42 protein-coding genes (2 of these 42 only partly in view) are annotated in these 57,671 nt (G+C 70.8%); 16 read left to right on the forward strand and 26 right to left on the reverse strand.

Translation table 11 applies throughout. The features are described from left to right. Nucleotides 1-225, reverse strand: partial view of a hydrogen peroxide-dependent heme synthase gene (gene hemQ, locus ACFVGW_RS24675; protein ID WP_383173382.1) — the beginning only. 489 nt of this gene lie to the left of the window's left edge; the window shows 225 of its 714 coding nt (coding positions 1-225); the start codon lies at nt 223-225; its stop codon lies off the left edge, out of view. 17 nt (nt 226-242) lie between these two features. Further along, nucleotides 243-1,721 carry a protoporphyrinogen oxidase gene (hemG, locus tag ACFVGW_RS24680; protein ID WP_385853500.1) on the reverse strand — a complete coding sequence of 493 codons (1,479 nt, stop codon included), beginning with the start codon at nt 1,719-1,721 and terminating at the stop codon, nt 243-245. A 126-nt stretch (nt 1,722-1,847) separates the two neighbouring features. Here hemG and ACFVGW_RS24685 point away from each other — a divergent pair, with 126 nt between their 5' ends. Beyond that, nucleotides 1,848-2,810 (forward strand): DUF4349 domain-containing protein, encoded by a 963-nt coding sequence (locus ACFVGW_RS24685; protein ID WP_385853501.1) that lies wholly within the window; start codon nt 1,848-1,850, stop codon nt 2,808-2,810. Between the two features lie 4 nt (nt 2,811-2,814). Then, nucleotides 2,815-4,188 carry an FAD-dependent oxidoreductase gene (locus ACFVGW_RS24690; RefSeq protein WP_385853502.1) on the forward strand — a complete coding sequence of 458 codons (1,374 nt, stop codon included), beginning with the start codon at nt 2,815-2,817 and terminating at the stop codon, nt 4,186-4,188. A 108-nt stretch (nt 4,189-4,296) separates the two neighbouring features. Here ACFVGW_RS24690 and hemE read toward each other — a convergent pair whose 3' ends face one another. Further along, nucleotides 4,297-5,373 carry a uroporphyrinogen decarboxylase gene (gene hemE, locus ACFVGW_RS24695; RefSeq protein ID WP_385853503.1) on the reverse strand — a complete coding sequence of 359 codons (1,077 nt, stop codon included), beginning with the start codon at nt 5,371-5,373 and terminating at the stop codon, nt 4,297-4,299. A 91-nt stretch (nt 5,374-5,464) separates the two neighbouring features. On the opposite strand from hemE, the gene ACFVGW_RS24700 reads away from it, so the two are divergent. The 3 genes from ACFVGW_RS24700 to ACFVGW_RS24710 all read left to right on the forward strand — a co-directional run bounded on the left by ACFVGW_RS24700 (nt 5,465) and on the right by ACFVGW_RS24710 (nt 8,460). Continuing rightward, the gene (locus ACFVGW_RS24700) at nt 5,465-6,145 is read left to right on the forward strand and encodes a DUF3000 domain-containing protein (RefSeq protein WP_383227611.1); all 681 of its coding nucleotides are present in this window, start codon (nt 5,465-5,467) and stop codon (nt 6,143-6,145) included. Nucleotides 6,146-6,390: 245 nt separating this feature from the next. After that, the gene (locus ACFVGW_RS24705) at nt 6,391-7,056 is read left to right on the forward strand and encodes a response regulator transcription factor (RefSeq protein ID WP_352186942.1); all 666 of its coding nucleotides are present in this window, start codon (nt 6,391-6,393) and stop codon (nt 7,054-7,056) included. Between the two features lie 117 nt (nt 7,057-7,173). Then, the gene (locus ACFVGW_RS24710; protein WP_385853504.1) at nt 7,174-8,460 is read left to right on the forward strand and encodes a ribonuclease D; all 1,287 of its coding nucleotides are present in this window, start codon (nt 7,174-7,176) and stop codon (nt 8,458-8,460) included. A gap of 41 nt (nt 8,461-8,501) precedes the next feature. Here the strand turns inward: ACFVGW_RS24710 and ACFVGW_RS24715 are convergent, their stop codons facing one another. After that, entirely contained in the window at nt 8,502-9,629 is a 1,128-nt protein-coding gene (locus ACFVGW_RS24715) for an alpha/beta fold hydrolase (protein WP_385853505.1), read from the reverse strand. Between the two features lie 316 nt (nt 9,630-9,945). On the opposite strand from ACFVGW_RS24715, the gene ACFVGW_RS24720 reads away from it, so the two are divergent. After that, nucleotides 9,946-11,160: a thiolase family protein gene (locus ACFVGW_RS24720; protein WP_383227617.1), complete on the forward strand. Its 1,215-nt coding sequence runs from the start codon at nt 9,946-9,948 to the stop codon at nt 11,158-11,160. Next, the gene (locus tag ACFVGW_RS24725; protein ID WP_385853506.1) at nt 11,157-13,286 is read left to right on the forward strand and encodes a 3-hydroxyacyl-CoA dehydrogenase NAD-binding domain-containing protein; all 2,130 of its coding nucleotides are present in this window, start codon (nt 11,157-11,159) and stop codon (nt 13,284-13,286) included. The genes ACFVGW_RS24720 and ACFVGW_RS24725 overlap by 4 nt, the downstream gene beginning before the upstream one ends. Nucleotides 13,287-13,383: 97 nt before the next feature. Here ACFVGW_RS24725 and ACFVGW_RS24730 read toward each other — a convergent pair whose 3' ends face one another. The 5 genes from ACFVGW_RS24730 to ACFVGW_RS24750 form a co-directional block, all read right to left on the reverse strand. Then, the gene (locus ACFVGW_RS24730) at nt 13,384-14,469 is read right to left on the reverse strand and encodes a hypothetical protein (RefSeq protein ID WP_385853507.1); all 1,086 of its coding nucleotides are present in this window, start codon (nt 14,467-14,469) and stop codon (nt 13,384-13,386) included. A gap of 107 nt (nt 14,470-14,576) precedes the next feature. Continuing rightward, nucleotides 14,577-17,450, reverse strand: coding sequence for a stealth conserved region 3 domain-containing protein (locus tag ACFVGW_RS24735; RefSeq protein ID WP_385853508.1), 2,874 nt, complete (start codon nt 17,448-17,450; stop codon nt 14,577-14,579). Between the two features lie 8 nt (nt 17,451-17,458). Further along, entirely contained in the window at nt 17,459-18,406 is a 948-nt protein-coding gene (locus tag ACFVGW_RS24740; RefSeq protein ID WP_385853509.1) for a hypothetical protein, read from the reverse strand. Continuing rightward, nucleotides 18,403-20,085 carry a stealth family protein gene (locus ACFVGW_RS24745; RefSeq protein ID WP_385853510.1) on the reverse strand — a complete coding sequence of 561 codons (1,683 nt, stop codon included), beginning with the start codon at nt 20,083-20,085 and terminating at the stop codon, nt 18,403-18,405. Before ACFVGW_RS24745 ends, ACFVGW_RS24740 begins: the two co-directional genes overlap by 4 nt. Nucleotides 20,086-20,507: 422 nt before the next feature. After that, nucleotides 20,508-21,518: a hypothetical protein gene (locus ACFVGW_RS24750; protein ID WP_383288756.1), complete on the reverse strand. Its 1,011-nt coding sequence runs from the start codon at nt 21,516-21,518 to the stop codon at nt 20,508-20,510. 304 nt (nt 21,519-21,822) lie between these two features. Here ACFVGW_RS24750 and ACFVGW_RS24755 point away from each other — a divergent pair, with 304 nt between their 5' ends. Then, nucleotides 21,823-22,914, forward strand: coding sequence for an LCP family protein (locus tag ACFVGW_RS24755; RefSeq protein ID WP_385853511.1), 1,092 nt, complete (start codon nt 21,823-21,825; stop codon nt 22,912-22,914). Between the two features lie 91 nt (nt 22,915-23,005). Here the strand turns inward: ACFVGW_RS24755 and ACFVGW_RS24760 are convergent, their stop codons facing one another. The 9 genes from ACFVGW_RS24760 to ngcE all read right to left on the reverse strand — a co-directional run bounded on the left by ACFVGW_RS24760 (nt 23,006) and on the right by ngcE (nt 35,527). Further along, nucleotides 23,006-24,523 (reverse strand): amino acid permease, encoded by a 1,518-nt coding sequence (locus tag ACFVGW_RS24760; RefSeq protein WP_385853512.1) that lies wholly within the window; start codon nt 24,521-24,523, stop codon nt 23,006-23,008. A 148-nt stretch (nt 24,524-24,671) separates the two neighbouring features. Next, nucleotides 24,672-26,591 carry a 1-deoxy-D-xylulose-5-phosphate synthase gene (gene dxs, locus ACFVGW_RS24765; RefSeq protein ID WP_383227637.1) on the reverse strand — a complete coding sequence of 640 codons (1,920 nt, stop codon included), beginning with the start codon at nt 26,589-26,591 and terminating at the stop codon, nt 24,672-24,674. A 210-nt stretch (nt 26,592-26,801) separates the two neighbouring features. Further along, nucleotides 26,802-28,097 (reverse strand): sugar ABC transporter permease, encoded by a 1,296-nt coding sequence (locus ACFVGW_RS24770; RefSeq protein ID WP_383227639.1) that lies wholly within the window; start codon nt 28,095-28,097, stop codon nt 26,802-26,804. Further along, on the reverse strand, nt 28,094-28,888 hold the full coding sequence (locus ACFVGW_RS24775) for an ATP-binding cassette domain-containing protein (RefSeq protein ID WP_352186949.1): 795 nt from the start codon (nt 28,886-28,888) through the stop codon (nt 28,094-28,096). Before ACFVGW_RS24775 ends, ACFVGW_RS24770 begins: the two co-directional genes overlap by 4 nt. 191 nt (nt 28,889-29,079) lie before the next feature. Continuing rightward, nucleotides 29,080-30,195 carry a substrate-binding domain-containing protein gene (locus ACFVGW_RS24780; RefSeq protein ID WP_352186950.1) on the reverse strand — a complete coding sequence of 372 codons (1,116 nt, stop codon included), beginning with the start codon at nt 30,193-30,195 and terminating at the stop codon, nt 29,080-29,082. Between the two features lie 122 nt (nt 30,196-30,317). Continuing rightward, nucleotides 30,318-31,529: an ROK family transcriptional regulator gene (locus ACFVGW_RS24785; RefSeq protein WP_352186951.1), complete on the reverse strand. Its 1,212-nt coding sequence runs from the start codon at nt 31,527-31,529 to the stop codon at nt 30,318-30,320. 474 nt (nt 31,530-32,003) lie between these two features. Next, on the reverse strand, nt 32,004-32,942 hold the full coding sequence (locus ACFVGW_RS24790; RefSeq protein ID WP_385853513.1) for a carbohydrate ABC transporter permease: 939 nt from the start codon (nt 32,940-32,942) through the stop codon (nt 32,004-32,006). Between the two features lie 91 nt (nt 32,943-33,033). Further along, the gene (locus tag ACFVGW_RS24795) at nt 33,034-33,963 is read right to left on the reverse strand and encodes a sugar ABC transporter permease (RefSeq protein ID WP_352186952.1); all 930 of its coding nucleotides are present in this window, start codon (nt 33,961-33,963) and stop codon (nt 33,034-33,036) included. 115 nt (nt 33,964-34,078) lie between these two features. After that, the gene (ngcE, locus tag ACFVGW_RS24800; RefSeq protein WP_352186953.1) at nt 34,079-35,527 is read right to left on the reverse strand and encodes an N-acetylglucosamine/diacetylchitobiose ABC transporter substrate-binding protein; all 1,449 of its coding nucleotides are present in this window, start codon (nt 35,525-35,527) and stop codon (nt 34,079-34,081) included. A 388-nt stretch (nt 35,528-35,915) separates the two neighbouring features. On the opposite strand from ngcE, the gene ACFVGW_RS24805 reads away from it, so the two are divergent. From ACFVGW_RS24805 to ACFVGW_RS24815, 3 genes are all read left to right on the forward strand, one after another. After that, entirely contained in the window at nt 35,916-39,734 is a 3,819-nt protein-coding gene (locus ACFVGW_RS24805) for a GH92 family glycosyl hydrolase (RefSeq protein WP_385853514.1), read from the forward strand. Nucleotides 39,735-39,885: 151 nt separating this feature from the next. After that, nucleotides 39,886-40,794, forward strand: a complete 909-nt coding sequence (locus ACFVGW_RS24810) for an FG-GAP repeat domain-containing protein (RefSeq protein ID WP_385853515.1) — start codon at nt 39,886-39,888, stop codon at nt 40,792-40,794. A gap of 118 nt (nt 40,795-40,912) precedes the next feature. Continuing rightward, complete coding sequence (locus ACFVGW_RS24815; protein ID WP_385853516.1) at nt 40,913-41,842, forward strand: FG-GAP repeat domain-containing protein; 930 nt, start codon at nt 40,913-40,915, stop codon at nt 41,840-41,842. A 91-nt stretch (nt 41,843-41,933) separates the two neighbouring features. On the opposite strand, the gene acnA is transcribed toward ACFVGW_RS24815, so the two are convergent. Together acnA and ACFVGW_RS24825 are read right to left on the reverse strand one after the other, a co-directional pair. After that, nucleotides 41,934-44,648: an aconitate hydratase AcnA gene (acnA, locus tag ACFVGW_RS24820; protein ID WP_385853517.1), complete on the reverse strand. Its 2,715-nt coding sequence runs from the start codon at nt 44,646-44,648 to the stop codon at nt 41,934-41,936. Nucleotides 44,649-45,046: 398 nt separating this feature from the next. Further along, complete coding sequence (locus ACFVGW_RS24825) at nt 45,047-45,895, reverse strand: NAD(P)H-binding protein (RefSeq protein ID WP_385853518.1); 849 nt, start codon at nt 45,893-45,895, stop codon at nt 45,047-45,049. 115 nt (nt 45,896-46,010) lie between these two features. On the opposite strand from ACFVGW_RS24825, the gene ACFVGW_RS24830 reads away from it, so the two are divergent. From ACFVGW_RS24830 to ACFVGW_RS24840, 3 genes are all read left to right on the forward strand, one after another. Next, on the forward strand, nt 46,011-46,967 hold the full coding sequence (locus tag ACFVGW_RS24830) for a cupin domain-containing protein (RefSeq protein WP_385853519.1): 957 nt from the start codon (nt 46,011-46,013) through the stop codon (nt 46,965-46,967). Nucleotides 46,968-47,053: 86 nt separating this feature from the next. Then, a complete protein-coding gene (locus tag ACFVGW_RS24835; protein WP_385853520.1) occupies nt 47,054-47,407 on the forward strand; it encodes a VOC family protein in 354 nt (117 codons plus the stop codon). A gap of 51 nt (nt 47,408-47,458) precedes the next feature. After that, nucleotides 47,459-48,988, forward strand: a complete 1,530-nt coding sequence (locus ACFVGW_RS24840) for a UDP-N-acetylglucosamine 1-carboxyvinyltransferase (RefSeq protein WP_352190673.1) — start codon at nt 47,459-47,461, stop codon at nt 48,986-48,988. 119 nt (nt 48,989-49,107) lie between these two features. Here the strand turns inward: ACFVGW_RS24840 and ACFVGW_RS24845 are convergent, their stop codons facing one another. The 5 genes from ACFVGW_RS24845 to ACFVGW_RS24865 form a co-directional block, all read right to left on the reverse strand. Continuing rightward, the gene (locus ACFVGW_RS24845) at nt 49,108-49,920 is read right to left on the reverse strand and encodes a tetratricopeptide repeat protein (RefSeq protein WP_385853521.1); all 813 of its coding nucleotides are present in this window, start codon (nt 49,918-49,920) and stop codon (nt 49,108-49,110) included. Between the two features lie 319 nt (nt 49,921-50,239). Continuing rightward, on the reverse strand, nt 50,240-50,740 hold the full coding sequence (tpx, locus tag ACFVGW_RS24850; protein ID WP_352190677.1) for a thiol peroxidase: 501 nt from the start codon (nt 50,738-50,740) through the stop codon (nt 50,240-50,242). Between the two features lie 125 nt (nt 50,741-50,865). After that, nucleotides 50,866-52,419, reverse strand: coding sequence for an MFS transporter (locus ACFVGW_RS24855; protein WP_383227664.1), 1,554 nt, complete (start codon nt 52,417-52,419; stop codon nt 50,866-50,868). Nucleotides 52,420-52,522: 103 nt separating this feature from the next. Beyond that, entirely contained in the window at nt 52,523-52,921 is a 399-nt protein-coding gene (locus tag ACFVGW_RS24860) for a RidA family protein (protein ID WP_352190679.1), read from the reverse strand. Further along, a complete protein-coding gene (locus ACFVGW_RS24865; RefSeq protein ID WP_385853522.1) occupies nt 52,918-54,243 on the reverse strand; it encodes an acyl-CoA dehydrogenase family protein in 1,326 nt (441 codons plus the stop codon). Before ACFVGW_RS24865 ends, ACFVGW_RS24860 begins: the two co-directional genes overlap by 4 nt. A gap of 109 nt (nt 54,244-54,352) precedes the next feature. Here ACFVGW_RS24865 and ACFVGW_RS24870 point away from each other — a divergent pair, with 109 nt between their 5' ends. Together ACFVGW_RS24870 and ACFVGW_RS24875 are read left to right on the forward strand one after the other, a co-directional pair. After that, entirely contained in the window at nt 54,353-56,005 is a 1,653-nt protein-coding gene (locus ACFVGW_RS24870) for an AMP-binding protein (RefSeq protein WP_385853523.1), read from the forward strand. A 4-nt stretch (nt 56,006-56,009) separates the two neighbouring features. Beyond that, nucleotides 56,010-56,840, forward strand: coding sequence for a PaaX family transcriptional regulator C-terminal domain-containing protein (locus ACFVGW_RS24875; protein WP_383227671.1), 831 nt, complete (start codon nt 56,010-56,012; stop codon nt 56,838-56,840). Between the two features lie 27 nt (nt 56,841-56,867). Here ACFVGW_RS24875 and ACFVGW_RS24880 read toward each other — a convergent pair whose 3' ends face one another. Continuing rightward, on the reverse strand, nt 56,868-57,671 hold the end of the coding sequence (locus ACFVGW_RS24880; protein ID WP_385853524.1) for a bifunctional salicylyl-CoA 5-hydroxylase/oxidoreductase. The gene runs 1,602 nt beyond the window's last position; the window shows 804 of its 2,406 coding nt (coding positions 1,603-2,406); its start codon lies beyond the right edge, outside the window; the stop codon is at nt 56,868-56,870.

The following is a 57,671-nucleotide window of genomic DNA, read 5'->3' on the forward strand; positions in this document are numbered from 1 at the left end:
GACGTCCGCGTCGGCGCGCAGACCGGAGAGGTCGTACGTGCCGCGGACGGTGATGTCCTTGGCGGCGAGCTGGTCGAACAGCTCCTGGACCTCGTCGGCGTAGCCGGCGCGGTCCTCGGGCAGGTTGTCGCGCAGCTTGAACACGGACCACAGGGTGTAGCGGATGACCTCGTTGAGGTCCTTCGCCTTCTTACCGGCGTTCGGGATCTTTTCGGGCGCACTCATACGCCTATTCTCGCCCGTCACGGACAGTGCCCTGCACCAGGGTGGGTGGTTGACGACGTGGCGATGATCTCGTCGGCGAACCCGGCGGCGATCTCGTCGGCGGCGCGGGTGCCCGAGGCGATGCAGGCGGGGATGCCGACGCCGTCGTAGACGGCCCCCGCCACGCGCAGTCCGGGGACGCGGGCGACGGCGTCGCGGATGCGGGTGACGCGGGCGAGGTGGCCGACGGGGTACTGCGGGAGACCGCCGGTCCAGCGGGTGACGGTGGTGGCGACGGGCCGGGCGGTCAGCCCGGCGGCCGCGGCGAGGTCCTTCAGGGAGGCCTCGACGAGGTCGGCGTCGTCGCGGAAGACCTGCTCCTCCTCGCCGTAGCGGCCGACGGAGGTACGGAGGAGAAAGAGGTCGGGGGCGCCGTCGGCGACCCACTGCCACTTCTGGCTGGAGAAGGTGGACGCCTTGATGGTGTGTCCGTCGACGGGCGGCACGAGGAAGCCGGAGCCGGGCAGCGCGTGCACGTCCTGCCGCCGGAAGGCGAGGGTCACGAGCGCCATGGAGGCGTACTCGACGGTCCCGAGTTCGCCGGCGGCGACGGGCGCCTCGGTCGCGAGGAGCTCGGCGGCGGCCCAGGCGGGAGCGGCGAGGACGACCGCGTCGGCGAGGAACTCCCGGCCGCCGGCGTCGACCTGCCACGGTCCGCCGTCCGCCACGCGGCGCAGGCCGGTCACGGGCATGAGGGTCAGGATCTCGCCCCCCGCCGCGCGGATCGCCCCGGCGACGGCCTCGGGGAGGGTGCCGATGCCGCCCTCGATGCCCAGGAAGGCGGAGCCGCCGAGGCCGGTGGCCGCGCCCGCGGCGTCGGACGGGGTCGCGGCGCCCGCGCGCTGGACGGCCCGGACGGCGTCGGTGAGCGTGGGGTGGGTGCGGGCGGCGGCGAAGAGCGCGGGAACGGCGGCCCGCATCGAGATGCGGTAGGCGTCACCGGCGTACACCCCGCCGAGCAGCGGTTCGACGAGTCGGTCGACGACCTCGTGGCCCATCCGCTCGGCGACGTACGCGCCGATGGCGATGTCCTCGCCGATCTCCGCGGGGGGCAGGTCGCGGTCGTGCCCGACCCGGCGCAGGCCCTCGTCGGAGAGGATTTCGGTGAGCGCGGCGGGATCGCCCGGGACGCCCATGACGTGGCCCTTGGGCATCGGACGCAGCGTGCCGCGGGTCCAGACGGAGGCGGTGGTCGTCGCGGGCGGCCGGAGCCGGTCGCCGAGGCCGACGGCACGGGCGAGCGCGATCGCCTCGGGCCCGCGGGCGAGCAGGGACTCGGCGCCGAGGTCGACGGGGGCGCCGGCGATCTCCCCGGCGAGCAGCTTGCCGCCGAGCCGGTCGCCGCCTTCGAGCAGCGTCACCCGGAGACCGGCCGAGACCAGCCGGTGGGCCGCCGCGAGACCGGCGATACCGCCTCCGACGACGACGACATGCCTGGGCCTGGTGTCCGCGTTCATGGCTCCACTCTCTCAAACCCGTTCCGAGGCCGGAACGTGACCGCATCGCTACCGCCCGGGGGAAACCCGAGCGCCCCTCCTCCACGTCGAACCGGCACCACTCGTCATCGTCCCAGGGGGGATTCCATGCGTGGAGCACGAAGAGCGGCCGTGGCGCTGCTGACGGTCTCGTTGGCGCTGACCGGCTGCGCGGCGGGCGCGTCGGACAGCGGTGCGGACAGCAAGGGGCTGAGCGCGGCGAAGCCCGCCGAGGGGGCCGAGGGCGCGGGCGCCGCCGACCGGGGCTACGAGGCGGACGAGGGGGCGGCGGCCACGGCCAAGCCGGCCCCCGCGCTCCAGCGCCAGCACGTCATCCGTACCGCCGAGCTGGCCGTGGAGGTGGAGGACGCGACCAGGGCGCTGGCCACCGCCCGCCGGGTCACCGAGGGCGCGGGCGGTCATGTCGCCAACGAGTCGACCGAGCGGATCGACGACACGCACGTGACCTCGCGGGTCGTGCTGCGCGTGCCGCAGGACGCGTACGACGCGGTGCTCGGGGAGCTCGCGGGCACGGGCCGGCTGCTGTCCCGGAAGGCGGACGCGAAGGACGTCACCGAGCAGGTGGTGGACGTGGAGAGCCGGATCGCGACGCAGCGCGCGAGCGTCGACCGGGTGCGCGGGCTGATGGACCGGGCGACGCGGCTGAGCGACGTGGTCACCCTGGAGGGCGAGCTGAGTCGGCGTCAGGCCGATCTGGAGTCGCTGCTGGCCCAGCAGGCCTCGCTGAAGGACCGTACGACGATGGCGACGATCACCCTCGAGCTCATGGAGGAGACGGAGCAGGCGTCGGACTCCGAGGACCGGCCGGGCTTCCTCGACGCTCTCGCCGGAGGATGGAACGCGCTGGTGGCGGCGCTGGCCTGGGCCGGGATCGTCCTGGCGGCGGCGGCTCCGTGGCTCGCGGTGGCCCTCCTCGTCGGTCTCGTGTGGCGGCTCCTCGTCCGCTCGCGGGCGCGCCGTCCGGCACGTGCCCCTGCCGTGGAGCCCGGGGCGCCCGGTGAGCGCGTCGGGCGCGAAGCGCCCCGAGCCGAGGCGGGCCCTGAAGAATAGGAGCATGAGCGAACGACTGGTGGTCATCGGCGGCGACGCGGCGGGCATGTCCGCCGCGTCGCAGGCACGCAGGCTCAAGGGCCCCGGGGAGCTGGAGATCGTCGCCTTCGAGCGCGGTCACTTCTCCTCATTCTCGGCCTGTGGCATCCCGTACTGGGTCGGCGGCGACGTCGGCGAGCGCGACGAGCTGATCGCGCGTACCCCGCAGGAGCACCGGGCGCGGGACATCGATCTGCGGATGCGCACGGAGGTCGTCGAGCTGGACGTGCCCGGGCAGCGGGTGCGCACGCGCGATCTGGAGTCGGGCGCCGAGGGGTGGACGGGCTTCGACAAGCTGGTGATCGCGACCGGCGCGCGGCCGCTGCGGCCGCCGCTGCCGGGGATCGACGCACCGGGTGTGCACGGTGTGCAGACGCTGGACGACGGACAGGCCCTGATCGACTCGCTGGAGCGGACGGAGGGCCGGCGTGCGGTCGTCGTGGGGGCGGGGTACATCGGCGTGGAGATGGCCGAGGCGCTGCTGAACCGGGGCTACGAGGTGACCGTCCTCAACCGCGGAGAGCAGCCGATGGCGACGCTCGATCCGGACATGGGGCGCCTCGTCCACCGGGTGATGGACGGCCTCGGGATCAGGACGGTGGGCTCGGCGGCGGTCACCAAGATCCTCACGGGGGACGACGGCCGGGTACGGGCGGTGGCGACGGACGACGCCGAGTACCCGGCGGACGTGGTCGTCCTCGGGATGGGCGTGGTGCCGGAGACCCGTCTCGCGGAGGCGGCCGGGCTGCCGCTCGGGGTGCACGGCGGGCTGCTCACCGATCTCGCGATGCGGGTGCGGGGCCACGAGAACATCTGGGCGGGCGGTGACTGCGTGGAGGTGCTCGACCTGGTCTCGGGCCGGGAGCGGCACATCGCGCTCGGCACGCACGCCAACAAGCACGGCCAGGTCATCGGTTCGAACGTGGGCGGGGGGTACGCCACGTTCCCCGGGGTGGTCGGCACGGCGGTGTCGAAGGTGTGCGACCTGGAGATCGCGCGGACGGGTCTGCGCGAGAAGGAGGCCCGGGAGGTGGGCCTGCGGTACGTCACGGTGACGGTCGAGTCGACGAGCCGGGCGGGGTACTACCCGGGGGCGGCGCCCATGACGGTGAAGATGATCGCCGAGCGGCGTACAGGCCGGCTGCTCGGCGTGCAGATCGTGGGCCGTGAGGGCGCGGGCAAGCGGGTGGACATCGCGGCGGTGGCGCTGACGGCCGGGATGTCGGTGGAGCAGATGACGGCGCTGGATCTGGGGTACGCACCGCCGTTCTCGCCCGTGTGGGATCCGGTCCTGGTCGCGGCGCGCAAGGCGGTGGCGGCGGTACGCGCGGCGGGCTGAGGGCACGTCGGACCGGGCGCGCGTCCGGAACGGGCAGCACCCTGACGGCGAAAGGCGCCGTCGTCCCCCGGGCGGGGAACGACGGCGCCGTCACGTCGGGGCGCCCGCTCAGACGGCGGTCTTCGTGTGGACGTACTCGACCAGACGCGTCAGCGCGTCGGGGTCCGTCGTCGGCAGCACACCGTGACCCAGGTTGAAGATGTGCCCCTCGAGGCCCTCGGCCGCGGCCAGGACCTCGTCCGTCTTGGCCTCGACGGCCTCGCGGGTGGAGAACAGCACGGCCGGGTCCAGGTTGCCCTGGAGCGCCTTGCCGGGGCCGACGCGCCGGGCGGCCTCGTCGAGCGAGACCCGGAAGTCGACGCCCATGACGTCCGCGCCGGCCTCGCCCATGAGGCCGAGCAGCTCACCCGTCCCGACACCGAAGTGGATGCGCGGGACGCCGTACGCGGCGACGGACTCGAGGACCTTCGCAGAGGCGGGCATCACGGAGCGGCGGTAGTCCGCGGGGGCCAGGGCGCCGACCCAGGAGTCGAAGAGCTGGACGGCGGAGGCGCCGGCCTCGATCTGGACCTTGAGGAAGGCCGAGGTGATCTCGGCGAGGCGGTCGAGCAGATCGGCCCACAGCTGCGGGTCGCCGTACATGAGCGCCTTGGTGTGCTCGTGGTTGCGGGACGGACCGCCCTCGACGAGGTAGCTCGCAAGAGTGAAAGGCGCACCCGCGAATCCGATGAGGGGGGTGGAGCCCAGCTCCTCGGTGAGCATCCCGATGGCCTCGGTGACGTAGTGGACGTCCTCGGGGGTCAGGTCGCGCAGCCGGTCGAGGTCGGCGCGGGTACGGATCGGGTCGGCGACGACCGGGCCGACGCCGGGCTTGATGTCGAGGTCGATGCCGATGGCCTTGAGCGGGACCACGATGTCGCTGAAGTAGATCGCCGCGTCCACCTTGTGGCGGCGCACGGGCTGCAGCGTGATCTCGGTGACCAGCTCGGGCCGCATGCAGGACTCGAGCATCGGGATGCCCTCGCGGACCTTCAGGTACTCGGGCAGCGAGCGCCCGGCCTGCCGCATGAACCAGACCGGCGTGTGCGGCACCGGCTCCCGTCGGCACGCCTTGAGGAACGCGGAGTCGTGCGTCCGCGACTGCTGCTTCGTCTGCTGGCCCACGGGGCTTTCATTGGCACTCACGACCAGAATCTTCGCATGTGGCGGGAAGCCGCTCGTCCGGGCCGGGTGTCCCTCCCTGCGCGAGGCTCCCGTTCCGCCTACTCTTCCCCGCATGGCTGCGGCTCAGGGACATTTTTCCGATCATTCCGACGGTGACGGAGGTACGGGCGACACGGAGGCGAACGCGGGGCCCCCCGCATTCCGGCGGGCGGTCGACGCCCTGCGGGCGGCCCGGCTGCGGCCGGAACTGGAGATCGACCCGACCAGGCCTCCGCAGCGCCTGGCCCCGTACTCGTACGCCCTGGAGGCGGCCGTCGTCGAGGGCGAGGACGATCTGGCCGACGGGCGGCTCGTGCTGCTGCACGACCCGGCCGGGCACGACGCCTGGAAGGGCACGTTCCGGCTGGTGACACTCGTACGGGCGGAGCTGGAGCCCGAGATGGCGGCGGACCCGCTGCTGCCGGAGGTCTGCTGGTCGTGGCTGACCGGCGCGCTGGAGGCGCGCGGCCTCGCCTACGGGGAGGCGAGCGGCACGGTCACCCAGGCGGGCTCGCACTACTTCGGCGGGCTCGCCGAGCGCCGTCCGGCGACCCAGATCGAGATCCGGGCCTCGTGGACTCCGCAGGACGCCCTGGGCGGCGCGCCGGACACCGCGGCGCATCTGGCGGCCTGGTCGGACCTGCTCTGCCAGATCGCGGGGCTGCCGCCGTCGCCCCCCGACCCGGGGGCGGGCACCATCTCGGGCGCGGGGGTCGTCTCGCTCCCCCAGCGCAGGGGTCCGCAGCAGGCTTGAGGGAGCCTCCGGCGCGGGCCGGCGGGGCCCCGGCCAGGGGCTTTCGGCGGCGGCCGGGGGAGGCTCACTCGTAGGATGATCGATCACGCGTCCGAATTGCCCCAATTGTTACTCACCAAATCGTGATCTTTCCCTAAAGGCGGGCGGCCCAGCTGCCGAAGAGGTCAGTGACCCCTTCACCGCACGGGTTCGCCCCCGGCTTCTTCCCCGAGCCGGCTCCGTCCCGCATCTCCCCAGGAGGCCGTGTGTCCGTTCTCCTCGAGCAGCCCGCAAGCCTGGTCGCCTACCGCCCGAACAAGCCGACGGCCATGGTCGTCGTGGCCGACCCGCGCGTCCGCTCCACCGTCACCCGCCACCTGTGGGCCCTCGGCGTACGCGACGTGATCGAGGCGTCGTCCATCGCGGAGGCCCGTCCTCGCGTCGGCAATCCCCGCGACATCTGTGTGGCGGACGTCCACCTCCCGGACGGCAGCGGCCTGACGCTGCTCTCCGAGACCCGCGCGGCGGGCTGGCCCAACGGCCTCGCCCTCTCCGCGGCCGACGACATCGGCGCGGTGCGCAACGCACTGGCCGGCGGCGTCAAGGGCTACGTCGTCACCGGTACGCGTACCAACATCGGGCACCCCTCCCGCCCCGGGGCCGCCCCCATCGGCGCCGCGGCGGCCCGCCTCGGCCACCGCCGCCCCCCGGGTGCCCCGAGCCACCCGGGCGGCTACCGCGAGCTCTCCGGCCGTGAGGTCGAGGTGCTCCGGCTGGTGGCCGAAGGCCAGTCGAACAAGGCGATCGGCGTGTCCATGGGCCTCTCCGCCCTGACCGTCAAGAGCCACCTGGCCCGGATCGCACGCAAGCTGGGCACGGGCGACCGGGCCGGCATGGTCGCGGTGGCGCTGCGCACCGGAATCATCCACTGAGTCCGCCGAGTCCCCGAACGGGCACCCCGCGCGGTTGACGAAAGATCGGCGCCTGTCGACGGAACGTTCCGGCGTTCTGTCGACAGGCATTTGCCGATTCACAGATACCCTTGACACGTGACCGACGCCCAAGAGACCGCAGCAGACACAGCACTGCGAACCACCGGGGGCGCTCCCCCGGACGACGACGTCCCTGCGAATGGGCTGCCGATCCCCTTGCTGGAGCCCCGTGAGGGCATTCCGCCCGTCGTGACCACCGCCGAGGGGCTCGCCGAGGTGATCGCCGCGTTCGCCGCAGGCCACGGGCCTGTCGCCGTCGACGCCGAGCGCGCCTCGGGGTACCGCTACGGCCAGCGCGCCTACCTCGTCCAGCTCCGCCGCGCGGGCGCGGGCACCGCGCTCGTCGACCCGGTGGGCTGCCCCGATCTGTCCGGCCTCGGCGAGGCGCTCGCGGGGACGGAGTGGATCCTCCACGCGGCGACCCAGGACCTGCCGTGCCTGCGGGACATAGGCATGACGCCGAGCGCGCTGTTCGACACCGAGCTGGCCGGCCGCCTCGCGGGCTTCCCTCGGGTGGGACTGGGGGCCATGGTCGAGTCCGTACTCGGCTACGCCCTGGAGAAGGGGCACTCCGCGGTGGACTGGTCCACCCGCCCGCTGCCCGAGCCCTGGCTCCGGTACGCCGCGCTGGACGTCGAGCTGCTCGTCGACCTGCGTGACGCACTGGAGAAGGAGCTCGACCGGCAGGGCAAGCTGGAGTGGGCCCTGCAGGAGTTCGACGCGATCGCCTCGGCCCCGCCCGCGCCGCCCCGCAAGGACCCGTGGCGTCGGACGTCCGGCATGCACAAGGTGCGGCGCCGGCGCCAGATGGCGGTCGTACGCGAGCTGTGGACGGCCCGGGACCGGATCGCCCAGCGGCGGGACGTCTCGCCGGGCAAGGTGCTCAGCGACGCGGCCATCGTGGAGGCCTCGCTCGCGCTGCCGGCGAACGTGGCGGCGCTCACCCTGCTGCCGGGCTTCGGCCACCGCATGGGCCGGCGCCAGCTGGAGCAGTGGCAGGCGGCCGTGGACCGGGCGAAGGCCCTCCCGGACAGCGAGCTCCCGCAGCCCGGCCAGACGGTCGCGGGCCCGCCCCCGCCGCGCGCGTGGGCGGACAAGGACCCGGCGGCGGCCGCCCGGCTCTCGGCCGCCCGTACGTCGGTCTCCGCCCTCGCGGAGCAGCTGAACCTCCCCCAGGAGAACCTGATCACCCCGGACACGGTCCGCCGCGTCTGCTGGGAACCGCCCGCCGGATCGACGGCCGAGTCGGTGGCCGCCGCGCTCGCCGGCTACGGAGCGCGGCCCTGGCAGATCGAGCTGGTCACGCCGCTGCTCGTGACGGCGCTGGCGAGCGCCCAGGAGTGACGATGAGCCCCCGGCCGCGCGCGGCCGGGGGCTCCGCCGTCCTACGGGACCGGGCTGAGGTCGCCGTTGACGGCCATGTCGAAGACGCCCTGGGTCTTGCCGTCGACCTTGAGCTGCTTGAGCCAGTGCTTCGAGAGCGCGTGCACGTTCTTGTGCTGCACCTCCCACACCACCGAATGGCCCGCGCAGGCCAGCCTGACCATGAGCTTGTGGGGGCCCGCGACGGCGTCGTAGAGCGCGGGGACCGAGAAGTTGAGCTCCGGGTTCGTGCTGGGCGGGGACGTGTTCACCTGGGTGTCGGAGTCCCCGTACACGATCAGGATCGGCACGCTTCCGCCGAGGACACCGCCCTGCGCCGCCGTCGTCCGGTTCCAGCCCCACCGGACGAAGTTCCGGATCCGGTTGAGGCCCTCCGGCGGCCCCCACGTCCTGCCCACCGAGTCGTTCTCCATGATGGCGGCCCAGGCCTTCTCGACCATGCCGGGTTCACGCTGGTCCGGGCACTTCAGCTCCGTGTTCCACCCCGACTCGGTACCCCATCTCGTGCTCAGGAACGTGGGGAAGCCCGGTTGCGGCAGCACGGGCGGCGGGGTCGACGTGCCGTCGGGCGGGAAGATCGGCGCCAGCAGGAAGAGGCTCTCCACCTTGCCGGGGTTCTTCACCGCGTACGGCCCCATGGTGAACGCCGCCGCGGACCAGCCGACGAAGGCGACCTTGTCCACCTTGCGCTCCTTGCGGATCCACTCCACGACGGTGTGCAGCTCGTCCCGGTCGCTGTTCGAGTTGTTCAGCTGGAACGCGTAGGTCGCCGGGCCGGGAGTGAATCCCGGTGGTCGCGGCTTCAGGAGAGCCTGGTTGGCCGGGTTGACGTTCTTCGGGTCGTCCATCTTCGGGCGCGGCGACCGCCCGGAGCCCTGGAGGTCCATCATGAAGACGTCGTAGCCGACCTTCGCCAGCGCCTCGGCCCAGCTGTACGAGGCGTGCTGGAGGTCGAAGCCCGCGAGTACCGGAACGCTCCGGCCGTGCAGCATGAGCACGGCCTTGCGGTCCGGGCCGTGCTCCGGCGACGAGTCGCGCTTCTCCCGTACGAAGAGGTTGACCATCTCGTCCTTGTTCGCGGGGACGGTGGACTTGTGAGGAACCGCATGGTCCTTGGTGACGATGGGCATGGAGGTCCGTTCTGTGGTCGGGTCCGGGGCCTCGCGCCCCGGCGTGACCAGCGTCGGCCCGGACCGGCGTCCGACGTGGCCGACGTGACCGTGCCGGCCGGGCCGTCGACCCGATCGGGTAGCTGCGGCACTCCGATCGGACGGGCGTGCGCGGGGCGCACAGACGTACCCCTGCGCGCCGGGCCGAGTGTGACCTTCGCCGCTCCGGCCCCCGGGGCTGGGCAGCCCGGTTACCCGCAAGTAGCATGGGGGGAGCAAGCGCGCGCTTAGCCGCGTGCCGCAGCAGTGCCATCCCGCACCCTGGAGGAGAGCCATCGTGCCTCGTACCGTCAGGGACGTCGTCTTCGTCGACGGCGTCCGCACCCCGTTCGGCAAGGCGGGCCCGAAGGGCATCTACCACGAGACCCGCGCCGACGATCTCGTCGTGAAGGCCATCCGGGAGCTGCTGCGCCGCAACCCCGGCCTCGACCCCGCGAAGATCGACGAGGTCGCCATCGCCGCCACCACGCAGATCGGTGACCAGGGTCTGACCCTCGGCCGCACCGCCGGCATCCTCGCCGGGCTGCCGCAGTCCGTCCCGGGCTACTCCATCGACCGCATGTGCGCCGGTGCCCTCACCGCCGTCACCTCGGTCGCCGGCTCCATCGCCTTCGGCGCGTACGACGCCGTCATCGCCGGTGGCGTCGAGCACATGGGCCGTCACCCCATGGGCGAGGGCGTCGACCCGAACCCGCGCTTCGTCAGCGAGAAGCTGGTCGACGAGTCCGCCCTGTTCATGGGCATGACCGCCGAGAACCTGCACGACCGCTACCCGAGCATCACCAAGCAGCGCGCCGACGAGTACGCGGTGCGCTCGCAGGAGAAGGCCGCCAAGGCGTACGCCGACGGCAAGATCCAGCAGGACCTGGTGCCGATCTCGGTCCGCCGCACCAACGCCGAGGCCGGCGAGACCGGCTGGGGCCTGGTCACCGCCGACGAGCCGATGCGCCCGGGCACCACCCTGGAGTCGCTGGCCAACCTGAAGACGCCGTTCCGCGTCCACGGCAACGTCACCGCCGGTAACGCGGCCGGTCTCAACGACGGCGCCACCGCCTCGATCATCGCCTCCGAGGACTTCGCCCGCGAGAACGGCCTCCCGGTGAAGATGCGCCTCGTCTCGTACGCCTTCGCCGGCGTCGAGCCCGAGGTCATGGGCTACGGCCCGATCCCGGCCACCGAGAAGGCGCTCGCCCAGGCGGGTCTGTCCATCGAGGACATCGGCCTCTTCGAGGTCAACGAGGCCTTCGCCGTCCAGGTCCTGGCCTTCCTCGAGCACTACGGCATCGCCGACGACGACGCCCGGGTCAACCAGTACGGCGGTGCCATCGCCTACGGTCACCCGCTCGCCTCCTCCGGCGTCCGCCTCATGACGCAGCTGGCCCGCCAGTTCGAGGAGAACCCGCAGGTCCGTTACGGCCTCAACACGATGTGCGTCGGCTTCGGCATGGGCGCCACCGTCATCTGGGAGAACCCCCACTGGGAGGGCAAGTGAGCACCACCGCCGAGCTTCTGAAGGGTGCGGCCGAGCTGTTCCCGGACGAGGTCGTCACCAGCGCCCACGTACGGCACTTCGAACTGCCCGCGGGTGCGGGCCGGTTCGCGCTGATCACGCTGGACAACGGCTTCGACCACACCAAGCCGACCACCTTCGGTCCGCAGTCGCTGGCCAACCTCAACACCGCGATCGACCAGGTCGAGGCCGAGGCCACGGCCGGTGACATCGTCGGCGTCGGCATCACCGGCAAGCCGTTCATCTTCGCGGTGGGCGCCGACCTCAAGGGCGTCGAGCTGCTCAAGCAGCACTCGGACGCGCTGGCCATCGGCAAGGGCGGCCACGACGTCTTCAAGCGTCTGTCCGCGCTGGCCGTGCCGACCTTCGCGTACTACAACGGCGCGGCGATGGGCGGCGGTGTCGAGGTCGGTCTGCACTGCACCTACCGCACCGTCTCCAAGGCGCTGCCCGCCTTCTCGCTGCCCGAGGTCTTCCTCGGTCTGGTTCCCGGCTGGGGCGGCTGCACGATCCTGCCGAACCTGATCGGCGCGGAGAAGGCCGTCTCGGTCATCATCGAGAACTCGCTGAACCAGAACCGTCAGCTCAAGGGCAAGCAGGTCTTCGAGCTCGGCATCGCCGACGCGATCTTCGAGGGCGCTGACTTCCTGGAGCAGTCGCTGATCTGGACCGCCTCGGTCCTGAACGGCTCGGTCACGGTGGAGCGTCCGGAGATCGACCGCGGTGAGGGCTGGGACCAGGCCGTCGCCAAGGGCCGGTTCATCGCCGACTCCAAGGTGCACGGCGCGGCCCCGGCCGCCTACCGCGCCCTGGACATCATCGCCGCCTCCAAGGACGGCGACCTGCAGGCCGGTTTCGACGCCGAGGACCAGGCGCTGGCCGACCTGATCATGGGCGGCGAGCTCCGCTCCGGCATCTACGCCTTCAACCTGGTGCAGAAGCGCGCCAAGCGCCCGGCGGGTGCCCCGGACAAGTCGCTGGCCCGCCCGGTCACCAAGGTCGGTGTCGTCGGCGCCGGTCTGATGGCCTCCCAGCTCGCGCTGCTCTTCCTCCGCCGCCTGGAGGTGCCGGTCGTCCTGACCGACATCGACCAGGAGCGCGTCGACAAGGGTGTGGGCTACGTCCACGCCGAGATCGAGAAGCTGCTCGGCAAGGGCCGGATCAACCAGGACAAGGCCAACCGTCTCAAGGGCCTGGTCTCCGGTGTCCTGGACAAGGCCGAGGGCTTCGCGGACGCGGACTTCATCATCGAGGCCGTGTTCGAGGAGATGAGCGTCAAGCAGAAGGTGTTCGCGGAGGTCGAGGCGGTCGCTCCGGCGCACGCGATCCTCGCCACCAACACCTCCTCGCTGTCGGTCTCGGAGATGGCCTCCAAGCTCCAGCACCCGGAGCGCGTGGTCGGTTTCCACTTCTTCAACCCGGTCGCGATCCTCCCGCTCCTGGAGATCGTCCGCGGCGAGAAGACCGACGACGCCTCCCTCGCCACGGCGTTCGGTGTCGCGAAGAAGCTGAAGAAGACCGCGGTCCTCACCAAGGACGCCCCGGCGTTCGTCGTGAACCGCATCCTGACCCGCTTCATGGGCGAGATCCAGAACGTCATCGACGAGGGCACCTCGGTCGAGACCGCGGAGAAGGCCATCGAGCCGCTCGGTCTGCCGATGTCCCCGCTGGTCCTCCTGGAGCTCGTCGGCCCGGCCATCGGTCTGCACGTCTCCGAGACCCTGAACCGCGCCTTCCCGGAGCGCTTCACCGTCTCCCCGAACCTGGCGGCCGTGGTCAAGGCCGGCAAGCGCGGCTTCTACGTCTACGACTCCGGCAAGCCGGAGCTGGACCCCGAGGTCGCCGCACTCCTCCAGCAGGGCGATGTCGTCCTGACCGAGGAGCAGGTCCGCGACCGCGTCCTGGACGCGGTGGCGCAGGAGATCGGCCTGATGCTGGAGGAGGGTGTCGTCGCCGAGGCGCAGGACATCGACCTCTGCCTGATCACGGGCGCCGGCTGGCCCTTCCACCTGGGCGGCATCACGCCGTACCTGGACCGTGAGGGTGTCTCGCAGCGGGTGAACGGCAAGCCGTTCCTCGCGCAGGGCGTCGCAAGCATCCCGGCGTAACCCGCGGGCCGCGGGAGCGGCCGCGCGACACGGCCCCGGTACCAGTCCTCTGGTACCGGGGCCGTTCGCCGTCCCGGCGCGGTCGGGGAGGCGGTGCTCAGACCACCGAGTGCCAGGCGCCCAGCTGGAAGCCGTCGGTCGCCGTCTTCTGGCGCATGGTGAGCAGCACCGGTCCGTCGGTCACCGTCATGGCCACGAGACCTCCGTCCAGGGCCCGGGTGAGGGTGGTCGCGAGCGGGCCCTGCGGGGCGCCGGTCTCCGTCCACTTGGCGCCGGCCGTCTCCTGCTCGGCGGGGTACGCGGCGAGCGCGAGCCGCCCGTCGGCGGACTGCTGGGCGAGGACGGTGCAGTCGAAGCCGTCGATCCGGCAGGAGGCGGCCGCGAGCGGTCCCGCTCCCACGGCATCGACGAACGGCGTCGTCTCGGGCGAGCGTCCCGGGGACCAGACGCAGACGTGCCCGTCCTTGTCGAGGTAGAAGAGGGTGACGTGCCCCGAGGGCCCGGTCACCGCGGCCAGCGTGCCGAGGGTCACCGCGGCGGGCACCACGTCCTGCCGCACCGGCTTGCCGCCGGACTCCTCCTGGACGTACCGCAGCAGTCCCTTGGCGGTGGCGGTGTACAGCTCGACGAGGCCCTCGCCGTTGGTGACGGCGACGGGCGAGGGGTCGGTGCCGCTGCCCATCAGGTCCCACCAGGGGTGCCACCCGCCGCCCTGCTTCTGGGCCCGGACGCTGAGTCCGCCGCCGCCGTTGCGGGTGAAGACGTACGCGCGCCCCTCGGCGTCCACCGCGATGCTCGGGTTGCCGGTCTGCTTGAAGCTCTTGCCGTTGGAGTGCTGGATCGAGCGCCACTCCACGGCCGGGCGCCCCGTCTGGAACTGGGTGGTGTGCACCAGCTCCACGTGGTCCTCGGTGTCGGGGACGGGGCGCAGCCCCACAAGGTGGACATAGCGGTCGGCGCCCTGTCCGACCGCGAGCACCGGCAGGAGTCCGCCGCCGCCGAGGGAGACCGCGTCGCTCCACCGGCCGTCGGTGCCCTCCGTCCAGCGCACCACCTCGCCGTCCCTGAGCAGGTACGCGCTGAAGCGTCCCTCCGTGCCACGGGTGAGCCAGCCCCCGTTCAGTGTCGGGACGCTGAACGGCCCCTTCGGACGGCGGGTCGGGTCCTCGGATCGATATGCCATGGGGTCCAGCGCTCCGGTCGACAGGTCAGCATCGGAATGGGCAGGTCCGCTCGGACTGCTGTTCGTCGACTTTAGTGGGTGCCGGGAGTGCCTGACGCCGCCGCGGGCTACGCCGTCGTCGCGCCCGGCAGCTGTCCGGTGTGGAACCGACGGTTACGGGGCGAACCGGTCTCGAACTGGCTGGCGATCGGGAAGTAGCTGGGCAGGAAGGCGGCCAGCGTGGCGTCCTGCTCGTCCTCGGAGACGTCCCCGTCGTGGAAGTCGTTGAGGCAGAACACGTCGTTCGACCGGGTGGCGAGGAGCCGGTTGAGCTTCTTCACCTGCTCGCTCAGACCCACGTTGACGAAGCCGCAGGAGATCTTTCCGGGCACGCTCCGCGAGGTGTAGTAGCCGAAGTAGTGGTGCAGCGAGGAGGCCGCGGAGACGTCGCTCGGACTGCGCAGTTGGTTGTGCGCGGTCCGCGCCATCGCGTCGGGGAAGTACGCCTCCAGGTCGGCCATCACACTGCGGCGCAGGGGGTGCGGCGCGTGGATGAAGGAGTTGACCAGGGTGCGGCCGAACATGCCGGCGATCAGCTCCCGGTTGTTCTTCGCGGCGATCCGGCTGAACTCGTCGCCCTCCATGACCGGCCCCATCGGGATGGCGTTGGACGACGTGAAGTGCTTCGCCTGGCCGTTGCTCAGATAGAACAGGCCCGGCTGGAGGGGGCGGGCGGCGAACACGTCGTCGTTGAAGTAGAGGAAGTGCTCGGAGAGGCCCTCGATGTGGTGCAGCCGGCTCTCGATGGCGTGCGAGTTGTACGTCGGGAGGGCTCCCTGGCCGCCGAAGATCTCCGTGTGGTCGACCACCCGTACGCGCGGGTGGGAGGTGTCCAGCCAGGCCGGGACCTGCCGGTCGGTGACCAGGTAGATGTTCCGGATCCAGGGCGTGTACATGTCGATGGAGCGCAGCGAGTAGCGCAGCTCGTCGCGGTTGCGGAACCGCGCCGCGCTCGTCGCCGCGTCCTCGGTGACCAGGCCCATCGAGTCGAGGACGGCGTTCTTCCGCTCCAGCCAGGCCACGTCGGCGCCGTCGACCCAGGTGTACACGGCGTCGATGGGGAAGGGGATGTCGTGGTGGAGGGTGGCCGCGTACGGCTCGATGGTGGGCAGTTCGCGGTCGGCGACCCTCGTCCGTGCCTGGCGCATGGTTCCCTTGGGCACCCGGACCCCGATCAGGGTGCGGCGCGGGGAGACGTAGTAGCGGTCGTCCTCCGGGTCGTCGTCCCAGAAGGAGACGACGCAGCCGTACGTCGCACCGATGCGCAGCGTGCCGGTGGCGGCGACCGCGCTCCCGTAGACCCGCAGGCCGGTGCACTCGGTCCGCAGGTACGTGGTGCAGAGCGAGGCCAGCGTGGTCACGGTCTCGGCGTCGGCGTCGTTGAGCAGCGCCACGTAGACCGCGCTCGTCCGGTGGGTGTCGGCGAGGGCCTTGAAGACGGCCTCGCGGTGGTCGGAGTGGACCGCGACGGAGGCGCGCACCTTGGAGTCCCGGACCACGAAGTACGGGATGCGGGCGGCCTCCAGGGCGTCGGCCACGAGCCCCAGGTTGGCGTGGGCGACGTCGAAGGGCGTCTCGGAGTCGACGACCCGGCACACCTGGCCGCCGTCCCTGACCAGTCCGGCGTCCTGCTTGAGGAGGTGCTCCTCGGCGTCGCGGAGCTTGCGGGTCCGCGCGGTGCTCGGCGGGGCCGCCGCGGCCGCCCTGGCCACGCCTTCGGAGTCGCCGTACACGGCCTGGGCGGTCATCCGGGCGGCCCGGGCCTGCGCGCGGTCGGTGGCGCGGTCGGCCGCGAGGGCGGCCAGGAGCTCCTCCCAGCGGGCGGTGGACTCGGTGGACCGGAAGCGGTCGGCGTACCCGGCGGCGTTCGCCCCGAGGCCGTGGCGGAGCGAGGCGTCCTCCATCACGCTCATCAGGGTGTTCGCGAGGGACTCGGTGTCGTCCGGGGTGACCAGGAGACCGGTGTGGCCGTCCATCACCACGTCGCGGGGCGCGTTGGGGCAGTCGTAGGCGACGACCGGGACACCCGCGGTCTGCGCCTCCATCAGCGAGAGGCCCACGGCGTCCTCGCGGGCCGTGGCGAGGGCGACGCTCGCCTTGGCCCACTCCTCGGCCGGGTGCGTGGCCTCGCCGACGAGCTGGACGGTGTTGTGCAGGCCGAGCTGGTCCCGGCGCTTGCGCAGGGCACCGGAGAGCGGGCCGTCGCCGAGGATGCGCAGGGTCCAGGTCGGGTGGTACGGACCCACCAGCGCCCAGGCGTTGAGCGCCTGGGCGACCCCGGCCCGCTCCTCGAGCCGGGCGGCGAGGGTCACGATCCTGGTCTCCAGCGTGGAGCGGGGCCTGAACCCGCCGCCGAGGACCGGCGGGATGACCGCGAGCCGCGGCGCTCCGGCGCCGAAGCTCTCGGCGAACCACTCGTACGAGCGAGGGCTCGGGAAGGTGACGGCGTCGAACCTCGGGGTGTGGCGCAGCAGCGGCTCGCCCTCGGGCCCGCCGAGCTCCGAGACGCGCTGCTCCTGGTGGACCAGGAGGAGGGAGTCGGGGGCGTACCGCGCGGCGAGCGCCATGAGCGCGGGCGAGGTGGTCACAAGGACGTCCGTGTCGAGGGAGCGCAGGGCGAGTTCGGTCTCGATGTCGGAGAGCCGGTTGAAGGTGTCGTCCCACCGGCGCTCGACGATCTCGCTGGGCAGCGCGGCGAGCGCGGCGGCGGAGGCCGGGTCGGGGCCGCCGCGGCGGGTCGCCGTCTGCCGCGGGCCCGCCGCCTCGATCAGGAACCGGACCGCGACCCGCTCGTCGGGGGGCGTGAACCTCCGGCGGCGGGCCTTGAACACGCTGAGGACGCCCACCTCGTGGCGTACCGCGAGCTCGGACGCCTGGTGGAAGACGCCGCGTTCGGCGTCGCCCATCGTGTCGGCGGCGTTGAGGAGAAAGGTGACCTTCATGTACGTCCTTACGCGGCCGTGGACACACGGCTGCAGGTGAACCGCAGGTTGCCTGCCGGCGTGTACCGCGGTTCGATCATCATCAGCTGGTCACGCCGCGGAGCGACCACGATCTTGCGCATGGTGAAGACCCGCTGGGGGTCGCTGAGGTCGTGCAGCCGGCGCGCGAAGCGCAGCGGACGGCGGCTCCCGCCGCAGAGCACGACGTCCCAGTGCTCGCGACGGTCGGAGCGGGGGACCATGTCGGTGAGCGGCACCTCGACGCGCCAGACACCCGGCTCGACCTCGGCGAGGTCGCTGCGGACACGGCGTCCGGAGGCGACGAACTCGCTCCAGCCGCGCGCGTCGGCCATGCCGAGCAGGCGTATGTCGACGTCGATGCGGGCGTGCTCGATGTGGACGTCGACGACCTCCACGGAGGGCCGGGCCGGGGTGCAGCGGATGCGGGCGCTGCCGGTCGCCGTCCAACCGAGCCGGTACCGGTCGCCGGTGAGCGGCGAGGCCTCCATGGGGCGGGTGGTGCCCTCGTAGGAGTGCGGCGCCTCGAGGAGGAGCAGCGGGATGCGCCGCGAGCGGCGGCCCGATTCGACGCGCAGCCGGAGCCGCCACCGGCCGGGGGTGAGGCCGGCGCCGCCCACGCCGGCGCCGAGCAGCACCGCCGCGTCGACCAGCGTGCGGCCCTGCCCGTCCTCGTACACCCGTGCCTCGGTCACGTGCCGGCGGCGCCGGCCGCTCACGACGATCTCGGCGTGCTCCGCCCCGCGGACCGCTCGGGGCAGTTCGGCGTGGAGGTTGAGGGTCTGTCCGTCGAGCACGGCGGCGTAGCGCAGCCGGGCGGCCCTGCGGCCGCGCAGCGGCAGGAAGGCGTGCTGCATCCACCAGGCGCGCCACCGCACGACCAGCGCGATGACGGCGCGGCGCAGCCTGCCGAGACGTCGTCGTACGGCACCGATCACAGCGCACGCTCCAGTTCGGCGAGCCGGCCGGCGGGGGGCGTCCCGGCGTCGTCCGGCCGCTCGTAGGGGCTCGGGACGGGGAAGTAGCCGTCGAGGAAGCGCTGGACCATCCGTGCCTGTGCGTCCCGGTCCTCCGGGACGACGGTGTCGTTGATGCAGAAGGTGTCGAAGTCCCGTCGGGCGAGGAGCCTGTCGAGGCGTTGCTGGGCCATCCGGTCCCCGATGTCGATGTACTGGTAGCGCAGGTCGCCCACGGTGGCGCGCGCCGAGTGGTAGGCGTAGTAGTGGTGCAGGGACGAGGCGATGGGCACGTCCTGCGGGGAGCGGAAGCGCGAGTGCTGGGTGGTGTGGTGCGCCCGCTCGTAGGTCTGCTCGATCTCGGCGAGCACGCTCCGGCGCAGCGCGTGCGGGGTGTGCTTCATCTTCTGCGAGATGACGACGCCGAACTGCTGGGCGATCAGGCCCCGGCTGTTCTTGCCCGCCGCGTTGACCGGGAGGTCCTCGGGGCTGGGCCGGCCGGAGGGGATCAGCGCCTTCGACATGAAGAACTTGGTCAGCCCGTTGGGGTGGAAGAAGGACCCCAGGGAGACCGGCCGGCCGAAGAACACGTCGTCGTTGAGGTAGAGGAAGTGCTCCGACAGGTCGGCGATACGGTGCAACTGGCTCTCGATGGCGTGCGAGTTGAAGGTGGGCAGGGCCGTGGGGTCGGAGAAGATCTCGCGGTGGTCCACGACGCGCAGCCCGGGGTGCGCGTCGTGCAGCCAGCCCGGCACCTGCCCCGCCGTGACGAGGAAGATGTTCCGCACCCACGGGGCGTTCTGGTGGATCGAGCGCAGCGAGTAGCGCAGCTCGTCGCGGCTGGTGAAGCGCGCGTCGTTGGCGGCCTGCTCGTGCGGCTCCTCGTCGGAGTCGGCGACGAGCAGCCGGCGCGCGGCCTCCTTGCTCTCGCGCCAGACCGGGTCGGAGTCGTCGACCCAGGTGTAGACGACGTCGACCGGGAAGGGGTGGTCGCCGGGGAGCGGCGCCATGAACTCGGGGAGCGTCCGGGCGTGTCCCGTGTGGTACGGGGCGGGGACGGCGCTGAAGAGCTTCTGCTCGGCCCAGCTCGCCTCGTGGTCCGCCGGGACCTCGGTCACCACGCTGTTGGGACGGGGTGCGACGAGCCTGCCGTCCTCCTCGCGCCAGAACTCCAGGTCGCAACCGGACTCGGCGCCGAAGACGAGGTTGGCCGTCGGGTCGCAGACGTTCCACGCGAGCCGGACGACGGTGGCCGAACGCAGTCTGCGCCAGGTGGACGGCTCGATGCCGGAGCGCATGTGACGGCCTGTGGCGTCGCCGGCGTAGCCGGGGTTCTGGCCGAAGCCGAACCGGAGGATCTCCTCGACCTCGTCGCGCAGCCTGGCCGGGACCGCCACGCAGGGCAGGTCCTTCGCGGTGCCGCGGACGCAGAAGTAGGGGACGTCCGACTCCTCCAGGAGCCCGACGAGGAGATGCAGGTTGCGGGCGCGGGCCGCCCATTCGGTGATGCCGGGGACCTCGACGGCACGCATGTGCCGGCCGTTCACCTTGACGACGCGGAGGAGGGCGCGGGTGCTGTGCCGTGCCTTGTTCGGCCGGCCGCCGAGGGCCCGGACGACGACCGCCGAGCGGGTGGCGTCGAAGGTCGCCAGTGCTCCCATGACGCCCTGCCGCATCGGACGGGGAATCCGCCGGACGATCCGTCGTCGCGCCCGGACGGGCAGCAGCGAACGGTACGTCGAGACAAGGGCACTGGCCTCAGGGTTCTTGAGGCTCGCCACCGTGGTTCTGCACGCTCCCAACTCGCCGTCGTCGGTTGGCCGCGATCCACCGGAGCGGACCTCGACCCTGCTCGTTCAAGGACGCGCCCGCCGGTGGCCGGCGAGTCCGTGAAACCCCCCCATCGAGCAGCCGCAACCCAGCAAGCGGGACAACAGTTCGATGACTCGTACATCTTCACAATTTACTTACCCTTTGTCCATCCAGAACCAAGGGTTGACGTCGCCTGTTATTCACCTGAAATCAAGCCAGGATCTGGCTGAGTGCGCTATGTGGTAGGGCCCACAGCGGTGCCGGACGGCGTTCAGACGCGGACGGCGCGGCCCATCGCGAGGCCGCCCTCGGCCTTCTGGCGGGAGATGTGCAGCGCCCCGTCGGCTCCGACGACGGCCAGCACGATCCGTCCACGGGCGTCGAGGGCGAGCGCCGGATCGCCCGGGCTCGACTCACCGGTGGGCGACCACCAGAGCCCGGACTCCTCCTGCTCGGAGCCGCAGGCGGCCAGCATGATCTGCCCGTCCTCGGCCCGGTGCGCGAGGACCGTGCAGCCATAGCCGTCGATCGGCGCGCACAGCGCCGCGGGCCGCCCGGTGGAGGGCACTCCGCCGAGGGGGATCACCCAGCCGCCGAGGCGGTGGGCCATGAGCGAGCCGGTGGCCGCGTCGGCCCAGTAATACGTCATCCGGTCCGGCGAGGTCTCCAGCGCGGTGAGGCTGCCCTCGGCGGGCGCGATGGGCAGGTCCTGCGCGCGGCGCGGTTCGCCGCCCTCCTCCGACCGGCCCCAGTGCAGCACCCCGGCCCGCGCCGGCGCGAGGAGTTCGACCCGTCCGGCCGCGTCCACCGCCGGCGCGAGATCGCCCCGGACACCGGAGCCCTTGAGGTCCCGCCACGGCTTCCACCCGCCGGCGGCGCCGTCGGTGCGCGCCGACACTCCCCCGCCCGCGTTGCGGACGAAGAGCCAGAGCGCACCCGACTCTCCGACGACCGCGGCCGGTTCGCCGAGGCGCGCGGACCGCTCCGGGTCGCGGTACGGACTGCCGGCGGAGTGCAGGGGCCCGAGCGGGCGGCCGCTCTGGTACTGGACGGCGCGCACGAGGTCGACGACGGCGGCGCCGTCCTCCCGCTCCACCGTTCGGCGGCCCATGATGTGGACGTAGCCGTCGGCGCCCTGCGCCGCGGAGAGCCGGACCACCCCGGGAAACTCGAACACCTCGGGGCCGGTCCACTCGGGGCCGCCGGGCCGGACCTCGGTCCAGCGCAACAGCACCCCGGCACTCTGCGCGTACGCCGTCAGCCGGCCGTCCCTGCCGCGCACGAGCCACTGACCTGCTACGGCGCGCTCCGCCCGGGGTGCCTCCGGTGCTCCGAAGGTGGTGCGGGGGGAAGCCCCACCGGCACGCGCGGCTCTCCGTGACACCTGTGACTCCCCGTTTCCGACCCTATGACCGTCGCATCATATGTGGCGGCGGGGTGACCGTTCCTCGAACACCGCGCGAACACATGTGCACACAGCCGCTTATACTTCACGCTTCACAGGACGTCAGCGGATCCTGATGCCCCGGGGGGGTGCCGGGTCGCCGTAACCCGCAGCGGGTTCAGAATTCGAGGATGCACGCGCGATGAGTCAGGACATACGTACGCCGGATGCCGGAACCGACGAGGGGTCCCCCGCCGGCCGCTCCCGCAAGGCACCCCGGCGTAAGCGCAGGACCGGGCGGATCGTCCTGCTGGTGCTGCTCGTTCTCGTGCTCGCCGCGGGCGGCACCGCGTACTGGATGTACAGCAGCCTCGACGGCAACATCAAGGCCGTCGACGTCGACAAGGCGCTCGGCGACGACCGCCCGCAGAAGCTGCCGACCACCGGACAGAACCTGCTGGTCCTCGGCTCCGACTCGCGCGCCGGCGACAACGCGGACCTGGACGGCGGGAAGGTGAGCGGCGCCCGCTCGGACACCGCCCTGGTGGTCCACATCCCGGAGGGCCGCACCCAGGCGGTCGCGGTCAGCATCCCCCGCGACACCCTCGTCACCCGGCCCGAGTGCCAGAAGTCCGGAGGCGGCACCGCGCCCGCCGCGCAGCGCGTGATGTTCAACTCCGTGTTCGCGCAGTACGGGCCGGCGTGTGTGATGAAGACCGTCGAGAAGATGAGCGGCGTACGGCTCGACCACTACCTGGAGATCGACTTCGCCGGCTTCAAGGACCTGGTCGACGCCATCGGCGGCGTCACCGTCGACATCGACGAGCCCATCAAGGACGGCGCGGCGGGCCTCGATCTCGCCGCAGGCCCCCAGCGGCTCGACGGCACGCAGTCCCTGGCCTTCGTGCGGACCCGGTACGGCGTCGGCGACGGCAGCGACCTCGGCCGCATCGGCAACCAGCAGAAGTTCCTCACCGCGCTGCTCACCGAGGTCCGCAAGCAGGATCTGCTGAGCAGCCCCACCAAGACCTACGAGGTCGCCGACTCGGCGACCAAGGCGCTGACCACCGACTCCGGGCTCGCCTCGCTCACCGCGCTCAGCGAGTTCGCCCGGTCCCTGAACGGCGTCGACCCGAGCAGCATGGAGACCATCATGCTGCCGGTCGCGTACGACAAGAAGGACCCGAACCGGGTGGTCGCGTACGAGCCCAACGCCTCCCGGCTCTGGAAGGCGATCCGCGAGGACACCCGGATCCCGGATTCGGCGAAGAAGTCCCCCGCCACCGGCGGCTGACGGAACGGCACGCATGACGCACGGAAGGGGTGCGGACCGGTCTCGCGCCGGTTCGCACCCCTTCCGCCGTCATGGCACGCGGTGGAGCGGGTCAGTACTCCGCGGCCTGCCCCGCCTTGCCCAGGCGGCTGTGGGAGCGGCCGTACAGGAAGTACACGACGATGCCGATGACCATCCAGACCGCGAAGCGGAACCAGGTCTCGCCCGGCAGGTTGAGCATGAGCCAGACCGAGGCGGCGATGGAGAGGATGGGCAGGAACGGCACCCACGGCGTACGGAAGGCGCGGTGCAGGTCGGGGCGCGTGCGGCGGAGCACCATCACACCGACGGCGACGACGACGAAGGCGAAGAGCGTGCCGATGTTCACCAGGGTCGCCAGCTCGTTGATGCTGGTGAAGCCGGCCACGATCGCGATGACGACGCCGAGCAGGATCGTCGGGCGGTACGGGGTCCGGAACCGCGGGTGCGTGACGGAGAAGAAGCGCGGCAGCAGTCCGTCGCGGCTCATCGCGAAGAACACCCGGGTCTGGCCGAGCAGGAGGATCAGGCAGACGGTCGTGAGACCGACGGCGGCGCCGAAGCTGATCACACCGGCGTAGAACGGGTGTCCGACGGCCTTGAAGGCGTCGGCGAGGGGAGCGCTGACGGAGAGTTCCGTGTAGTGCTGCATGCCGGTCACGACCAGGGCCACGGCGACGTAGAGCACGGTGCAGATGAGCAGCGAGCCCAGGATGCCGCGCGGCATGTCGCGCTGCGGAAGCTTGGTCTCCTCGGCGGCGGTGGCGACCACGTCGAAGCCGATGAAGGCGAAGAAGACGACGGAGGCGGCGGTGAAGATGCCCATGACGCCGAAGTTGGTGGCTTCGTATCCGAAGATCGTCTGGACCAGCGGGGCGTCCCAGGCGGAGGCGCCGCCCTCAGGGGTGACCGCGGGGGGAATGAACGGGTCGTAGTTGTCACCGACGATGAAGAAGAGACCCGCGATGATCACGATCATGACGACCGTGACCTTGATGGCCACGACGAGCGCGGTGATGCGGGCGGAGAGCTTCATGCCGAGGACGAGGACCACCGTCAGCACCAGGACCAGCAGGAAGGCCAGGATGTCGAAGGTGCCGCCCGCTGCGTCGGGCCCTTCCAGCGCGGCCGGTAGATGCCAGTCCACGTTGTCCATCAGGGACCGTACGTAGCCGGACCAGCCCACCGCGACGACGGCCGTGCCGAGCGCGAACTCCAGGACGAGGTCCCAGCCGATGATCCAGGCCGGGAGTTCGCCGATCGAGGCGTACGCGAAGGTGTACGCCGATCCGGCGACGGGGACCGTCGAGGCGAACTCGGCGTAGCACAGGGCCGCGAGCGCGCAGACGATGCCCGCGGCGACGAAGGCCAGGGCTGTGGCGGGGCCGGCGTTCTCCTTGGCCACCTTGCCGGTGAGCACGAAGATGCCGGTGCCGATGATGACGCCCACGCCGAAGACCATCAGGTCCCAGGCGGAGAGCGATTTCTTGAGCGCGTGCTCGGGCTCTTCGGTGTCCCGGATCGACTGCTCGACCGTTTTCGTCCGGAAGATCCCGGAACTCGCTCGTGGTGGTTGCTGGTCCGTACTCACCGTCGTACCTCCGTACCGTCGGTCCCGATACCCATGATCGAGACCCCGAAGGGGTAGCGCCTGTCGAAGCAACAGGTTTCACACGAATGGGCCGGTCGGCAACCCCGCAGGGTGGTCCGACCGGCCCAATGTCGACGGTGTCACGGCGTCAGTCGCGGGCGGGCTCCACGGCTCGGCCGCTCTCCTCGAACCTGCCGTCCAGACGCGAGACGAGGCCGGTGACCTGACGGGCGATGTCCGGGGCCGTCAGACCGATCTCGGCCATCACCTCGGCGCGGGAGGCGTGGTCGAGGAAGCGCGGCGGGATGCCGAAGTCGCGCAGCGGTACGTCCACGCCCGCGTCGCGCAGGGCCTGCGAGACGGCCGAGCCGACACCGCCCACCCGGCTGTTGTCCTCGACGGTGACGACGACCCGGTGCTGCTCGGCGAGCGGGGCGAGCGCCTCGTCGACCGGCTTGACCCAGCGGGGGTCGACGACGGTCGTGGAGATGCCCTGCTTGTCGAGCAGGCCGGCGATCTCCAGGCACATCGGCGCGAGCGCCCCCACGGAGACCAGGAGGACGTCGGGCGTGTTCGTGCCCGGCTCACGGAGCACGTCCATGCCGCCGACACGGCGCAGGGCCGGTACGGCGGGGCCGACGGCGCCCTTGGAGAAGCGGACGACGGTCGGCGCGTCGGTGACGTCGACGGCCTCGCGCAGCTGGGCGCGGACCTGGTCGGCGTCGCGCGGCGCGGCGAGCCGCAGACCGGGGACGACCTGGAGGATCGACATGTCCCACATGCCGTTGTGGGAGGCGCCATCGGTGCCGGTGATGCCGGCCCGGTCCAGGACGAACGTGACACCGCACTTGTGCAGGGCCACATCCATGAGGACCTGGTCGAAGGCGCGGTTGAGGAAGGTCGCGTAGACCGCGAAGACGGGGTGGAGGCCGCCGGTGGCGAGGCCGGCCGCGGAGACCGCGCCGTGCTGCTCGGCGATGCCGACGTCGTACACCCGCTCGGGGAAGGCCTTGGCGAACTTGTCGAGGCCGACGGGCTGGAGCATGGCCGCGGTGATCGCGACGATGTCCTCGCGCTCCTTGCCGAGCTCGACCATCTCCTGGGCGAAGACGCCGGTCCAGTCGGCGCCGGAGGAGGCGATCGGCAGACCGGTGTCGGGGTGGATCTTGCCGACGGCGTGGAAGCGGTCGGCCTCGTCCTGGAGCGCGGGCTGGTAGCCGCGGCCCTTCTCGGTGAGGCAGTGGACGATGACCGGGCCGCCGAAGCGCTTGGCGCGCGTCAGGGCGGACTCCAGCGCCTCGATGTCGTGGCCGTCGATGGGGCCGACGTACTTCAGGCCGAGGTCCTCGAACATGCCCTGCGGGGCGATGAAGTCCTTCAGGCCCTTCTTGGCGCCGTGCAGCGTCTCGTAGAGCGGCTTCCCGACGACGGGGGTGCGCTCCAGGATGTCCTTGCCGCGGGCGAGGAAGCGCTCGTAGCCGTCGGTCGTACGGAGCGTGGCCAGGTGGTTCGCGAGGCCGCCGATCGTGGGCGCGTACGAGCGCTCGTTGTCGTTCACGACGATGACGAGCGGGCGGTCCTTGGCGGCGGCGATGTTGTTCAGCGCCTCCCAGGCCATGCCGCCGGTGAGGGCTCCGTCACCGATGACGGCGACGACATGGTCGTCCTTCTTCAGGACCTCGTTGGCCTTGGCCAGGCCGTCGGCCCAGCCGAGGACCGTGGAGGCGTGCGAGTTCTCGATCACGTCGTGCTCGGACTCGGCCTGCGAGGGGTAGCCGGACAGGCCGCCCTTCATCTTCAGCTTCGAGAAGTCCTGACGGCCGGTGAGCAGCTTGTGGACGTAGCTCTGGTGGCCGGTGTCGAAGAGGACCTTGTCCTTCGGGGAGTCGAAGACTCGGTGCAGGGCGATGGTCAGCTCGACCACGCCGAGGTTCGGGCCGAGGTGGCCGCCGGTCTTGGAGACGGCGTCCACGAGAAACGTCCGGATCTCCTCGGCCAGCTGGTCCAGCTGTTCCGGGGAGAGCCGGTCCAGATCGCGCGGTCCCCTGATACGGGTCAGCAATGCCACCCGTGCCTCCTTGCCATTGAGCTGGTCGAGCTTGCCGATTTGTCGAGTCTAATGTTCCGCCCCCGGCCTTGGTCATCGGGCGGCGGGTTGTGCGTCACGCTGATGGCCGACACACCGCTGAGCCTACGGGCGGTGCACAGGGCCAGACGCAGCAGTGTCCGGCACCGGTTCTCCGGCGCCGGACACTGTGGGCTTGGTAACGCCGAAACGTTACGCGCGGCCCGCGGTCTTCTGCGTACGACGCGAGACCGAGTCGATCACGACGGCGGCGAGGAGTACCGCGCCGGTGATCATGTACTGGATCTCGTTGGCCATGCCGATCATGTTCAGGCCCTGCTGGATCGACTGGATCACGATCATTCCAAGGAGTGCCGACCAGACCTTGCCGCGGCCTCCGAAGAGGCTGGTGCCGCCGATCACGGCCGCCGCGATGACGAGCATCAGGGTGTTGCCGCTGCCGAGGCTCTTGGTGGCGCCGCCCGAGAGGCTGGCCACGAAGAGGCCGCCGAAGGCGGCGAGCATGCCGGAGACACCGAAGACGATGATCCGGATCCGGTCGACGTTGATGCCGGCCCGGCGGGCGGCCTCGGCGCTGCCGCCGACCGCGAAGACCTTGCGGCCGAACCGGGTGCGGCGGGCGACGAAGTCGGCGATCACGAGGACGGCCAGGAAGAGGACCAGGGCGAGCGGCAGGCCGCGGGCGCCCTCGGGCTCGTTCAGGACGTAGGCGACGACGAAGCAGAGGACGGCGACGACGGCCGTGCGCAGCACGATCTCGCTGACCGGGCGGGACGGCAGGGCGGCGGTCTTGCGGCGCTTGCGGTCGAGGAGCAGGGAGCCTGCGTAGGCGAGGACCGCGACGAGGGCCAGGCCGTACGCGGCGGCCTTGTCCTCGAAGTAGTACGCGGTGAGGTTCTCCACGATCGAGCCGGAGGGGGCGTTGATCGAGCCCTCCTTGCCCATCAGCCAGATCTGCAGACCGCTCCAGCCGAGGAAGCCGGCGAGGGTGACCACGAAGGCCGGGACGCCGATCTTGGCGAAGAAGAAGCCGTGCAGCAGGCCGATGGCGAGGCCGGAGAGGACCGCGACGGCGACGGCCAGCAGGTCGTTCATGCCGTTGGTGACGTTGAGCACCGCCCACACGGCGGCGCCGACGCCGGCGACCGAGCCCATCGACAGGTCGATCTCGCCCAGGATGAGGACGAAGACGATGCCGACGGCCATGATGCCGAGGCCGGAGGCGTACACCGCGATGTTGGCGACCGAGCTCGCGGAGAGGAAGTTCTCGTTCTGGACCTGGAAGACGATCGCGATGACGATCAGGCCGAGGACCACGGGCAGGGAGCCGAGCTCGCCGCCCCGGATCTTGCGGTTGAACTCGGTCCAGTAGCCCTTGAGCCCCTGCTCGCGGACCAGCAGACGCGGGTCGACGGCGGGGATCGGGGCGGCGGTGGCCGCCGGGGCCTCGGGGGAACGGGGCTGGGGGGTCTTGGCGAGGTCGCTCACTTCGCGTCCTCCTTCGTGGCCTGGCGCGCCTGGCGACGGGTCACGGCGTTGTCCGTGGCGCCCGTGATGGCCGCGATGATCGTCTCGTGGCTGGTCTCGGCGACGGGGAAGTCACCGTTGTTGCGGCCCAGGCGCAGGACCGCGACGCGGTCCGCGACGGCGCGGACGTCGGCCATGTTGTGGCTGATGAGGATGACTCCGTGGCCGCGCTCGCGCAGCCGCTCCACGAGGTCGAGCACCTGTGCGGTCTGCTCGACGCCGAGGGCGGCAGTGGGCTCGTCCAGGATGACGATCTTCGGGTCGCCGATCAGGGCGCGGGCGATGGCCACGACCTGGCGCTGACCGCCGGAGAGCGCCGCGACCGGGATGCGCACGCTCGGGATCCGGATGGACAGGGTGTCGAGGAGCTCCTTGGCGCGCTTCTCCATGGCGATCTCGTCGAGGACGGATCCGGAGCTCAGCTCGTTGCCGAGGAAGAGGTTGGCGACGACGTCGAGGTTGTCGCAGAGCGCCAGGTCCTGGTAGACGGTGGCGACCCCGAGGTTCTGGGCGTCATGCGGCTTGGTGATCTGGACGGGGCGGCCGTCCCACTCGATGACGCCCTCGTCGATCGGGTGGACACCCGAGATCGTCTTGACGAGGGTCGACTTGCCGGCGCCGTTGTCGCCGACCAGGGCGACGACCTCACCGGCGTGGATCTCCAGTTCTACGTCGGTGAGCACCTGGACGGCGCCGAACCGCTTGGAGATTCCGCGCAACGCCAGCACGGGCGTAGCGGACACGTGAATCATCTCCTTCGCCGCCTGACCGGCGGGGATGGTGGTGCGAGAGAGCACAGAGGGGGGCTGTGAGGGGCTGTCAGAGGAGTCCGGCGCCCCCGCCCCCGCTTGCGGGGCGTTGAACGGGGCGGGGGGCGCCGGACCGGACCGGGGGGCCGTTCGGAGGAGGTGGTGGCTCCGAAGGCCGTTCCGGCAGCGGGGTGTTACTTGATGCCCGCCGCGTCGCAGGCCGCCTTGTACTCGCCGGCGCAGATGGCCGCGGCCTCGTAGACGCCGTCGGCGACGATCGTGGAGCCGATGTTCTCCTTGGTCACGACCTGCGCGTCGTACAGCTTCGCCGGGATGTCCTTGAACTCACCGGTGAGGCTGGTGACCTTGGTGGGAACCAGGTCGTCGATCTTCTCGCCCTTGAGCAGGCGGACGGCGATCTCGGCGGTGGTCTCGGCCTCGGGCTTGATCTGCTTGTAGATCGTGAAGGCCTGGTCGCCCTTCAGGATGCGCTGCAGACCGGCGAGCTCGGCGTCCTGGCCGCCGACCGGGACCTTGATGCCCTGCTTGGAGAGGGCGGTGATGATGCCGCCGGCCATGCCGTCGTTGGCCGAGTAGACGCCCTGGAAGCCGTCCTTGCCCAGCGAGTCGATGGCGGCACCCATCTTCTTGTTGGCCTCGTCGGGGGACCAGTCCGGGATGTCCTGCTCGTAGACGACCTTCTTGACGGCCGAGTCGAGGACGCTGTGGGCGCCCTTCTTGAAGAGCGGGGCGTTCGGGTCGGTCGGCGAGCCGTTGATCATGACAACGTTGGCGTCCTTGGCCTTGTCGCCGAGCGCCTTGACCAGGCCCTCGCCCTGCAGGCGGCCGATCTTCTCGTTGTCGTAGCTGACGTACGCGGAGATCGGGCCCTCGGCCAGACGGTCGTACGCGACGACCGCGACGCCCTGCTCCTTGGCCTGCTGGACCCAGGACTTGGTGGCCTTGTAGTCGACCGAGTCCAGGATGATGACCTTCACGCCCTGCGTGACCAGCGCGTCGAACTGCTTCTTCTGCGTCTCGGTGTCCTGCGCGGCGTTGTTGTACTTGACCTCGCAGTCCGAGCAGAGGGCCTTGATCTTCGCCTCGATGATCGGGCGGTCGAAGGTCTCGTAACGCGTGGTCTTGTTCTCCGGCAGCAGCAGACCGATGGTCTTGCCGTCGCCGCCCTTCCCACCGGTGCTGCCGTCCGAGCCCGAGCCGCTGTCGCCCGCCTTGCCACAGGCGGCGAGGGAGAGGGCCATGGAAACCGCGGCCGTGCCTATGACGACGCGTCGCGTCACTGCGTTCATGTGGGTGTGCCTCCCTGACGAGGCCGCGACTTTGCGGCCGAGGTGGCTGGAAGTCAACTCGGCCGCCGGGTCGCCGTCAAGGAGTAAATCCTTAACGAGATGACAACGGTGCCATCCGTTATCTAAGTGAAGGCAGGCGCGGAGACCTGCGCGGCACCCGGCGGGGCACTCTCAAGCAGGGTCGAATCGCCCATCTCGCTCAGGGCGAGGGCCAGCGCGCCGAGCACTTCGGCGCGCCCGCCGAGCGCCCCGGGGGCAAGCGAGAGCTGACGGGCGGCGCTCGGGATGGCGTACCGCGAGACGGAGTCGCGGATGGGGGCGAGCACGAGCTCGCCGGCCTCGGCCAGGTCGCCGCCGAGGACCACCCGGCTGGGGTTGAGCAGGTTGCAGAGGTTGGCGACACCGCTGCCGATGTGGCGGCCGACGTCGGCGATGACCCGGCGGCAGCCGGGATCGCCCTCGCGGGCGAGCTGGACGACCCGCTCCATGGTCAGATCGGGGCCGTGGCCGGGCTGGAGCAGCGGCAGGACGTACCGGGCCGCCGTGAAGGTCTCCAGGCAGCCGCGGTTGCCGCAGCGGCAGACGGGACCGGACTCGTCGAGCGTGATGTGGCCGATCTCGCCGGCGGTGCCGCCGGGCCCCCGGTAGACCCGTCCGTCTATGACCAGACCGGCGCCGACGCCGCTGGCGACCTTGATGTAGGCGAGGTCCTTCACCCCCCGGCCGCTGCCCCAGACGAGCTCGCCGAGCGCGCCGAGGTTGGCGTCGTTGTCGACGTACACGGGGACGCCGAGACGGCCCGAGAGCTCGTCGGCCGGGTTGATGCCGCTCCAGCCCGGGAGGATCGAGGTGGAGCCGAGCGTCCCCGAGGAGACGTCGATCGGTCCCGGGACGCCGAGCCCGACGCCGACGACCTTGTCGCGGCTGATTCCGGTGGCCTCGATCAGCCGCATGACCAGGCGTTCCGCCCGGTCGAAGCCCTCGGCGGAGGAGGCGTCGACGTCCAGCGGCTCGGACTCCTCGGCGAGCACCTGATGGGCGAGGTTGCCCACGGCGACCCGGAGGTGGGTGTGGCCGAAGTCGACGCCGATGACGATGCCGGCGTCGCCGGAGAGCGAGACGCTGCGGGCCCTGCGGCCGCCCGCGGAGGTGGGCGTGACCTCGACGGTCCCGCCGTCCTTCAGCTCCCGCACGATGTTGGAGACCGTGGCGGCGGACAGCCCGGTGGACCGGGCGATCTCCGCCTGGGTGAGCGAGCCCGCCATGCGTACCGCACGGACGACCCGTTCGAGATTGGCCTTGTGCAGAGATGTCTGCGACCCCGGAGTCTCCATCGACTCATCCACTCCCGCCTGCGCCGGACGGTGCGATCACCGCCCCCGGGCCGGGGTCGCGCCTGTGAGACCCCGGCTTGTTCTCCAACTTGTGAACTCTAAGCTGAGCCTTTGGGGTTGTCCCCCGTCAAGACCTTGAGCCAGAGCAGGCTCAGATGAGCTCGACGGCGGCAGGCGTCCGGGTGCGGCCGGAAACGGACCGGAGCAGGCGCTCACGGCGACGCCTCCGGCCACCGGCTCAGGTGGTGAACATACAGGTCGGAGCGGGTACGGGCGGTGTCCACGAGGGCTGTGTCCCGGCCCTCGGCGGGACCTCGGACCGGTCGGGGCCGCGTCCGGTTCGTGCCGGGTTCGAGATGTCGCCGTGACACCGGCTCGGCCGTCCTGCGGGGCGGAGGGCTGCCGGCCCACGGGCCAGGTACGACGGAAAGGGCGGCCCCTGGTGCGGGGCCGCCCTCCGGGTGTCCGGGGCCGCTACTTCACCGCGCCGGCCGTGAGGCCGGCCACCACCTGCCGCTGGAAGATGATGTACGCGGCGAGGACGGGGAGCATCGCCATGACCAGACCGGCGAAGAGGCCCGACCAGTCACCCTTGTAGCCCTGGCTGACGGCGAGCTGGACCAGGCCCTGGGAGAGCACCTTCTTGTCCTGCTCGGTGTTGAGCACGGTGGGCAGCAGGTACTGGTTCCACTGGCCCAGGAAGTTGAAGATGCCCACGCTGATCAGGCCCGGCTTGGCCATCGGCAGCATCACCTGGAAGAAGGTCCGGGTGTGCGAGGCGCCGTCCATGAAGGCCGCTTCCGCCACCGAGGTCGGCAGCGTGCGGAAGAAGGCGGTGAGGAAGAAGACCGTGAACGGCAGCGAGTACGCGATGTAGACCAGGACGAGGCCGTGCAGCGTGTTGAGCAGGGCCATGTTCTGCAGCACGTAGAAGAGCGGCACGAGCGCCAGGATGATCGGGAAGCTCATTCCTCCGATGAAGAGGAAGTAGATGAAGCGGTTGCCCGGGAAGTCGAAGCGGGCCAGCACGTAGGCCGCCATCGAACCGAAGAGCAGCGTGCCGATCAGCGACCCGCCCACCACCAGAATGGTGTTCAGGAAGTAGTCGCTCATGTGCGCCTCGGTCCAGGCGCGCGACCAGTTCTCGAAGTGCAGCTTGTCGGGCAGCGCCCAGGGCGAGGTGAAGATCGCCCGGTCGGTCTTGAACGAGGTCATGACCGCCCACAGCAGCGGCATCACCACCATGATCGCCCAGATGATCAGGATGCCGTGGGAGAAGACGTTGAGGGTCGCGCCCTCCGCCTTCCTCTCCTTGCGGGTGACGGGAGGCGCGCTCTTCGTCACCTGCGTGGCGCCGGGCTCGGTCGGCTCCGGGAGCGCCGCGCCGGCGGGAGGGGTGTCGATGGCTTTCACCGGAGGTCACCTCGTGCTGTCGTGCCGGCCACCGCGACCGAGCTGATTTCCTGCTGGGGGTCCGGGAGCTGTCCCCCGGGAAGACACAGCATCAGTACTCCAGCCGCTCACGCCGGCCGAGCCGCATCACGACTGCCGCGAAGAGCAGCGTGACGACGAGCAGCGCGACACCGATCGTGGTCGCGTAGGCGGCCTGACCGTCGCGGAAGGCCTTCTGGTACACGTACAGCGGCATCACGATGGTGGAGTAGTCGGGTCCGCCGCCGTTGGGGCCGACCGTCATGATCTGGACCACCGCGAAGGACTCGGCGCCGAGCGCCAGGATGCCCATGTAGATCCAGCCGGACTGCACGGTGTCCCAGAGCAGCGGCAGGGTGATCTTGAAGAAGGTGGTGAACCGGTTGGCGCCGTCGAGCAGCGCCGCCTCGTAGAAGTCCTTCGGGATGGAGGCCATGCCCGCCGAGAAGAGGACGACGAAGAAGCCGACCGTGGACCAGACGAGGACGACCATCACACAGATGAGGGCCAGGTTCGGGTCGCCCAGCCAGTCGGGCTGGATGCTGCCGAGCCCCACCCCCTTGAGGACCGAGTTGATGGCTCCGCTGTTGGGGTTGTAGGCGAACTGGAAGAGCAGCGCCACGATCGCGATGGACAGCACCTGCGGGAAGAAGTACACGATCTTGTAGAAGGACGAACCGCGCACACCGGCGACGGCCGCTCCCCGGCGGCGCCGACCGCCGACATTGAGCATGAACGCGAAGAACAGCGCCAGACCGACGGTGACCAGCGGCAGGACGACCGCGAAGGTCAGGCTGTGCTGGAGCGATTTCCAGAAGACCTCGTCGTCGAGCATGCGGCTGTAGTTGTCGAATCCGACCATCCGGAATTCGGGGCTGAGACCGCTCCAGTCCGTGAACGAGTAGTAGATGGACTGGATGAAGGGCCAGATGACGAACAACGCGTACATGGCCAGGGGAACCGCCAGGAACCCCACGATGAAACGGTACTTGCCGTGTTGCATTCCTACCGACCCCGATCTTCCCGCGGAGTAGCCGCTGGTGCCGTGCGCGCGGTGAGCGCCGTACGCAAGGAGCCGGGGCCCGCTCCCGGTCGGCGGGAAGGGGCCCCGGCACAGCTCACTGGTGCTTGTAGTGCTTGATGGAGGAGTCCTTGGCCGCCTCGTCGGCGAACTTCTGGATCTTCTTGATCGTCTCGGCCGGGGTCGCCCGGCCGGCCATCATCTCGCCGATGCCGGCGACACCGATCTTCTCCTTCTGCAGCGCCACGTACCAGTCCTGCAGGCGCGGGTTGACCACGTTCTGTCCGGCCTTGTCGAGGGCCGCGACACCGGACTTCAGACCGGGCGTCAGCTCGATGCCGTCGGTGCCGCCGTTGAACGCGGTCAGCGACTTCACGGACTTGGTGAAGTTCTTCGAGGAGGCCTCGCTGAGCATGATGCGCAGCTGCTCCATGCCGCCCTCGGCGTTCTTCGCCTTGGCCGGGACGATGAAGGGCTCACCGCCGGAGGCCCAGATGGTGCCGAACGGCATCTTGTCGGAGGAGTCGATGCCGGTCGGGGCGGAGACCGCCAGGTTGAAGTCGGCCGGCATGGTCTTGGCCGCCTCGTTCTCCACCCAGGAGCCGTTCGGGATGAAGAGCGCCTTCCCCTCGGTCCAGGCCGTCTGCGACTGGATGTGGTCGAGGCCCGGGGTGCCCTGGAGGATGTAGCCCTTCCGCTGGAGCTCGTAGTACGCCTCGAAACAGGCCTTGACCGCGGGGTGCTCCCAGGCCTTCGGCTCCAGGTTGTCGATCGCGTCGAGGACCTCGCGGCCGCCGACCTTGCCGATCATCGGGTAGAGCGAGAAGGGGACGTAGTACGGGTGCTTGCCGGCGTACGTCCAGCCCGCGATGCCCTTCTTCTTGGCCTTCTCGCAGACGGCCAGCATCTCGTCCCAGGTCTCGGGGTACTTCGCGTCGAGCGAGTCCAGCAGCTTCTGGGAGTACCAGACGCCGTAGACCGTGTAGGCGTAGTAGAGGATCCAGACCGGGGCGCCGTCGAACTGGCCCATCTCCACGATGCCCGGGCGCAGGGTGTCGCGGACCTTCTTGCTCGGGTCGTCGACCGAGGCGGCGTCGAGCAGGGCGGTGAGGTCGGTCAGCTGCTTCTGGCCGACGAGGACGCCCATGTCCATCTGCTCGGCACCGGAGTTGTCGATGAGGTCCGGCGGGTTGCCGCCGTTGAACCGCGGCTGCAGCTCGGTGGTGATCTTCTGGGTGGCGGTGAACTTGACCTTGGCCTGCGGATAGGTGCTCTCGTAGACCTTCACCGCGTCCTTGGCGTACTGCTGGCCGAAGCCTCCGTCGAAGAGGACGAAGTCGAGCGGAGCCGACCCGTTGACGCCGAGCGGGTTCTTCTCGGTCTTGGTGCCCTTCTCGACCTTGTCGCCGCCGTCGGTGGTGCCGCCGCTGGCGCAGGCGGAAAGGAAGCTCATCGTCGGCACGGAGATCAGACCGAGAGCGGCGGAGCGCTTGATCAGATCGCGGCGGCCGAGGCCCTCGTCGTTGTGCGCGGAGGTGGATCCCATGCTCAAGTCCTCGCCTTCATTCAGGACTCAGGCGGTGTACCGGTCGCCCGTTTTCTGCTCGCCACAGGCGAAGGGCCCCGCCACCGCATTCGAATGCAGCTTGGGTCGTACACGTGCAGGCGTCGTGCCGTCGATCGCGTGGTACGACGGTCCGGACGCCGACAGGTATAGTCCACTTCCCTTCTCCTGAGCAAGATCGAAAGCAGGTTTGCGCGGCAGTCTTTCCCGAGTTGAGACCTCGCGGATTATGCAGGCGTATCTATGCCGTTTCATCCCCCGACTTGCCGTCAACACCCTTGACACCACCCCGCACTTGCCCCCCTACTGGAGCCTGCGTCTTCGGAATGACAACGTTGTCCAAATCCAGTGGCAGGAGCGGCGACACGGCATGGAGCCCAGAATTCGCACCCGATCACGGTCCCGGAACCCCCGCCTCAGAGCCGCCGCGCTGGTCGCGTCGACGGCATTGGTACTGAGCTCGGCGCCCTCGGCGGCACAGGCACTTCCCGGCCAAAGAGACATATCCTCCGGGGAGTTCACCACCTCCTTCGAACCGGACGAAACTCAGCCCACTTGGCGTAATGCGGTGGACGTCGGAGCGGACGGCGCCAAGCGTGCGTCGGGTGTCGACGGCGGCTTCGCCAGTGGAATACCGGGCAACGTCACCGACAAGGTGGTGGCACTGCGCGCCAGCGGCGAGAACGCCGGCTCGGGAGAGACCAAGGAGAACCTGGTCGACCTTCAGCCCTCCACGAAATGGCTGGTTTTCGAGCCCACCGCCTGGATCGAGTTCGACCTGGACGAGCCGGTCAAGGTGGTCACGTACGCGCTGACGTCGGCGAACGACGCGGCCGAGCGCGACCCCCGCGACTGGATGCTGAAGGGCTCGGCCGACGGCAAGGAGTGGAAGGCCCTCGACACCCGCGAGGGCCAGGGCTTCGCCAAGCGCTTCGAGACGAAGACGTACGACGTCGCCAACGACACGGCGTACGGCCACTACCGGCTCGAGTTCACGAAGAACGCCGGCGCGGGCCTCACCCAGCTGGCCGACGTTCAGTTCTCGAACGGGGACACCTCGACCCCCGTGCCCGAGGACATGCGCAGCCATGTCGACCGCGGTCCCGGCGGCTCGCCGACCGCCAAGGCGAACGCCGGCTTCACCGGCACCCGGGCCCTGCGCTACGCCGGCACGCACAAGCCGGACGGCAGGGCGTACTCGTACAACAAGATCTTCGACGTCGACACCCGGATCGCCCGGGACACCGAGCTGTCCTACCGGATCTTCCCGTCCCTCCCCGAGACGGACCTCAACTACCCGGCCACGAACGTGTCGGTGGACCTGGCCTTCACCGACGGCAGCTATCTGAGTGACCTCGGGGCCACCGACTCCCACGGCGGGCTCCTCTCTCCCCGGGGCCAGGGCGCGGCCAAGCGGCTCTACGTCAACCAGTGGAACCAGGTGACCGCGGGGATCGGCACGGTCGCGGCCGGCCGGACCGTCGACCGGATCCTGGTGGCGTACGACTCCCCCAAGGGCCCGGCGAAGTTCCAGGGCTGGATCGACGACATCGCGCTGAAGGCCCAGGCCCCGGAGAAGCGGCTCGACCGGCTCTCCGACTACGCCTCCACCACCCGGGGCACGAACTCCAGCGGCTCCTTCTCGCGCGGCAACACCTTCCCGGCGACCGCCGTCCCGCACGGCTTCAACTTCTGGACGCCGGTGACCAACGCGGCCTCCAAGAGCTGGCTGTACGAGTACGCGCGCGGCAACAACGCGGACAACCTGCCCACGGTGCAGGCGTTCGCCGCGAGCCATGAGCCGAGTCCCTGGATGGGCGACCGGCAGACCTTCCAGGTGATGCCGTCGGCCGCGGCCGGCGCTCCGGCGACGGACCGGGCCGGACGGGCGCTCGCCTTCCGGCACGAGAAGGAGACGGCCCGGCCGCACTACTACGGCGTCACCTTCGAGAACGGCCTGAAGGCCGAGATCACCCCGACCGACCACGCCGCGCTGATGCGCTTCACCTATCCGGGCGACGACGCGAGCGTCGTCCTCGACAACGTGACGGCGGAGGGTGGTCTGACCCTCGACCCGGCGAGCAGCTCCTTCACCGGCTTCTCCGACGTGAAGAGCGGTCTGTCGACGGGCGCCACCCGTATGTTCGTGTACGGCGTCTTCGACGCGCCGGTCACCTCCTCCACGGCCGAGGGAGTCAGGGGTCTGCTCCGCTTCGACGCGGGCGCGGACCGTACGGTCGGCCTGCGCATCGCGACCTCGCTGATCTCCGTCGACCAGGCGAAGGCGAACCTCGCGGACGAGGTGCCGGCGGGCAGCGGCTTCGAGAGCGTGAAGGAGCGGGCCCAGGACGCCTGGGACGAGATCCTCGGCCGGGTCGAGGTCGAGGGGGCCACGCACGACCAGCTGGTGACCCTCTACTCCAGCCTCTACCGGCTCTACCTCTACCCGAACTCCGGATTCGAGAAGGTCGGCTCGACGTACCGGTACGCCAGCCCGTTCTCCCCCATGACCGGCCCGGACACTCCCACCCGGACCGGGGCGAAGATCGTGGACGGGAAGGTGTACGTCAACAACGGCTTCTGGGACACCTATCGCACGACCTGGCCGGCCTACTCCTTCCTCACGCCCGGCAAGGCGGGCGAGCTAGTCGACGGGTTCGTGCAGCAGTACAAGGACGGCGGCTGGATCTCCCGCTGGTCCTCCCCCGGCTACGCCGACCTGATGACCGGCACCTCCTCGGACGTGGCGTTCGCCGACGCGTTCGTCAAGGGCGTGGACTTCGACGCGGAGGCGGCGTACGAAGCGGCGCTGAAGAACGCCACCGTCGTGGCGCCGAGCCGGGGCGTGGGCCGCAAGGGCATGGAGACCTCCCCCTTCCTCGGCTATGCGTCGACCGAGACCCACGAGGGTCTCTCCTGGTCGCTGGAGGGCTACCTCAACGACTACGGCATCGCGAGGATGGCTCAGGCGCTGCACGAGAAGACCGGAAAGAAGCGGTACAAGGAGGAGGCGGCGTACTTCCTCTCCCGCGCGCAGAGCTACGTCTCCCTCTTCGACCGGAAGGCCGGCTTCTTCCAGGGCCGTGACCTGAAGGGCGAGTGGCGGGTGCCCTCGGAGAGTTACGACCCGAGGATCTGGGGCCACGACTACACCGAGACCAACGGCTGGGGATACGCGTTCACCGCCCCGCAGGACTCGCGGGGACTCGCCGCGCTGTACGGCGGCCGCAGCGGTCTCGGCAAGAAGCTGGACACGTACTTCTCCACGCCGGAGACGGCGAGCCCGGAGTTCGTGGGCTCGTACGGCAGCGTCATCCACGAGATGACCGAGGCGCGTGACGTCCGGATGGGCATGTACGGCCATTCCAATCAGGTGGCCCACCACGTCCCGTACATGTACAACGCGGCCGGGCAGCCCTGGAAGACGCAGGAGAAGGTCCGCGAGGTGCTCTCCCGGCTCTACACGGGCAGCGAGATCGGGCAGGGGTACCACGGCGACGAGGACAACGGCGAGCAGTCGGCCTGGTACCTCTTCTCCGCGCTGGGCTTCTACCCGCTGGTGATGGGCAGCGGGGAGTACGCGATCGGCTCGCCGCTCTTCACCAAGGCGACGGTCCGGATGGACAACGGCCGCAAGCTCGTCGTGGAGGCCCCGCGCAACAGCGCGCGGAACATCTACGTCCAGGGCGTGAAGCTGAACGGCAAGGGCTGGAACTCCACCGCGCTGCCGCACGACCTGCTGGCACGCGGCGGCACGCTCTCGTTCGAGATGGGCTCGCAGCCCTCGGCCTGGGGCACGGGCGCGCAGGCGGGCCCGGTGTCGATCACCCCGGCCGGCAAGGCTCCGTCGCCCCGCACGGACGCCACCACGGGCACCGGCCCGCTCGTCGACAACACCTCGGCCACGTCGGCGGCCGTCACCTCGGTCGAGCTGCCGGTCGCGGAGAGGACACGGGCGGTGCAGTACACGCTGACGTCGTCGGCGGCGGAATCGGCGCCGACGGGCTGGGTGTTGCAGGGCTCGAAGGATGGACATAAATGGACGGACCTGGACAAGAGGTCAGGAGAGAGCTTCACTTGGGACCGCCAGACCCGCGCCTTCACGGTCCGGACGCCGGGCTCGTACACGACCTACCGTCTGGTGCTCGGTGCGGAGGCGCAGTTGGCGGAGGTGGAGCTGCTCCACTAACACCCGGCAAACAGGAGCTCCTTACCGAAACAGTTCTGTCACAAACGAATTGACCCGTGAAGATCCTGTGCGAGGATTCCTGGAAGTGAGTGGTCCGCCGCGCTCCTCGGGGCGCGGCGGGCCCATTTCCACCAAAAACGGGAGTAAATACGTGGCCAAGACTTCTGGCCTGAACACCACGGGCATCCTGTCCCGTGTCACGGTCGCGGCGATAACCGCGGCCCTCGTCGCCACCACCACGAGCGCGATGGCGGCCGACGCCCCGAAGGGTGCCGACCGCGCCCAGGCCGCGCCGTCCGCCTCCGCGTTCAACACGGAGGCCGCGGCCGACGCTCCGGTCAACGCGCTGTACGGCGTGAACAGCGGTGGCGACCTGTACGGCTACGTGCCCAACGGCGAGGGCGGCCTCGACAGCCGTATCCTCACCGGCTACGGCTGGAACTACGCCAAGCACATGACGCAGGCCGACCACGACGGCGACGGCAGCTCCGACGCCGTCTGGGCCGTCACCAACGGCAACCTGGAGCACCTGCCGTGGGGTGGGGACCCGGTCAAGATCGGCAGCGGCTGGGGCATCTACAACAAGGTCACCTCCGCGGGCAACCTCGGTGGCGCGGCTGCCGACGACCTGCTCGCGCGGGACACCTCGGGCAACCTGTACCTGTACCTGGGTTACGGCAACGGCAAGCTGACCGCGCGCAAGCTGGTCGGCAGCGGCTGGGGCCAGTACAACCAGATCACCGGCAAGGGCGACCTCACCGGTGACGGCAAGGCCGACCTCGTCGCGCGCGACGGCGCGGGCAACCTGTACCTGTACAAGGGCACGGGCAGCTCCACGGCCCCCTTCGCCGGCCGCATCAAGATCGGTGGCGGCTGGAACCTGTTCAACAACCTCGTCTCGGTCGGTGACATCGACTTCGACGGCATCACGGACCTCATCGCCCGTGACAGCGCCGGCGCGCTGTACCTGTACAAGGGCACCGGCAACGCCGCGGGCGTGTTCAAGCCGCGCGTGAAGATCGGCGCCAGCGGCTGGAACACCTACCGCCTGCTGTTCTGACCGACGTCCTCGACGTCCCACAGAACGGCGAACAGCGGAACGGGCCCCGCTCCTCTTCCGGGGAGCGGGGCCCCTTCGCTTCTGACGACCCCGAACACCACCGACACTGGAGACTGACGTGGCCAAGACTTCTGGCCTGAACACCACGGGCATCCTGTCCCGTGTCACGGTCGCGGCGATCACCGCGGCTCTGGTGGCGACGACCACGAGCGCGATGGCGGCCGACGCCCCGCAGCCCGCGGACAAGGCCGCCGCCGCGGCCACGAAGCCGGCGCAGGCGCCGAAGGCCGGTATCGCCTCCACGACCGCCGAGGCCGACTACCGCTGGCTGGGTGCCGTCACCGGCAACACCCTGTACTGGTACTCGCCGGACGGCACGGGCGGCTACGAGGCCCGCTCGTGGCAGACCGACACGTGGGGCGATGTCAAGCACGCCCAGCAGGCCGACAACGACGGTGACGGCGTCGCCGACGACATCTGGGTGTGGACCACCGACGGCAGCCTCGGCTACGCCGACGGCGACACGGACGACAGCGGCATCAACGTCGGCAGCGGCTGGAACATCTACAACAAGGTTCTCGTGCCGGGCAACCTCGGTGGCGCGGCCGCTCCGGACCTGATCGCTCGCGACACGTCCGGCAAGCTGTACATCTACCTCGGCTACGGCACCGGCAAGCTGACCGGCCGTACGCTGGTCGGCTCCGGCTGGGGTCAGTACACCCAGATCACCGGCGCCGGCGACCTGAGCGGTGACGGCAAGGCCGACATCGTCGCGCGCGACGGCTCGGGCACGCTGTGGCTGTACAAGGGCACCGGCGACCAGAAGGCCCCGTTCGCGGCCCGTACCAAGGTCGGTACCGGCTGGAACATGTTCAACAACCTCACGGCCGTGAGCGACCTGGACTTCGACGGGATCGCCGACATCGTCGCCCGCGACACGACCGGCAAGCTGTACCGCTACTCGGGCACCGGCAACGCCGCTGCCCCGTTCAAGTCCCGCGTGCTGATCGGCAACGCCGGCTGGAACACGTACCGCCTCATGTTCTGATCGACGCCCTCGGCGTCCGACGGACAGCAGACGAACGGGCCCCGCTCCTCCTTCGAGGAGCGGGGCCCGCTTCGCTTCGTCACCCGATGCGTCAGCCGCGGATCAGGTTGCGCAGCACGTACTGCATGATGCCGCCGTTGCGGTAGTAGTCGGCCTCACCGGGGGTGTCGATGCGGACGACCGCGTCGAACTCGACACCGGTGTCGGTGGTGACCTTGACCGTGCTCGGGGTCGTGCCCTCGTTCAGCTCGGTGATGCCCGCGATGGAGAAGGTCTCCTCGCCGGTCAGGCCGAGCGAGTCGGCCGACTGGCCGGCCGGGAACTGGAGCGGGAGGACGCCCATGCCGATGAGGTTCGAGCGGTGGATGCGCTCGTACGACTCGGTGATGACGGCCTTGACGCCGAGGAGGGCCGTGCCCTTGGCCGCCCAGTCGCGGGACGAACCGGAGCCGTACTCCTTGCCGCCCAGGATGACCAGCGGGGTGCCGGCGGCCTGGTAGTTCTGCGAGGCGTCGTAGATGAACGACACCGGCGCGTCGGCCTGGGTGAAGTCGCGGGTGAAGCCGCCCTCGGTGCCCGGCGCGATCTGGTTGCGCAGGCGGATGTTGGCGAACGTACCGCGGATCATGACCTCGTGGTTGCCTCGGCGCGAGCCGTAGGAGTTGAAGTCACGACGCTCCACACCGTGCTCGGTGAGGTACTTGCCGGCCGGGGTGTCGGCCTTGATGGCACCGGCCGGGGAGATGTGGTCGGTGGTGACCGAGTCGCCCAGCTTGGCCAGGACACGGGCGCCGGCGATGTCGGTGACCGGGGTGGTCTCCATCGTCATGCCCTCGAAGTACGGGGGCTTGCGCACGTAGGTGGACTCGGCGTCCCACTCGAAGGTGTTGCCGGTCGGGATCGACAGGGCCTGCCACTGGGCGTCGCCCGCGAAGACGTCCTGGTAGGACTTGTTGAACATGTCCTCGCCGATGGCGTTGGCGACGACGTCGTTGACCTCGGCCTCGGACGGCCAGATGTCCGCCAGGTAGACCGGCTTGCCCTCGGTGTCGGTGCCGAGCGCGTCCTTGGTGATGTCCACCTTCATGGAGCCCGCGAGGGCGTACGCGACGACCAGCGGCGGGGAGGCCAGGTAGTTCATCTTGACGTCGGGGTTGATACGGCCCTCGAAGTTCCGGTTGCCGGAGAGGACCGAGGTGACCGCGAGGTCGTGCTCGTTGACGGCCTTGGAGACCTCCTCCGGCAGCGGGCCGGAGTTGCCGATGCAGGTGGTGCAGCCGTAACCGACGAGGTTGAAGCCGACCTTGTCGAGGTACGGGGTGAGGCCCGCCTTGTCGAAGTAGTCGGTGACGACCTTCGAGCCCGGGGCGAGGGTGGTCTTGACCCACGGCTTGCGGGTCAGGCCCTTCTCCACGGCCTTCTTCGCGACGAGCGCGGCGGCGACCATGACGTACGGGTTCGAGGTGTTGGTGCAGGAGGTGATCGCGGCGACGGTGACGGCGCCGTGGTCGATCGTGTAGGTGGTGCCGTCGGGGGCGGTCACCTGGACCGGGTTCGTCGGGACACCGTTGCTGACGGCCGGGGCGTCGGAGGCCGGGAAGGACTCCTGGCCCGCCTCGTCGGCGGTGGTGACGTAGTTGCGCACGTCCTGCTTGAACTGCTCGGCGGCGTTCGCGAGGACGATGCGGTCCTGCGGGCGCTTCGGGCCGGCGATCGACGGGACGACCGTGGAGAGGTCGAGCTCCAGCTTCTCGGAGAAGTCGGGCTCGGCGGACGGGTCCAGCCAGAGGCCCTGCTCCTTGGCGTACGCCTCGACGAGCGCGACCTGCTGCTCGGAGCGGCCGGTGAGCTTGAGGTAGTTCAGGGTCTCGCCGTCGATCGGGAAGACCGCGGCGGTGGAGCCGAACTCGGGCGACATGTTGCCGATGGTGGCGCGGTTCGCGAGGGAGGTGGCGGCGACGCCCTCACCGTAGAACTCGACGAACTTGCCGACGACACCGTGCTTGCGCAGCATCTCGGTGATGGTCAGCACCAGGTCGGTGGCGGTGGTGCCGGCGGGCAGCTCGCCGGTCAGCTTGAAGCCGACGACGCGCGGGATCAGCATGGAGACCGGCTGGCCCAGCATCGCGGCCTCGGCCTCGATGCCGCCGACGCCCCAGCCCAGCACGCCGAGGCCGTTGACCATGGTGGTGTGCGAGTCGGTACCGACGAGGGTGTCGGGGTACGCCTGGCCGTTGCGGACCATGACGGTGCGGGCCAGGTGCTCGATGTTCACCTGGTGCACGATGCCGGTGCCCGGCGGGACGACCTTGAAGTCGTCGAAGGCGGTCTGGCCCCAGCGCAGGAACTGGTAGCGCTCCTTGTTGCGGCCGTACTCCAGCTCGACGTTCTGCGCGAACGCGTCGTTGGTGCCGAACTTGTCGGCGATGACGGAGTGGTCGATGACCATCTCGGCCGGGGAGAGCGGGTTGATCTTCGCCGGGTCACCGCCGAGGGCGGCGACGGCCTCACGCATGGTGGCGAGGTCGACGACGCAGGGCACTCCGGTGAAGTCCTGCATGATCACGCGCGCCGGCGTGAACTGGATCTCCTGGCTCGGCTGGGCCTGGGAGTCCCAGTCGCCGAGCGCCCGGATGTGGTCGGCGGTGATGTTCGCGCCGTCCTCGGTGCGGAGGAGGTTCTCCAGAAGAACCTTCAGGCTGTAGGGAAGGCGCGCGGAGCCCTCGACCTTGTCCAGCTTGAAGATCTCGTACGACTCGTCGCCCACGCGCAGCGTGCTGCGGGCGTCGAAGCTGTTCGCCGACACGACAGTCTCCTTCATCAATGTGCGCGTATTACCGCCATGCTGCCGCCACGACTCCTCGCCGATCCGCTAAGGTAAGGCTTAGTAAGGTAACCCTTACCGGGCGGGCGGCCGCGGTGCGCCGTAAGCAGTTATCTCGATGTCGAGATAACTCTAGTGCATCCCCGCCGCTCGGTCATGCCCGGCATGCCTGTGACGGCCCGCTCAATCGCGGCAGCCGGGCCGAGCGGGAGGCCCGGGCGCCACGGCACGTGCGGCGTGAGGCACCCGGGATCCCTGCGACGCGCGCCGTCAGCGGACGGCCAGCAGGCGGTGAGCGGACGGCCAGCGGGCGGTGAGCGGGCGGTCCGCAGACGGCCAGCGGGCGGTCAGCGTGTGGTCGGCAGGCGGTGAGCGGGTGGTCAGACGTGCCAGACGCCCGTCACCGCCGCCGTACGGACATAGTCGGCGAAGTCGCGCGGCTCGCGGCCGAGGGCGCGCTGGACACCGTCGGCGAGCCTGGCGAAGCGCTCCTCCCTGATCCAGCCGTAGAGCATGTTCAGCAGGGCGATGTGCTCCTGCGACACGCCGCGGCGCGCACCATGGACCGCGAACTCCTCCGGCGAGACGGCACGGTGGGCGATGTCCCGGCCGGTGGCGCGGGCGATCTCGCCGGCCACGGCGTCCATCGTGAGCAGGCGCGGCCCGGACAGGGAGTACGTCTGCCCGGCGTGACCGGCCTCGGTGAGGGCGGCCACGGCGACGTCGGCGATGTCCTCGGCGTCGACCCACGGCTCGGCGCCCGCTCCCGTCGACGTCACCACCTCGCCGTCGAGGATCTGCCCCTGGAAGAGCGGGTCCTCGCTGAAGTTCTGCGCGAACCAGGCCGGCTTCAGGATCGTCCACGCCGTGCCGGACTCCCGTACCGCGCCCTCGCAGGGCAGCTTCTCCTCTCCTTCCGGGGCCACCCAGTCGCTGTGGGAGAGCAGGACGAGGCGCTCGGCACCGCCGTCGGCGGCGAACTTCGCGAAGGCGCGCATCGAGATCGCGGCGTCCTCGCGCTGCGAGTCGACCAGATAGACCGCGCCGACGCCGGCGAGGGCGGGCTCCCAGGTGTTCTCGTCGGTCCAGTCGAAGCGGGTCGGCCCCTTCCGGGAGGCCGCGCGGACGTCGAGGCCGCGCCGGCGGAGACGGGAGAGGACGCGACGCCCGGTCTTGCCGGTGCCGCCGAGGACGAGGGTCGGTTTGGTGGTCACGTGAGAAGTCGTCATGAGAGACATCGAACGCCGAGCGCTTGAGGCAGGGAATGGCACGAGCGCTCAGTTCGATGTCTCAGCGTCTCAGAACGTCGGGGCGCCGCCACGCCCCGGCGTCTAGCCTTGCGCCATGGACGCGTTGGGAAGCCTGCTGTACGAGGTGAGATCCGACGGCGCGCTGTTCAGCCGGAACATTCTGGCGCCGCCGTGGTCGATCCGCTTCGCCGACCGGACCCAGCTCACCCTGGTCACGATGGTGCGTGGCGCGGGCTGGCTGCTCCCGGGCGGCGGCGAGCCGGCCGTCGCGCTCGGCCCGGGGGACGTGGCGGTCGTGGTCGGCTCGGAGCCGTTCTCCGTCACCGACGATCCCGGCGCCGGGACACCGCCGCTGTACGTGCTGGAAGGCCCCGACCGGTGCACGACGGCCGACGGCCGGGAGGTCCGTGAGGACATCGTGCTGGGACTGCGCACCTGCGGAAACGCGCTGGACGGCCCGACGGTGCTGCTCACCGGCAGCTACCACGTGGGCGGGCGCGTCTCCGAGCGGCTGCTGAGCGCGCTCCCCCGGGTGGTCACGGTCCGCCCCGACGGCGGGCCGGGCCCGATCCTGGACCTCACCGTGGCGGAGATCGGCCGGGACGACCCGGGACAGCAGGCCGTACTGGACCGGCTCCTGGACCTGTTGCTGCTGTCCACGCTGCGCGAGTGGTTCGCCCGCCCGGAGGGCGATCCGCCGGGCTGGTACCGCGCGCTCGGCGACCCGGTGGCGGGCCGGGCGCTGCGGTTGATGCACGACCGCCCGGCGCGGCCGTGGACCGTGGCGGCGCTCGCCGAGGAGACGGGGGTGTCGCGGGCGACGCTCGCGCGCCGCTTCACCGAGCTGGTCGGCGAACCGCCCATGGCGTATCTGACCGGCTGGCGGCTCGCGCTGGCGGCCGATCTGCTGGCACGTACCGATGCCACCGTGGAGTCGATCGCCCGACAGGTCGGCTACCGCAGCGCGTTCGGACTGAGCGTCGCCTTCCACCGCGTGTACGGGACCCGCCCGAGCCACCACCGCGCGGCGGCCACGGCCGGCGCGGCCTGAGCCCGCCCCTCCTCCCCTTCCTCCCCCTCCCCCCGTACGGGCGCGGAGCGATTGCCGCGGCCGTACGGCGGGACGAGGATCGGAACATGTTCAGCGGCGCGCATGTGATCCTCTACAGCACCGACGCGGACGCCGACCGGGCGTTCCTGAAGGACGTGCTGGGGTTTGACCATGTGGACGCGGGTCATGGCTGGCTCATCTTCAAGCTGCCGCCGGCGGAGGTCGCTGTCCATCCCACGCAGGGCGCGCCGAAGCACGAGTTCTATCTGATGTGCGACGACATCGCCCGGACGCTCGCCACACTGCGGGACCGCGGGGTCGAGGCGTCGGAGCCCAGTGACCAGGGGTGGGGGCTGCTGGCCACCCTGCGCTTGCCGAGTGGGTCCGAACTGTCCCTGTATGAACCGCGGCACCCGACTGCTCACGGTTCGTCACCCTGATGGCCTACCCCGGCGCAGGCTCCATCTCATATCTGAGATAACGTGACGCGCATGGCAGACGACTACCTCGTACGCATCGGCAAGCTCATCCGTGACGCCCGTCAGCACCGGGGCTGGACACAGACGCAGCTCGCCGAAGCCCTGGCCACCAGCCAGAGCGCCGTGAACCGGATCGAACGTGGCAACCAGAACATCAGTCTTGAGATGATCGCCCGCATCGGCGAAGCGCTCGACAGCGAGATCGTGTCCCTGGGTTACGCCGGCCCCATGCATCTGCGGGTCGTCGGCCGCCGCCGGCTCTCCGGGTCCATCGACGTCAAGACGAGCAAGAACGCGTGTGTCGCGCTGCTCTGCGCCTCGCTCCTCAACAAGGGCCGCACGGTCCTGCGCCGCGTCGCCCGCATCGAGGAGGTCTTCCGGCTCCTGGAGGTCCTCAACTCCATCGGGGTGCGCACCCGTTGGATCAACGACGGCGTCGACCTGGAGATCGTGCCGCCGGCCGAGCTGGACATGGACTCGATCGACGCCGAGGCGGCGATCCGCACCCGCTCGATCATCATGTTCCTCGGCCCGCTGCTGCACCGCCTCGACCGCTTCAAGCTGCCGTACGCGGGCGGCTGCGACCTCGGCACGCGGACGATCGAGCCGCACATGATCGCGCTGCGCCGCTTCGGCCTGGACATCACGGCCACCGAGGGCCTCTACCACGCGCAGGTCGAGTCCTCCGTCGTCCCGGACCGCCCGATCGTACTGACCGAGCGCGGCGACACCGTGACGGAGAACGCGCTGCTCGCCGCGGCCCGCCACGACGGCGTGACCGTCATCCGCAACGCCTCGTCCAACTACATGGTCCAGGACCTCTGCTTCTTCCTGGAGGCGCTGGGCGTACGGGTGGACGGCATCGGCACGACGACGCTGACCGTGCACGGCGTCCCGCAGATCGACGTGGACGTGGACTACTCCCCCTCGGAGGACCCGGTCGAGGCGATGAGCCTGCTGGCCGCGGCCGTCGTCACCGAGTCGGAGCTGACGATCCGCCGGGTCCCGATCGAGTTCATGGAGATCGAGCTCGCCGTCCTGGAGGAGATGGGCCTCGACCACGACCGCTCGCCGGAGTACGCGGCGGACAACGGCCGCACGCGCCTGGTCGACCTGACGGTCCGCCCCTCCAAGCTGGAGGCGCCGATCGACAAGATCCACCCGATGCCGTTCCCGGGCCTGAACATCGACAACGTGCCGTTCTTCGCGGCGATCGCGGCGACGGCCCAGGGCAAGACGCTGATCCACGACTGGGTCTACGACAACCGCGCCATCTACCTCACGGACCTCAACCGCCTGGGCGGCCGCCTCCAACTCCTGGACCCCCACCGCGTCCTGGTCGAGGGCCCGACCCGCTGGCGCGCGGCCGAGATGATGTGCCCCCCGGCCCTGCGCCCGGCGGTCGTGGTCCTCCTGGCGATGATGGCGGCCGAGGGCACGTCGGTCCTCCGGAACGTCTACGTCATCAACCGCGGCTACGAGGAACTGGCGGAACGCCTGAACTCGGTGGGCGCGCAGATCGAGATCTTCCGGGACATCTGAGGACGAAATCCCTTCCGTGGCGTGGTCCGTGGAAGGGGCGTTCCTGCCGGGGGGGGGGGCGGGGCGCTGGGGTGCCCGGTCTGGCCCGGGGCCCCGGGGCTGGCCCGAAGGCCCCGGGGCTAGTTCGGCGTCGACGGGTGGCTGCGGAGTTTTTTGCGGAGCGTGCGGGTTTCCGGGTGCTTCGGGCCCAGGGCCGCGTCCAGGATGGCGAAGCTGTCGTCGTACCACTGGCGGGCGCCCTCGGGGCCCTCGGCGAGGAGGGCCACGTCGCCGAGGCGTTCGCAGAGGAGGCTCAGGGCGCGCTGGCTCGACAGGTCGCGGGGGTCGTCGCCGAGGAGGGTGCGGCGGATCGTCAGCGCCTCGTCGTAGTGGGTGCGGGCGGCTTCCAGTTCGCGGCGGAGCAGGGCCAGGTCGCCGAGTCGCTCGTGCTGGACGCCCAGGTCGCGGCGGGCCTCGGGGTCGTCGGGGGTCTCGGCCGCCAGGTCACGGCGTACGGCCAGGGCGCGGGCGTACCACTCGGCCGCCTCGTCCGGTTCGCCGCGGCCCTTCGCCAGCAGCCCGAGCCGTTCCTGGATCACGCCGCGTTCGCGCCGGTCCCCGCGGTGGTGCGGCTCGGTCCCGGTCAGGCGTTCCGCGTACGACAGTGCCGATGCGTACCGCTCCGCGGCGGTCTCGGCGGCGCCCGCGGCCGCCGCGGCCTCGCCCAGCTTGAACTCGCCGCGTCTCAGGTCCCGCAGCAGCCGGGGGTCGCCCGGTCTCTCGTCGTGCAGCCGCGTGACGATCTCCAGGCTCTCCTCGTACGCCTGCGCGGCCTGGTCGAGGTGGTCCGCGTCCATCCAGAAGTCGCCGTACTTGGTGAACGAGTCGGCCAGGTCCCTGCGGGTGGCGGTGTCGGGGAACTGTTCGGCGAGGCGGATGGCGTCCGCCAGCATGCGCTCGTAGTGGCGCCGGGCCTCGCGGTGCCTGCCCCGCCGTACGGCCTGATCACCGGCCTGTTCCGCGGAAGTACAGCTCTCGACGATCCCCTGCCGAACCCGGACCGCGTCCCATCTCGTCATCGAACCCCCACACGTGCACGGCCCGGCCGTTCACGGCGGGAAACCAGCTGACCGGATCACTATCCCCGGCCGGACACCTCTGGAGGCGCCGGGCGACGAAGCTTCCGCCAGAGTTCACCCAACGGTCGGCGAGCGCGTCACGTGCGGGTCCGGACGGGCGCCCGGCGCGGGCTGCCCGTCCGGACCTGCCCGGTCACTTCAGGGCGGCGAGAGCGGCCTCGTAGTCGGGCTCGGTGGCGATCTCGCCCACGAGCTCCGAGTGGAGCACCTCGTTGTTCTCGTCCAGCACGACGACGGCGCGGGCGGTCAGGCCGGCCAGCGGGCCGTCCGTGATCTCGACGCCGTAGTTGGTGTGGAACTCCCGGCCGCGCAGGGTCGAGAGCGTCTTCACGTTCTCCAGCCCCTCGGCACCGCAGAAGCGGGCCTGCGCGAAGGGAAGGTCCGCCGAGATGCACAGCACGACGGTGTTCTCCAGGTCGGCCGCCTTCTCGTTGAACGTACGGACGGAGGCGGCGCAGACGCCGGTGTCGACGCTCGGGAAGATGTTCAGCACCTTGCGCTGTCCGGCGAACTGCTCCAGGGAGCTGTCCGTCAGCTCCTTGGCGACGAGCGAGAAGGCCGGGGCGACAGTGCCGGGGGCGGGCAGCACGCCGTTGACCTGCACCGGGTTGCCCTTGAACGCGATCTGGGCCATGGGGTTTCTCCCTGGGTAGTGATACCGACAACGTGATCGATCGTACGTTGCGCGGTCACCCGCCCAGTCGGTCACTCGCCCAGGGAGCGTGGGGCGGTCGGGGCTTGTGCGGCGGTCGGCCGGCGTCAGCCGGCGCCCGGCGGGGGCATCCCGCCCTTGAGGCGGTCGATGTCCGACTGGCGCACCTGGATCACGAAGAGGGCGATGAAGAACGCCACGATGGCGAACGCCGCCGCCGTGATGAAGCCGGACGAGACGCCGGACGTCAGGACCTGGTCGGCGTACGGCGGTGGCAGCTGCCCCGTCCTGGCGAACTCCGCCTTCTCCAAGGGGCCCGCCTGGGACAGGAACACGGGTATCTGCTCCTGCGCCTCGTTGCGGCTGGCCGTGCCGAAGACGGTCACCAGGATGGAGAGGCCGAGCGAACCGCCCACCTGCTGCGTGGCGTTGAGCAGTCCGGACGCGGCGCCCGCCTCCCGCGGCTCGACGTTGGACAGCGCCATGATGGTCAGCGAGACGAACATCAGGCCCATGCCCAGGCCGAAGACCAGGATCGGCCCCAGGATGCTGCCCAGATAGGTCGAGTCGACGTCGGTCAGGGTCAGCCAGGACAGGCCGGCCGCCGACAGCAGCGAGCCGATGACCATGAAGGGTTTGGGCCCGAACTTGGGCAGCATCTGGGAGGCGATCCCCGCTCCGACCGCGATGATCGCGCTGACGGGCAGGAAGGCGAGCCCGGTCTTCAACGGACTGAAGTGCAGCACGTCCTGCACCCAGAGCGTCAGGAAGAAGAACATCCCGAAGATCGCCGCGGCCAGGCAGAGCATGATCGCGTACGTGCCCGCCCGGTTGCGGTCGGCGAACATGTGCAGCGGGGTGATCGGCTGCCTGGAGCGCCGCTCCACCAGGATGAACAGGAGCAGCAGGACGACCGCCGCGCCAAACGAGGCGAGCGTCCACGGGTCGCGCCAGCCTTCCTGGGACGCGCGGATGAACCCGTACACCAGCGCCACCATGCCGAGGGTGGAGGTGAACGCACCGGTGAAGTCGAAGTGACCCGGGTGCCGCTCGGACTCCTTGATGTGGCGGGGCGTGAGGAACACGATCAGCAGCGCGATGGGCACGTTGACGAAGAAGATCCAGCGCCAGTCGAGCCACTCGACGAGCAGTCCGCCGGCGACGAGCCCGATCGCACCGCCGCCCGCTGAGACCGCCGCGAACACGCCGAAGGCCCGGTTGCGTTCCGGACCTTCGTCGAAGTTCGTGGTGATCAGGGACAGCGAGGTCGGGGAGGCGATGGCTCCGCCGACGCCCTGGAGGGCACGGGCGGCGAGGAGTTGCCAGTCGTTCTGGGCCAGTCCGCAGAGCAGCGAGGCGAATCCGAAGAGCAGGATGCCGAACATGAAGACGCGGCGGCGGCCGAGAATGTCACCGGCACGCCCGCCGAGGAGCAGCAGTCCGCCGAAGGTCAGCGTGTAGGCGTTGACCACCCAGGACAGGCTGGTCGTCGAGAAGTCCAGCGAACTCTGGATGTGTGGCAGCGCGATGTTGACGATCGTGATGTCGAGAACGACCATCAGCTGACACGAGGCGATGACGAAGAGGGCGATGCCCTTGCCGTCGCCCTTGTGCTTCTCAGCCGTGGTCCCCGCTGGGGTTGTCGGCTTGGGTGTACTCATGGCGCGTCGCGTCCTCGCTCTCTGAGGAGGCGTGGGCCGGTCAGTCCACCTTTCGACATTAAGCCCGGGTTCGGCGACTCTCCAGTTGATCAAGCGGGGCCGGTCACTCCAGGACGGCGAGTCCGTCCAGTTCGACGTGTGCCTGCTCGTCCCAGAGCCGTACGACTCCGATGACGGCCATCGCCGGGTAGTCGCGCCCGGCCAACCGCCGCCAGATCCTGCCCAGTTCGTGGGCGTGACGGCGGTAGTCGGCGATGTCGGTGGCGTAGACGGTGACGCGCGCGAGGTCGGCGGGGGAACCGCCCGCGTGCCGGAGGGCGGTGAGGAGGTTGGCGAGGGCCGTCTCGAACTGCTCGGGCAGGGACTCCCCCACGACCTTGCCGTCACGGTCGAGGCTGGTCTGCCCGGCGAGGAGGACGAGCCGCGAGCCGGTCGCGGTCACGGCGTGGGAGAAGCCGGTGGGCGGGGAGAGTTCGGCGGGGTTGTGCCGGTGCAGGCTCATGACGTGGCCTCCTGGGACGGCGTGGAAGGCGTCTCGACAAGCTTCTCGTACGGGAGGGTCGCAGGCCGGTCCGGAGGCTGGTCCGGGGCCCGTGACGGGGCCCGCGAAGGGGTCTGCGACGGGGCTAGTGACGGGGTCGGCGGAGGGGTCGGCGACGGCGCTTGCTCCGCCGTCCGCGACCGCGTCTGTTCCGCCGCCCGTCGTGCCTCCGCCCTGTACAGCTCCTTCGCGATGATCGTGCGCTGGACCTCGGTGGCGCCTTCGTAGATGCGGGGGGCACGCACCTCCCGGTAGAGGTGCTCGAGGAGGTGGCCGCGCTGCAGTGCGCGGGCGCCGTGGAGCTGTACGGCGGCGTCGACGACGTACTGCGCGGTCTCGGTGGCGAGCAGCTTCGCCATCGCCGCGCGGCGCGGCACGTCGTCCGCTCCCGCGTCGTACGCGGCCGCCGCCGCGTAGACGAGGAGGCGCGCGGCCTCGGTACGGGTGGCCATCTCGGCGACCTGGTGGGCGACGGCCTGGAGGTCGCCGAGTACGCCGCCGAAGGCCGGGCGGGCGGCGGTGTGCGTGAGCGTGGCGTCCAGGGCGGCCTGGGCCATGCCGACGGCGAAGGCGCCGACGCTGGGCCGGAAGCGGTTGAGGGTGGTCATCGCCACCCGGAAACCGCGGTCGGGCTCGCCGAGGACGTCGGCGGGGCCGACGGGGACCCCGTCGAAGACGAGGGTGCCGATGGCGTGCGGGGCGAGCATGTCGAGGGGGCTGCCGGTGAGTCCCGGCCGGTCGGCGGGGACGAGGAAGGCCGTGACGCCGCGGGCGCCGGCGCCCGGGATCGTACGGGCGAAGACGGTGGCGAAGTCGGCCTCGGGGGCGTTGGAGATCCACCGCTTCTCGCCGTGCAGGCGCCAGCCGCCCGCGCCGTCCGGGCGGGCTTCCAGGGCGAGGGCGGCGGCGTCCGAGCCGGCGTCGGGCTCGCTGAGCGCGAAGGCCGCGACGGCGCGTCCCGCGACGATCTCGGGGAGCCAGCGGTCGCGCTGTCCGGGGGTGCCGAAGGCTGCGACGGGGTGGCCGCCGAGGCCCTGGAGGGCGAGGGCGGTCTCGGCCTCCGTACACGTGTGGGCGAGGGACTCGCGGAGCAGGCAGAGGTCCAGGGCGCCCGCGTCGAAGAGCCCGGCCAGCAGGCCGAGCTCGCCGAGTGCGGCGACCAGGGGGCGGTTGACGCGGCCCGGCTCGCCCTTCTCGGCGAGTGGCCGCAGCCGCTCGGCCGCGAGGGCGCGGAGCTCCGCGCAGCGGGCGGTCTGCTGTGGATCGAGTGAGAATACGGACATTCGGACCCCTGTCCCGTTCGCCGACATCACTTCTATCGCGCACCGTTGACTGTCGTCACCATCACGATACGCTCGATGGGCGACCCCACGACGACAAGGGGACGAACTCATGGAGCTGACCCCCTCGGCCCACCACGACACCTTCGCGCGCGACCAGCTGCCGCCGCCGGACCAGTGGCCGCTGCTTCTCTTCGATCTGCCGGATCTCGACTACCCGGAGCGGCTCAACTGCGGAGCGGAGCTCCTCGACCGCACGGTGGAGCGCTTCGGTACGGAACGCCCGGCCTTCCGGGACGGCGACGGCCATGTCTGGACATACGGACAGCTGAGCGAACGGGTGAACCGGATCGCCCATGTCCTCACCTCCGACCTCGGCGTCCTGCCCGGCAACCGGGTGCTCCTGCGCGGCCCGACCACCCCCTGGCTGGCCGCCTGCTGGCTCGCGGTGATGAAGGCGGGCGCCGTCGCCGTCACCGTTCTGGCCCAGCAGCGCGCCCAGGAACTGGCGGTCATGTGCGAGATGGCCCGCTGCACCCACGCTCTCTGCGACATCCGCACGGTCGACGACCTCGTCAAGGCCGAGGTTCCGGGGCTGCGGATCGCCGCCTTCGGCGGAGACGCCCCGGACGACCTGCTCGCCCTCGCCGCAGGCCGGCCGGACACGTACGAGGCGGTGACGACCGCCGCCGACGACGTGGCGCTGATCGCCTTCACCTCGGGGACCACCGGGCGGCCCAAGGGGTGCATGCACTTCCACCGTGACGTGCTCGCCGTCGCCGACACCTTCTCGCGGCACGTCCTGCGGCCGGATCCGGACGACGTCTTCGCCGGCTCCCCTCCCCTCGGCTTCACCTTCGGGCTCGGCGGGCTCGTCCTCTTCCCCCTGCGCGCCGGAGCCAGCGCCCTGCTGCTCGAAGAGGCGGGCCCCAAGCAGCTCCTGGAGGCGATCCCGGAGCACCGGGTGTCGGTGCTCTTCACCGCGCCGACGGCGTACCGGGTGATGCTGGAGGAGCTGGACCGGCCGGGCGGCCCCGACACCGGCGTCCTGCGCTCCCTGCGCCGGTGCGTGTCCGCGGGCGAGAACCTGCCGGCCGCGACCTGGAACGCCTGGTACGAGCGCACCGGCCTGAAGCTCATCAACGGCATCGGCGCGACGGAGCTGCTCCACATCTTCATCTCGGCCGCGGACGGCGACATCCGCCCCGGCACGACCGGACGGCCGGTCCCCGGGTGGCAGGCGCGGGTGGTGGACCGGGCCGGGACCGAGGTGGCGGACGGCGTGGAGGGGCTGCTGGCGGTGCGCGGACCGGTGGGCTGCCGGTATCTCGCCGATCCGCGCCAGAGCGAGTACGTCCACCAGGGCTGGAACGTCACGGGCGACACGTACGTCCGCGAGGCCGACGGGTACTTCCGCTATGTCGCCCGCGCCGACGACATGATCATCTCGGCGGGCTTCAACATCGCCGGACCCCAGGTCGAGGAGGCGCTCCTCGCCCACCCGGACGTGGTGGAGGCGGCGGTGGTGGGGCACGAGGACGCGATGCGCGGCCAGATCGTGGTGGCGTACGCGGTGGTCCGGGACGGGGTGGCGCGGGACGCGGAGACGGCCGGGGCGCTGCGCGCGTTCGTACGGGCCCGCCTGGTGCCGTACAAGAGCCCCCGGAAGATCGTCTTCCTGGACGCGCTGCCCAGGACGGCCACCGGGAAGCTGCAGCGCTTCCGGCTGCGCGCGGACCCCGGCGACACGGACCGCCTAGAGTGATCACGTGGTCGAGCAGCACACCCCCCGTTCCCTGATCGTCTCGCTGTACGGCGCGTACGGCCGCGGCCTCGCGCCGGGCGAGGACCCGTTGCCGGTGGCCGAGCTCATCCGCCTCCTCGCGGTGCTGGGCGTGGACGCGCCGTCCGTGCGCTCGTCGGTGTCCCGGCTGAAGCGGCGGGGCCTGCTGCTGCCCCGCCGGACGGCGGACGGGGCGGCCGGGTACACCCTGTCGGACGACGCCCGCCAGCTCCTGGAGGACGGGGACCGCCGGATCTACGCCCGGACCCGTCCCGCGCTCTCCGACGGATGGGTCCTGGCCGTCTTCACCGTGCCCGAGGCCGAGCGCCACAAGCGGCACCTGCTGCGCTCGCGGCTCGCCCGGCTGGGCTTCGGCACGGCGTCCCCGGGCGTCTGGATCGCCCCGGCACGGCTGTACGAGGAGACCCGTCACACCCTGGAGCGTCTGGAGCTCTCCGCGTACGTGGACCTCTTCCGCGGCGAGCACCTGGGATACGCGCCGACGGCGGAGGCCGTGGCGCGCTGGTGGGACCTGCCGTCGATCGCCAAGCTCCACGAGGAGTTCCTCGCCGCACACGAGCCGGTCCTGCGCGCCTGGAAGGCCTCCCCCGGCTCGGCGGAGGACGCCTACCGCGACTACCTGTTCGCCCTGGACTCCTGGCGCCGCCTCCCCTACGAGGACCCGGTCCTGCCGTCCGAACTGCTGCCGCAGGACTGGCCGGGCGCCCGCTCGGCCGCGGTCTTCGCGGAACTCCACGAGCGGCTGCGGGACCGGGGGGCGGAGTTCGCGCGTCCGCCGGCCGCCGGACCGGCGTGACGTCTCCGCGCCCCGGGTGGCGCGGCGTCAGTTCAGGGTGAGGCGGGGCTTGGGCGCGTCCGTGCGGCCCGTGGGGGGTGTACGGCTGCCCGCCCTGTACGGGTCCGGCCAGGGTGCCGCCGGGCCCTGGTAGCCCTGCTCGGCCGCCGCGTGCAGGGTCCAGTGCGGGTCGTAGAGGTGCGGACGGGCCAGCGCGCAGAGGTCGGCGCGGCCCGCCAGGAGGAGGGAGTTGACGTCGTCCCAGGAGGAGATCGCGCCGACCGTGATCACGGGGACGGCGAGCGCGTTGCGGATCCGGTCGGCGTACGGGACCTGGTAGGAACGACCGTACTCGGGGCGTTCGTCGGGGACGACCTGGCCGGTGGAGACGTCGAGGGCGTCCGCACCGTGGGCGACGAAGGCGCGGGCGATCGCGATCGCGTCCTCGACCGTGGTCCCGCCCTCCGCCCAGTCGGTCGCGGAGAGCCGCACGGTCATCGGCCGGTCGTCGGGCCACACCTCCCGTACGGCGTCGAAGACTTCGAGCGGGAAGCGCAGCCGGTTCTCCAGCGGGCCGCCGTAGACGTCGTCCCGGTGGTTGGTCAGCGGGGAGAGGAAGCCCGAGAGCAGGTAGCCGTGGGCGCAGTGCAGTTCGAGCAGGTCGAAGTCGCAGCGGGCGGCGCGCCGGGCGGCGGCGGCGAACTCCTCCCGTACGGCCGTCATGCCCGCCCGGTCCAGGGCGCGCGGGACCTGGTTGACGCCCGGCCGGTAGGGCAGCGGTGAGGCGGCCGTCAGCGACCAGTTGCCGTCGGGGAGCGGCTGGTCGATGCCCTCCCACATGCGGCGGGTGGA

Source organism: Streptomyces sp. NPDC127129 (genome assembly GCF_042671585.1).
Classification (GTDB): Bacteria; Actinomycetota; Actinomycetes; order Streptomycetales; family Streptomycetaceae; genus Streptomyces.

Excerpts from the sequence above, each read along its gene's own strand:
- ACFVGW_RS24690 (WP_385853502.1), top strand. The coding sequence starts at position 2,815 with ATGAGCGAACGACTGGTGGTCATCGGCGGCGACGCGGCGGGCATGTCC.
- ACFVGW_RS24865 (WP_385853522.1), bottom strand. The coding sequence starts at position 54,243 with ATGTCCGTATTCTCACTCGATCCACAGCAGACCGCCCGCTGCGCGGAG.
- ACFVGW_RS24700 (WP_383227611.1), top strand. The coding sequence starts at position 5,465 with ATGGCTGCGGCTCAGGGACATTTTTCCGATCATTCCGACGGTGACGGA.
- ACFVGW_RS24775 (WP_352186949.1), bottom strand. The coding sequence starts at position 28,888 with ATGATTCACGTGTCCGCTACGCCCGTGCTGGCGTTGCGCGGAATCTCC.
- ACFVGW_RS24685 (WP_385853501.1), top strand. The coding sequence starts at position 1,848 with ATGCGTGGAGCACGAAGAGCGGCCGTGGCGCTGCTGACGGTCTCGTTG.
- ACFVGW_RS24860 (WP_352190679.1), bottom strand. The coding sequence starts at position 52,921 with ATGAGCCTGCACCGGCACAACCCCGCCGAACTCTCCCCGCCCACCGGC.
- hemG (WP_385853500.1), bottom strand. The coding sequence starts at position 1,721 with ATGAACGCGGACACCAGGCCCAGGCATGTCGTCGTCGTCGGAGGCGGT.
- ACFVGW_RS24835 (WP_385853520.1), top strand. The coding sequence starts at position 47,054 with ATGTTCAGCGGCGCGCATGTGATCCTCTACAGCACCGACGCGGACGCC.
- tpx (WP_352190677.1), bottom strand. The coding sequence starts at position 50,740 with ATGGCCCAGATCGCGTTCAAGGGCAACCCGGTGCAGGTCAACGGCGTG.
- ACFVGW_RS24840 (WP_352190673.1), top strand. The coding sequence starts at position 47,459 with ATGGCAGACGACTACCTCGTACGCATCGGCAAGCTCATCCGTGACGCC.
- ACFVGW_RS24795 (WP_352186952.1), bottom strand. The coding sequence starts at position 33,963 with ATGCAACACGGCAAGTACCGTTTCATCGTGGGGTTCCTGGCGGTTCCC.
- ACFVGW_RS24825 (WP_385853518.1), bottom strand. The coding sequence starts at position 45,895 with ATGACGACTTCTCACGTGACCACCAAACCGACCCTCGTCCTCGGCGGC.
- ACFVGW_RS24830 (WP_385853519.1), top strand. The coding sequence starts at position 46,011 with ATGGACGCGTTGGGAAGCCTGCTGTACGAGGTGAGATCCGACGGCGCG.
- ACFVGW_RS24780 (WP_352186950.1), bottom strand. The coding sequence starts at position 30,195 with ATGAACGCAGTGACGCGACGCGTCGTCATAGGCACGGCCGCGGTTTCC.
- ACFVGW_RS24730 (WP_385853507.1), bottom strand. The coding sequence starts at position 14,469 with ATGGCATATCGATCCGAGGACCCGACCCGCCGTCCGAAGGGGCCGTTC.
- ngcE (WP_352186953.1), bottom strand. The coding sequence starts at position 35,527 with ATGGGATCCACCTCCGCGCACAACGACGAGGGCCTCGGCCGCCGCGAT.
- ACFVGW_RS24845 (WP_385853521.1), bottom strand. The coding sequence starts at position 49,920 with ATGCTGGCGGACGCCATCCGCCTCGCCGAACAGTTCCCCGACACCGCC.
- ACFVGW_RS24855 (WP_383227664.1), bottom strand. The coding sequence starts at position 52,419 with ATGAGTACACCCAAGCCGACAACCCCAGCGGGGACCACGGCTGAGAAG.
- ACFVGW_RS24785 (WP_352186951.1), bottom strand. The coding sequence starts at position 31,529 with ATGGAGACTCCGGGGTCGCAGACATCTCTGCACAAGGCCAATCTCGAA.
- ACFVGW_RS24870 (WP_385853523.1), top strand. The coding sequence starts at position 54,353 with ATGGAGCTGACCCCCTCGGCCCACCACGACACCTTCGCGCGCGACCAG.
- ACFVGW_RS24715 (WP_385853505.1), bottom strand. The coding sequence starts at position 9,629 with ATGCCCATCGTCACCAAGGACCATGCGGTTCCTCACAAGTCCACCGTC.
- ACFVGW_RS24755 (WP_385853511.1), top strand. The coding sequence starts at position 21,823 with ATGAGTCAGGACATACGTACGCCGGATGCCGGAACCGACGAGGGGTCC.
- ACFVGW_RS24805 (WP_385853514.1), top strand. The coding sequence starts at position 35,916 with ATGGAGCCCAGAATTCGCACCCGATCACGGTCCCGGAACCCCCGCCTC.
- ACFVGW_RS24745 (WP_385853510.1), bottom strand. The coding sequence starts at position 20,085 with ATGGGAGCACTGGCGACCTTCGACGCCACCCGCTCGGCGGTCGTCGTC.
- ACFVGW_RS24735 (WP_385853508.1), bottom strand. The coding sequence starts at position 17,450 with ATGAAGGTCACCTTTCTCCTCAACGCCGCCGACACGATGGGCGACGCC.